53 protein-coding genes and 1 tRNA gene (2 of these 54 only partly in view) are annotated in these 55,767 nt (G+C 64.9%); 34 read left to right on the top strand and 20 right to left on the bottom strand.

Annotation, left to right across the window (positions count from 1 at the left end; translation table 11 throughout):
* The 4 genes from NRS07_RS09975 to NRS07_RS09990 all read right to left on the bottom strand — a co-directional run.
* On the bottom strand, nt 1-1,096 hold the 5' portion of the coding sequence (locus NRS07_RS09975) for a hypothetical protein (protein WP_259205912.1). Its footprint begins 479 nt before the window's first position; only the first 1,096 of its 1,575 coding nucleotides appear in the window; the start codon lies at nt 1,094-1,096; the stop codon falls past the left edge of the window.
* Nucleotides 1,066-3,453, bottom strand: a complete 2,388-nt coding sequence (locus NRS07_RS09980) for an FtsW/RodA/SpoVE family cell cycle protein (protein WP_259205913.1) — start codon at nt 3,451-3,453, stop codon at nt 1,066-1,068. Before NRS07_RS09980 ends, NRS07_RS09975 begins: the two co-directional genes overlap by 31 nt.
* A complete protein-coding gene (locus NRS07_RS09985; protein ID WP_259205914.1) occupies nt 3,450-4,439 on the bottom strand; it encodes a serine/threonine protein kinase in 990 nt (329 codons plus the stop codon). Before NRS07_RS09985 ends, NRS07_RS09980 begins: the two co-directional genes overlap by 4 nt.
* Before the next feature lie 116 nt (nt 4,440-4,555).
* A complete protein-coding gene (locus tag NRS07_RS09990) occupies nt 4,556-5,167 on the bottom strand; it encodes a hypothetical protein (RefSeq protein WP_259205918.1) in 612 nt (203 codons plus the stop codon).
* Between the two features lie 309 nt (nt 5,168-5,476).
* Between NRS07_RS09990 and NRS07_RS09995 the strand changes: the two genes are divergently transcribed.
* Nucleotides 5,477-6,568 carry a metallophosphoesterase gene (locus NRS07_RS09995; protein WP_259213127.1) on the top strand — a complete coding sequence of 364 codons (1,092 nt, stop codon included), beginning with the start codon at nt 5,477-5,479 and terminating at the stop codon, nt 6,566-6,568.
* Between the two features lie 90 nt (nt 6,569-6,658).
* Complete coding sequence (locus NRS07_RS10000) at nt 6,659-8,116, top strand: M20/M25/M40 family metallo-hydrolase (RefSeq protein ID WP_259205920.1); 1,458 nt, start codon at nt 6,659-6,661, stop codon at nt 8,114-8,116.
* A gap of 51 nt (nt 8,117-8,167) precedes the next feature.
* Here NRS07_RS10000 and NRS07_RS10005 read toward each other — a convergent pair whose 3' ends face one another.
* On the bottom strand, nt 8,168-8,536 hold the full coding sequence (locus tag NRS07_RS10005; protein ID WP_259205921.1) for a DUF1566 domain-containing protein: 369 nt from the start codon (nt 8,534-8,536) through the stop codon (nt 8,168-8,170).
* Nucleotides 8,537-8,754: 218 nt separating this feature from the next.
* On the opposite strand from NRS07_RS10005, the gene NRS07_RS10010 reads away from it, so the two are divergent.
* Nucleotides 8,755-9,174, top strand: a complete 420-nt coding sequence (locus NRS07_RS10010; RefSeq protein ID WP_259205922.1) for a hypothetical protein — start codon at nt 8,755-8,757, stop codon at nt 9,172-9,174.
* A gap of 33 nt (nt 9,175-9,207) precedes the next feature.
* Here NRS07_RS10010 and NRS07_RS10015 read toward each other — a convergent pair whose 3' ends face one another.
* Nucleotides 9,208-9,879: an SOS response-associated peptidase gene (locus tag NRS07_RS10015; RefSeq protein WP_259205923.1), complete on the bottom strand. Its 672-nt coding sequence runs from the start codon at nt 9,877-9,879 to the stop codon at nt 9,208-9,210.
* Nucleotides 9,880-9,996: 117 nt separating this feature from the next.
* Between NRS07_RS10015 and NRS07_RS10020 the strand changes: the two genes are divergently transcribed.
* The 3 genes from NRS07_RS10020 to NRS07_RS10030 all read left to right on the top strand — a co-directional run bounded on the left by NRS07_RS10020 (nt 9,997) and on the right by NRS07_RS10030 (nt 11,611).
* A complete protein-coding gene (locus NRS07_RS10020) occupies nt 9,997-10,401 on the top strand; it encodes a hypothetical protein (protein ID WP_259205924.1) in 405 nt (134 codons plus the stop codon).
* A gap of 16 nt (nt 10,402-10,417) precedes the next feature.
* A complete protein-coding gene (locus NRS07_RS10025; protein ID WP_259205925.1) occupies nt 10,418-10,615 on the top strand; it encodes a hypothetical protein in 198 nt (65 codons plus the stop codon).
* 351 nt (nt 10,616-10,966) lie between these two features.
* Nucleotides 10,967-11,611: a PEP-CTERM sorting domain-containing protein gene (locus NRS07_RS10030; protein ID WP_259205926.1), complete on the top strand. Its 645-nt coding sequence runs from the start codon at nt 10,967-10,969 to the stop codon at nt 11,609-11,611.
* A 14-nt stretch (nt 11,612-11,625) separates the two neighbouring features.
* On the opposite strand, the gene NRS07_RS10035 is transcribed toward NRS07_RS10030, so the two are convergent.
* Nucleotides 11,626-11,712 (bottom strand) — tRNA-Leu (locus NRS07_RS10035).
* A gap of 176 nt (nt 11,713-11,888) precedes the next feature.
* Between NRS07_RS10035 and NRS07_RS10040 the strand changes: the two genes are divergently transcribed.
* The 9 genes from NRS07_RS10040 to NRS07_RS10080 all read left to right on the top strand — a co-directional run bounded on the left by NRS07_RS10040 (nt 11,889) and on the right by NRS07_RS10080 (nt 22,915).
* Nucleotides 11,889-12,680 (top strand): hypothetical protein, encoded by a 792-nt coding sequence (locus tag NRS07_RS10040; RefSeq protein WP_259205927.1) that lies wholly within the window; start codon nt 11,889-11,891, stop codon nt 12,678-12,680.
* Nucleotides 12,681-12,732: 52 nt separating this feature from the next.
* Entirely contained in the window at nt 12,733-14,988 is a 2,256-nt protein-coding gene (locus NRS07_RS10045) for a penicillin acylase family protein (RefSeq protein WP_259205928.1), read from the top strand.
* A gap of 161 nt (nt 14,989-15,149) precedes the next feature.
* A complete protein-coding gene (locus tag NRS07_RS10050) occupies nt 15,150-15,794 on the top strand; it encodes a PEP-CTERM sorting domain-containing protein (protein ID WP_259205929.1) in 645 nt (214 codons plus the stop codon).
* Nucleotides 15,795-15,894: 100 nt separating this feature from the next.
* Nucleotides 15,895-16,446 carry a thymidine kinase gene (locus NRS07_RS10055; protein WP_259205930.1) on the top strand — a complete coding sequence of 184 codons (552 nt, stop codon included), beginning with the start codon at nt 15,895-15,897 and terminating at the stop codon, nt 16,444-16,446.
* Nucleotides 16,447-16,469: 23 nt separating this feature from the next.
* Nucleotides 16,470-17,015: a hypothetical protein gene (locus tag NRS07_RS10060; RefSeq protein ID WP_259205931.1), complete on the top strand. Its 546-nt coding sequence runs from the start codon at nt 16,470-16,472 to the stop codon at nt 17,013-17,015.
* A 156-nt stretch (nt 17,016-17,171) separates the two neighbouring features.
* Nucleotides 17,172-19,442, top strand: a complete 2,271-nt coding sequence (locus tag NRS07_RS10065) for a carboxy terminal-processing peptidase (RefSeq protein ID WP_259205932.1) — start codon at nt 17,172-17,174, stop codon at nt 19,440-19,442.
* A gap of 295 nt (nt 19,443-19,737) precedes the next feature.
* Nucleotides 19,738-20,433, top strand: coding sequence for a PEP-CTERM sorting domain-containing protein (locus NRS07_RS10070; protein ID WP_259205933.1), 696 nt, complete (start codon nt 19,738-19,740; stop codon nt 20,431-20,433).
* A gap of 129 nt (nt 20,434-20,562) precedes the next feature.
* Nucleotides 20,563-21,765 carry an acyl-CoA dehydrogenase family protein gene (locus NRS07_RS10075; protein ID WP_259205934.1) on the top strand — a complete coding sequence of 401 codons (1,203 nt, stop codon included), beginning with the start codon at nt 20,563-20,565 and terminating at the stop codon, nt 21,763-21,765.
* Between the two features lie 10 nt (nt 21,766-21,775).
* Nucleotides 21,776-22,915 (top strand): acyl-CoA dehydrogenase family protein, encoded by a 1,140-nt coding sequence (locus tag NRS07_RS10080; protein ID WP_259205935.1) that lies wholly within the window; start codon nt 21,776-21,778, stop codon nt 22,913-22,915.
* Between the two features lie 59 nt (nt 22,916-22,974).
* Here NRS07_RS10080 and NRS07_RS10085 read toward each other — a convergent pair whose 3' ends face one another.
* From NRS07_RS10085 to NRS07_RS10095, 3 genes are all read right to left on the bottom strand, one after another.
* Complete coding sequence (locus tag NRS07_RS10085; RefSeq protein ID WP_259205936.1) at nt 22,975-24,210, bottom strand: acyl-CoA dehydrogenase family protein; 1,236 nt, start codon at nt 24,208-24,210, stop codon at nt 22,975-22,977.
* Nucleotides 24,211-24,270: 60 nt separating this feature from the next.
* Nucleotides 24,271-25,356, bottom strand: a complete 1,086-nt coding sequence (locus tag NRS07_RS10090; RefSeq protein ID WP_259205938.1) for a phosphotransferase — start codon at nt 25,354-25,356, stop codon at nt 24,271-24,273.
* A 94-nt stretch (nt 25,357-25,450) separates the two neighbouring features.
* Nucleotides 25,451-26,173, bottom strand: a complete 723-nt coding sequence (locus NRS07_RS10095) for a histidine phosphatase family protein (protein WP_259205939.1) — start codon at nt 26,171-26,173, stop codon at nt 25,451-25,453.
* A gap of 180 nt (nt 26,174-26,353) precedes the next feature.
* On the opposite strand from NRS07_RS10095, the gene NRS07_RS10100 reads away from it, so the two are divergent.
* The 11 genes from NRS07_RS10100 to NRS07_RS10150 all read left to right on the top strand — a co-directional run bounded on the left by NRS07_RS10100 (nt 26,354) and on the right by NRS07_RS10150 (nt 37,134).
* Complete coding sequence (locus NRS07_RS10100) at nt 26,354-28,057, top strand: GspE/PulE family protein (protein ID WP_259205940.1); 1,704 nt, start codon at nt 26,354-26,356, stop codon at nt 28,055-28,057.
* The gene (locus NRS07_RS10105) at nt 28,057-29,295 is read left to right on the top strand and encodes a type II secretion system F family protein (RefSeq protein ID WP_259205941.1); all 1,239 of its coding nucleotides are present in this window, start codon (nt 28,057-28,059) and stop codon (nt 29,293-29,295) included. The genes NRS07_RS10100 and NRS07_RS10105 overlap by 1 nt, the downstream gene beginning before the upstream one ends.
* A gap of 14 nt (nt 29,296-29,309) precedes the next feature.
* Nucleotides 29,310-29,834, top strand: a complete 525-nt coding sequence (locus tag NRS07_RS10110) for a hypothetical protein (protein WP_259205942.1) — start codon at nt 29,310-29,312, stop codon at nt 29,832-29,834.
* Between the two features lie 39 nt (nt 29,835-29,873).
* Nucleotides 29,874-30,362: a type II secretion system protein gene (locus NRS07_RS20290; RefSeq protein ID WP_307729882.1), complete on the top strand. Its 489-nt coding sequence runs from the start codon at nt 29,874-29,876 to the stop codon at nt 30,360-30,362.
* A 339-nt stretch (nt 30,363-30,701) separates the two neighbouring features.
* On the top strand, nt 30,702-31,598 hold the full coding sequence (locus NRS07_RS10120; RefSeq protein ID WP_307729883.1) for an agglutinin biogenesis protein MshI: 897 nt from the start codon (nt 30,702-30,704) through the stop codon (nt 31,596-31,598).
* Complete coding sequence (locus NRS07_RS10125) at nt 31,595-32,260, top strand: PilN domain-containing protein (RefSeq protein ID WP_259205944.1); 666 nt, start codon at nt 31,595-31,597, stop codon at nt 32,258-32,260. Before NRS07_RS10120 ends, NRS07_RS10125 begins: the two co-directional genes overlap by 4 nt.
* Nucleotides 32,257-32,958 (top strand): hypothetical protein, encoded by a 702-nt coding sequence (locus NRS07_RS10130; protein ID WP_259205945.1) that lies wholly within the window; start codon nt 32,257-32,259, stop codon nt 32,956-32,958. Before NRS07_RS10125 ends, NRS07_RS10130 begins: the two co-directional genes overlap by 4 nt.
* Before the next feature lie 8 nt (nt 32,959-32,966).
* Nucleotides 32,967-33,350: a hypothetical protein gene (locus NRS07_RS10135; protein ID WP_259205946.1), complete on the top strand. Its 384-nt coding sequence runs from the start codon at nt 32,967-32,969 to the stop codon at nt 33,348-33,350.
* A 10-nt stretch (nt 33,351-33,360) separates the two neighbouring features.
* A complete protein-coding gene (gene mshL, locus NRS07_RS10140; RefSeq protein WP_259205948.1) occupies nt 33,361-35,166 on the top strand; it encodes a pilus (MSHA type) biogenesis protein MshL in 1,806 nt (601 codons plus the stop codon).
* Nucleotides 35,166-36,056 (top strand): ExeA family protein, encoded by an 891-nt coding sequence (locus NRS07_RS10145; protein ID WP_259205949.1) that lies wholly within the window; start codon nt 35,166-35,168, stop codon nt 36,054-36,056. Before mshL ends, NRS07_RS10145 begins: the two co-directional genes overlap by 1 nt.
* Nucleotides 36,057-36,063: 7 nt before the next feature.
* Nucleotides 36,064-37,134, top strand: a complete 1,071-nt coding sequence (locus NRS07_RS10150) for a tetratricopeptide repeat protein (protein ID WP_259205950.1) — start codon at nt 36,064-36,066, stop codon at nt 37,132-37,134.
* A 13-nt stretch (nt 37,135-37,147) separates the two neighbouring features.
* Here the strand turns inward: NRS07_RS10150 and NRS07_RS10155 are convergent, their stop codons facing one another.
* Together NRS07_RS10155 and NRS07_RS10160 are read right to left on the bottom strand one after the other, a co-directional pair.
* Nucleotides 37,148-38,305 (bottom strand): methionine aminotransferase, encoded by a 1,158-nt coding sequence (locus NRS07_RS10155; RefSeq protein WP_259205952.1) that lies wholly within the window; start codon nt 38,303-38,305, stop codon nt 37,148-37,150.
* Between the two features lie 27 nt (nt 38,306-38,332).
* Nucleotides 38,333-38,785 (bottom strand): putative toxin-antitoxin system toxin component, PIN family, encoded by a 453-nt coding sequence (locus NRS07_RS10160; RefSeq protein WP_259205953.1) that lies wholly within the window; start codon nt 38,783-38,785, stop codon nt 38,333-38,335.
* Nucleotides 38,786-38,832: 47 nt separating this feature from the next.
* On the opposite strand from NRS07_RS10160, the gene yaaA reads away from it, so the two are divergent.
* Nucleotides 38,833-39,603, top strand: a complete 771-nt coding sequence (gene yaaA, locus NRS07_RS10165) for a peroxide stress protein YaaA (protein WP_259205954.1) — start codon at nt 38,833-38,835, stop codon at nt 39,601-39,603.
* Nucleotides 39,604-39,641: 38 nt separating this feature from the next.
* Here yaaA and NRS07_RS10170 read toward each other — a convergent pair whose 3' ends face one another.
* Nucleotides 39,642-40,478, bottom strand: a complete 837-nt coding sequence (locus NRS07_RS10170; RefSeq protein WP_259205955.1) for an outer membrane protein assembly factor BamD — start codon at nt 40,476-40,478, stop codon at nt 39,642-39,644.
* A 97-nt stretch (nt 40,479-40,575) separates the two neighbouring features.
* Between NRS07_RS10170 and NRS07_RS10175 the strand changes: the two genes are divergently transcribed.
* Together NRS07_RS10175 and pgeF are read left to right on the top strand one after the other, a co-directional pair.
* A complete protein-coding gene (locus NRS07_RS10175; protein ID WP_259205956.1) occupies nt 40,576-41,610 on the top strand; it encodes an RluA family pseudouridine synthase in 1,035 nt (344 codons plus the stop codon).
* Nucleotides 41,607-42,395: a peptidoglycan editing factor PgeF gene (gene pgeF, locus NRS07_RS10180; protein WP_373889820.1), complete on the top strand. Its 789-nt coding sequence runs from the start codon at nt 41,607-41,609 to the stop codon at nt 42,393-42,395. Before NRS07_RS10175 ends, pgeF begins: the two co-directional genes overlap by 4 nt.
* 35 nt (nt 42,396-42,430) lie before the next feature.
* On the opposite strand, the gene NRS07_RS10185 is transcribed toward pgeF, so the two are convergent.
* Nucleotides 42,431-42,643, bottom strand: a complete 213-nt coding sequence (locus NRS07_RS10185) for a hypothetical protein (RefSeq protein ID WP_307729884.1) — start codon at nt 42,641-42,643, stop codon at nt 42,431-42,433.
* A 64-nt stretch (nt 42,644-42,707) separates the two neighbouring features.
* Between NRS07_RS10185 and phaC the strand changes: the two genes are divergently transcribed.
* From phaC to NRS07_RS10205, 4 genes are all read left to right on the top strand, one after another.
* A complete protein-coding gene (gene phaC / locus NRS07_RS10190; protein WP_259205960.1) occupies nt 42,708-44,462 on the top strand; it encodes a class I poly(R)-hydroxyalkanoic acid synthase in 1,755 nt (584 codons plus the stop codon).
* A 217-nt stretch (nt 44,463-44,679) separates the two neighbouring features.
* On the top strand, nt 44,680-45,246 hold the full coding sequence (phaR, locus tag NRS07_RS10195; RefSeq protein WP_259205962.1) for a polyhydroxyalkanoate synthesis repressor PhaR: 567 nt from the start codon (nt 44,680-44,682) through the stop codon (nt 45,244-45,246).
* 120 nt (nt 45,247-45,366) lie between these two features.
* A complete protein-coding gene (rimO, locus tag NRS07_RS10200; protein ID WP_259205964.1) occupies nt 45,367-46,833 on the top strand; it encodes a 30S ribosomal protein S12 methylthiotransferase RimO in 1,467 nt (488 codons plus the stop codon).
* Nucleotides 46,834-46,869: 36 nt separating this feature from the next.
* Nucleotides 46,870-48,036: a cystathionine beta-lyase gene (locus NRS07_RS10205; protein ID WP_259205967.1), complete on the top strand. Its 1,167-nt coding sequence runs from the start codon at nt 46,870-46,872 to the stop codon at nt 48,034-48,036.
* A 45-nt stretch (nt 48,037-48,081) separates the two neighbouring features.
* Here NRS07_RS10205 and NRS07_RS10210 read toward each other — a convergent pair whose 3' ends face one another.
* Both NRS07_RS10210 and trxC read right to left on the bottom strand, forming a co-directional pair.
* Complete coding sequence (locus NRS07_RS10210; RefSeq protein ID WP_259205971.1) at nt 48,082-48,444, bottom strand: hypothetical protein; 363 nt, start codon at nt 48,442-48,444, stop codon at nt 48,082-48,084.
* A gap of 87 nt (nt 48,445-48,531) precedes the next feature.
* Nucleotides 48,532-48,975, bottom strand: a complete 444-nt coding sequence (gene trxC / locus NRS07_RS10215) for a thioredoxin TrxC (RefSeq protein WP_259205975.1) — start codon at nt 48,973-48,975, stop codon at nt 48,532-48,534.
* Nucleotides 48,976-49,150: 175 nt separating this feature from the next.
* Between trxC and NRS07_RS10220 the strand changes: the two genes are divergently transcribed.
* Nucleotides 49,151-49,570: a hypothetical protein gene (locus NRS07_RS10220; protein WP_259205977.1), complete on the top strand. Its 420-nt coding sequence runs from the start codon at nt 49,151-49,153 to the stop codon at nt 49,568-49,570.
* 40 nt (nt 49,571-49,610) lie between these two features.
* Here the strand turns inward: NRS07_RS10220 and NRS07_RS10225 are convergent, their stop codons facing one another.
* The 4 genes from NRS07_RS10225 to mfd all read right to left on the bottom strand — a co-directional run.
* Nucleotides 49,611-50,060 (bottom strand): hypothetical protein, encoded by a 450-nt coding sequence (locus NRS07_RS10225; RefSeq protein WP_259205981.1) that lies wholly within the window; start codon nt 50,058-50,060, stop codon nt 49,611-49,613.
* Between the two features lie 119 nt (nt 50,061-50,179).
* Nucleotides 50,180-51,496 carry an SGNH/GDSL hydrolase family protein gene (locus tag NRS07_RS10230; protein ID WP_259205983.1) on the bottom strand — a complete coding sequence of 439 codons (1,317 nt, stop codon included), beginning with the start codon at nt 51,494-51,496 and terminating at the stop codon, nt 50,180-50,182.
* Nucleotides 51,497-51,671: 175 nt separating this feature from the next.
* Nucleotides 51,672-52,514 (bottom strand): phosphoserine phosphatase SerB, encoded by an 843-nt coding sequence (gene serB, locus NRS07_RS10235; RefSeq protein ID WP_259213136.1) that lies wholly within the window; start codon nt 52,512-52,514, stop codon nt 51,672-51,674.
* A gap of 32 nt (nt 52,515-52,546) precedes the next feature.
* Nucleotides 52,547-55,767: the 3' portion of a transcription-repair coupling factor gene (gene mfd / locus NRS07_RS10240; protein WP_259205985.1), read on the bottom strand. It continues 226 nt past the right edge of the window; 3,221 of the gene's 3,447 nt are visible here — the last part of the coding sequence; its start codon lies beyond the right edge, outside the window; it ends in the stop codon at nt 52,547-52,549.

Genomic DNA, 55,767 nt, shown 5'->3' on the forward strand with positions numbered 1-55,767 from the left:
TGGCATGCAGCTGGTCGGCGGCGTCGACGGCAAAGCCGATCACGTCGTCCTTGCCGGGTGCTACCGGGTTCAAGGTCGAACCGTTTGCGGGTCCGAGGCCGATCTCCAGTGACTCGGCGCCGGTGTCGCGATAGCGGCTAAGGCGCGGTAGAGCCAGCGCGGCCAGCGTGATGCGGTGGCGCGCGACCGGTGCGTAGGTGGCATCGTTTTCCGAAGCACTGATTCGATCGGCTGGCGCTGCCGCCAGCGGCATGGCGGTCGCTTCGCCACCAGCGAGCTCGGCCACGGCAGCACGCGCCTTCCAGACCGAGGGGCCGCGCGCCGGGATGGCGCTGTCCGCCATGGCCGGCGCCGCCAGCGGCGCGCCGGCCGCACGGCTGATGCGCAGCAGCAGGCGCTGGCCGGTGTTGCTGGCAGTGCCGTGTTTGGCGCGCACCACGTAATAGCCATTGGCCTCGTCGAAGCGGCAGTCGAGTGCATCTTTCGGGCGTACCTGCACCTCGATCGGCGCGTCAAGGCCATCGTTGATCAGCAGGATGCCGCCATCGGGCCCGAATGGCCAGCCCGGCACGCAGAAGGTGGCGTTCGCACCGTCCTGGCCGACTACGGTCAGGCGCTGGTTCGGATACACCACGCACACCGGCTGCCAGATCGCACTGTCGCGCGAGGCGCTCACCGTGTACAGGATCTGTTCGCCCGGCGCCGGCAGGTAGACCGCGTGACCAAATTTCACCTTGACTTCGCCCTGCGCGACTTCGTCGGCGCCGACCACGTGGTAGCGCACTTCGTCGCCGCCGAGCAGGTCGCCGAAATCCTTCTGGTGCAGCGCGGCCAGCGACTGCGCCAGGTCGCGCACGCGCGCGCCGCGGGTCAGGTGGCGGTCGTCGTCGACCTGCTCTTGCGGCAGCATCAGGGTGACGTGCGAAAAGCAGCGGGTGGCGGCGCGTCCGCGCTGCTCGCGCGGCGAGCGCTCGAGCAGGTCGCGCAGCAGCGGACGGCGGGAGAACAGCGACAGGCCGGGCGCCTGCCACAGCGCTTCGGCATTGAACACATCGTCGACCCTGGCTAGCACTTCGTGTTGGACATAGACCGGCATAATGGATTCTCCTCGGATGATTGAACGCTCGCCATGCCGAACGCTAGCAGGGGGCAGATGAAAAACAGCAGGTGCGAGCCGCCGCTGGAAAGAAAACTCATCGGCTGCCCCATGATGGGAAACAGGGCCAGGTTGGTGCCCCACGACAGCAAGAAGTGCCCGGCCAGGAAGGCAGCGCCGCCGCACAGGGCAAAGCACTGGAAGCGCCCGAGCCAGGCGCGCCGGAAATCGCGGGCGCCGGCTGCCACTTGCCAGGCGCGGGCGGCCGCATGCAGCAGTGCCGCCAGCAGCCCGGCCTGCAGCAGCCATACCAGCAGGGCGCCGACCAGCCCGTGGCGATACAGCAGGAACGAGGGCGCGAAATCGTCCTGCACCGCCGGGATGCGCAGCGCCTCGCCGGCGGACTGGCCAAGCGTGGCGAGGCCGAGCAGGCCATCGGCCCCGACCCAGGCGCCTGCGGCGACGGCGCGCGCGCCCAGCAGCATCTGCTGGCCGGTATGGGGATGGGCAGTCGGGTCGGACCAGACCTGGAAACGCTCGGTATAGAAACCGGCCGCACCGAGACCGGGCGCGGCCTGCTGCAGTGCCGCCGCGCCCACCAGCGCGCCGAAGCACAGCGCGCCAACGATGGCCGCGCCACGCCGGCGGCCACTGGCCAGGCACCAGGCCACGAACGATACGGCGGCCCATACCAGCAGCAGGATCAGGGGCGAATAGTCGTCGACCTGGATCAGGGCCACCGCCAGCAGCAGTACGAATAGCAAGGCCGGCGCGATGATGCGCAGCCAGGCCTGCCAGTGGCGCGCCGCCGCCACGGCGGCCGGGGCCGCGCCGCCGGTAGCCAGCGCCAGGCAATGGGCGCTCAGGGCCGCCAGTGCGAGCTTGGCAAATTCCACCGGCTGGACATCGAATACCCCGGTTTCGTTGCCGAAAGCTACTTGCAGCACCAGCGCGCCCAGCGCGCACAGCGCCAGCGCCACCAGCAAGTACTCGGTGGCCGGGCGCGACACGCTGGCGCGGGCCACGCCCTGGAACAGCAGCAGCCCAAGGGGCAGGCCGATGGCCAGCAGCACGCAGCTGTTTTCGACATGGCGCAGCCAGGCCGTGTCGCGCGCGCCCAGCCCGAGTTCGAGCTGTACCAGCAAACCGGCGCCGAGCAGCAGCACGGCGAGCGCGCCCAGCACGGCAACCCGCGCCGCCCAGAGCAGGGCCAGCCACAGCGCGGCCCAGGCCAGCAACAAGGCCCAGCCGGCGCCCGGCGCGGCAGCGCTGCGCTGCATGACCAGCATCAGCACCGCCAGCGCGACAATGGCGACCGCCGCCGCGATCCGGATCGCTGGCGCCAGGCCGCGGGTAGGTTCGGCCAGGCGCCAGCCGGCCAGTGCGGCCAGCAAGGCGGCGGCCAGCGCCGCGCTCCAGGCGGCGGCCGGTGGCGCCTTGACTTGCCACAGCGAGCGCTCTTGCCAGTGCCAGCGCAGGCCCGGAGCGAACTGCGACTGCGCCTGCGCAAACAGTTCGACCTGTGCCGATGGCACCAGCGTAAGCCTGGCGGCCTGCGTGCTGACAGCGTCGAAGGACAGTGCAAACGCGGTGCGTCCCACGGCAAGGCCGGTGACGCCGTCGAGCGCATGTTCGCGCTGCGCCACGTCGCTCCAGCGACCGTCTTGCCGCACCAGCACCGGCTGCGACCCGCGCACGGTCAGGGCGACGTCCTGGCTGCCACGCTCGCCCCGGCTAGCGGCGCCGGCAGCGGCGCGCGCCAGGCTGACATTGCCGGCCTCGAGGCCCGCCACCGGCAACCGGTTGCCGCAATACAGGTGGCCACCGAAAGCCAGCGGACGGGCGAGGCTGAGAATGGCCGGTGCGATCCGGTTCCAGTAGGCGCCCAGGCGGGTGCCCGCGCCGGCGCCGGGGCAGGCAGGCTGCATCGCGCCGTCGCGCAGCAGCAGCGCGCCATCGTAGTGCCAGCGCTGTCCGGCGGCGCGCAGTTGGGCGGTGCCGTCGCCCGCCTGCGTGACGTCGAAGCGGGTGGCGCCCACCTGCAACTGCTGGCCGGCAGCCAGAACGATGCTGCCGGTGTGGCGCCGCGCGCTCCCATGGCGCAGCACGGCGCCTTGCGCCGGATTGGTGTTACGCAGCCACCAGCTGCCTTCGGCGTCGCGGCGCACACTGAACTGGTGTGCACCGGCGCGCGGCGCGGCCAGCTCTGCGCGTCCCAGCATGGCCGATTCGCCAGGCCGGAGATCGAGTGTGATCGCGGCCGGCAGCCAGCGCTGCGGTGCCAGCGTCAGCGCAGCCAGATGCAGTGCGCAGACCAGGCCAAGCGCCAAGCCTGCTGCCGCTAGCCGGGTATTCATGCGGCCCTGCGCAGCGCGAGCGCGCGCTGGGGCAGATCCTGGTTGCAGCGCGCCAGGCTGTCGCGCACCGCGCTGAGCATGCGGCTGATGTCGAGTGCATGGCGCGGACGTTGGTCGGGCGTGGACCCCAGCAAGCTGCGCAGCAGCGCCAGCGCCGGCGCCTGCGCGGCGCCAAAGACAGCGCCGAAACTCGCCGCTTCATCGTGCTGCAGTGATGGCGGCGGCCCGCCATGCCGTGCCCACAGGACGGCGGCGCCTTCGCGCCCGTGTGCGCGGTAGGCTTCGGCGCACGCCGCGCCGTAGCGCAGCACCTGGCCGCAGGCCAGGTAGTACAGCAAGCCGCCAAGGGCGAAGTAGTCGCTGCGCGCGTCGCCCCCGTACAGGCCGCCGGCCTGGGGGAAGAACTGTTCCGGTGCCTGCCAGCTGGCGGTGCCGGCATACACTGGTGTGGGTTGCTCGAGCAGTGCCCGGCTGGTGCCGAAGTCGGCAAGCTTGAGGGCGCCAGTGAGGCGGTCGAGCAGCAGGTTGCCGGGCTTTAGGTCGAGGTAGCGAAAGCCGGCGGCGTGGACCTTGCCCAGCGCCTGGTTGACCTGGGCCACCCACGCAAGTGCCTGGCCGGGAGTGGCGGTGCCCTTGGTGGCCCCGGCGGCCAGCAATCCGGCCAGGTCGCCATCGAGCAGTTCCAGCGCCATCGCCGGCAGGCCGTCGTGCTCGCCGCTGTCGAGCAAACGCACGATGTGGCGTCCGTCCCAGGGCGCGAGCCGGGCCAGAAAGGCGATTTCATTGCGGGCGCTGTCGCTCCAGTGGCTGCGCAGCGCGGCAGGCGCACGATACATTTGCCCGGTGTTGACCAACTTGAGGGCGACTTCGCCTGCGGCACCTGCGCGCTCGGCCCGCCATACCAGGCCGTAAGCCGATTTCCCGAGCAATTCCCGCAGCCGGTACTGGCCCTGTGCCAACGAAACAATACTGCCTTGCTCGACCATGCCAGTCTCCGCCACCGGCGCGCTGCGCCCTTGCACAAAACAAGCGGGGGGAAGGAGAAAAGCGGCGGGCGCCAGGCCCGGCGAAAAAAATGCCGCGCAGTGCGCGGCATTTAAAATCAGCGATCGTAACGGTCGTAGCGGTCGTAGCGGTCGTAACGGTCGTAGCGCTCCCAGTCACGGCGCTCATGGCGATCGCGGCCATGCTTGACCCAGCCATGATTTCCGACGTAGACAGCGCGCGGCTGCACATACACCGGGCGCGACTGGACGTAAACGGCACGCTGTTCGACGTACACCGGACGCGGCTCGACGTAGACCTGGCGCTGCTCGACATATACCGGGCGCGGCTGGTGATAGCCACCGGTGCCATAGGCTACCGCTACCTGGCCACGGTTGTCGTAGTAGCCGCGGTTGTCGTGGTTGCCGCGGTAGTTGCCACGGTAACTGTCGCGATAACTGTCGCGATAATTGTCGCCGTAATAGCCGCGGCTGTCGTGATAACTGCGGCTGCCGTGCCCGGAAGCCGAGTGACCCGATACCGAATTTCCCAGTGCCGCACCGATCGCGCCGCCTACCAGGGCGCCGCCCGAGCCGCCGGCACTATGGCCGATGGCGGCGCCGATCACGGCGCCAATTGCAGTGTTCACGCCACGGTCGCCAGCATTCGCTGCGGGCGAAACGGCAACCGCGGCCAGCACCACCGCACCAAAGCATTTAGATTTCAACATGGCATAGTCCTCGTGGCCTGGGCGGGGATCAGGATGATCGTATCGTCGCCAAGCATGGATGCACTATAGGGCCAGGTATCCGGCGCGCCACAGCTATATACAGATTATTACAAATGGACATGTTTCGGTAACAGGTAAGGCATGGCCCTTGCAGTGCGGGCAGGCTGCCCCATCTGATCAGTGCTGAACTTCAGCCGCGCGCCCGGTACCTTGTATCGTGCTAATACATGTGTTTCGACAGGGCCCTGTGTGAACCGTTCCTTTGCCGCCGTGCTGTCCCTGCTGGTCCTGTTGCAAATTTACGTAGGCATGCGCCTGTTGCCGGACCTGGCGCCGGGCGCTCTCGGCATGCTTTTGGCCGTGCTGGCTCTGGTTGTGCTGACCCTGCTGGTGCCGGTCGGGCTGATGTCGGCGTCGCTGCGCCGCCGCCGGTGGCCGCAGCCCCTTGCCTGGGCCGGGCTGCTGTCGATGGGGCTGTTCTCGTCGCTGCTGGTGGCGACGCTGGCACGCGACCTTGTATTGCTGGCACTGCATCTGGGGGAGCTGGCTGGCCTGCCCGGCATCACCTTCACGCCCACTGCCATGCAGGCCAGCGCGCTGGCGGTGCCGCTGGTGGCGCTGGGCGTGACCCTGCTCGGTTTTGTCAATGCGCGCCGCCTGGCGCGGGTGGTGACAGTGAACGTGCCGATCGCCGGCCTGCCGCCCGCGTTGCAGGGCTATGCGATCGCCCAGGTATCCGACATCCACGTCGGCCCCACGATCGGCCGCTCCTACCTCGAGGCCATCGTCGGGCGCGTCAACACGCTCGGTGCCGACGCGATTGCGATTACCGGCGACCTGGTGGACGGCAGCGTGCAGCGCCTGGCCGCGCAGGTTGCGCCTCTGGCGCACCTGGCGGCCCCGGACGGGGTGTTCTTCGTGACCGGAAACCACGAATATTACTCAGGGGTCGAGGAGTGGGTCGCGCAGCTGCGCCGGCTCGGGATCACCGTGCTGATGAACCAGCACGTGATCCGGCGCCGCGGCGCTGCCGCCCTGATGATTGCCGGCGTGGCCGACTATGGCGCCCACCATTTCCATCCGGCGCACAAGAGTGATGCGCGTGCTGCCGCGGCGAATGCCCCGGCGGACCTTGGCGTGCGCGTGCTGCTCGCGCACCAGCCGAGAAGCGCACCCGACGCCGCCGCCGCCGGCTTCGACCTGCAGTTGTCCGGCCACACCCATGGCGGCCAGTTCTTCCCATGGAATTTATTGGTGCCATTGCAGCAGCCTTTCGTTGCCGGCCTGCACCGCGTGCGTGGCATGTGGTTATACATCAGCCGCGGTACCGGATACTGGGGACCGCCGAAACGCTTCGGGGCACCGTCCGAGATTACGCTCGTACGGCTGGTCGCCGCCTAGCGTATTGTAAATACGACACTTTTTTGCGGCGGGCAGCGGCTGCATGCGCTAAGCTGCGTGTCCTGTTCTCATCGCCCAAGGATTCCACGCATGATCCGCAGTGTTCGCCATATTCACCATATTCGCCGGCTTCCCGTCCTGTCCATGCTTGCTGCCGTGCTGATCGCGGGTCCGGCCACCGCCGCCAGCCCTGGCAACGATCCAGCAGCGCTCGCCAAGATTCGCGATACGGCCATGAGCAGCGATTACGCCTGGGAGCGGCTGGCGGACATGACCGACCTGATCGGCCCTCGTTTGTCCGGCTCGGCCGGGGCGGCGGCGGCAGTGACTCAGGTGGCCGATGCGATGCGCAAGCTCGGCGCCCGGGTTACGCTGCAGCCGGTCAAGGTTCCGCACTGGGTACGTGGCCAGGAAACGGGCGAGCTGGTGGATTACCAGGGCCGTCCGGCCGGCCTGTCGCAGCGCGTGGTGGTGACCGCGCTCGGCGGCTCGGGCGCGACGCCGGCTGGCGGCTTGACCGCGCCGGTGCTCATCGTCGGGAGTTTCGATGAACTCAAGGCGCGCAGCGCTGAGGTAAAGGGCAAGATCGTGTTGTTCGATGTGGCTTTCGACCAGGCCATGGCCGACCGCGGCTTGGCGGGGCCGGCTTATGGCCAGGCCTCGGCCTACCGCCGCGACGGCCCACGCCTGGCGGCGGAGATGGGCGCGGCCGCGGCGCTGGTGCGCTCGGTGGGCGGCGCCAATTACCGCCTGCCGCACGCTGGCAGCACCGCCCTGGCGGACGGCGCACGGATCCCGGCCGCGGCCGTGACGGCCGAAGACGCCATGCTGATGGCGCGCCTGTCGCGGCGCGGTCCGGTGCGCATGCGCCTGCTGCTGACCCCGCAGACCCTGCCGGACGCCGACAGCTACAACGTCATCGCCGACCTGCCAGGCACCGACAAACCGGACGAAATCGTGATCGTGTCGGGTCACCTCGATTCGTGGGACCTGGCGACCGGCGCCCATGACGACGCCACCGGTGTCGCCAGTGCGATGGCGGTGCTGGCAACGCTGAAGCAACTCGACTACCGTCCGCGCCGCACCATCCGCATGATTGCCTGGATGAACGAAGAAAACGGCATGCGTGGTGCGCGCGGCTATCTGGCAGCCGAGCAGGCCAATGTCGACAAGCATATTGGCGCGATCGAAAGCGACAACGGCGCCGGCCGGCCGTTTGGCGTGCGCGCCAGCGTGCCGGCCGCGTCGAACAAACTGTTCGCGCCGCTGCAGGCGGCCTTGCTGCCGATAGGCGCCGGCGTGTTCCAGCGCCAGGATGCCTTGTCGACCGGGGATTTGTCGGGGCTGGAACGCGCTGGCGTGCCGAGTTTTGCGCCGCTGCTCGACACCTCGCGGTATTTCGATTACCACCACACAGCGGCCGATACCCTGGACAAGGTCGACCCTGACCTGCTGCGCCGGCATGTGGCATTGATGGCGGCGACCAGCTGGTTCCTGGCCAATATCGAACAGCCGATCGGGCGCGCGAACGTTCCTGGGGCCAACTGACCCGCGCCTGCGCGGCGCGTGGCCTCGGGCGGTAGCTAAGATGACGCCGGCTTACGGCACCATGATGCGCCTGACTGCGCGCGCGTGTCCCCGGTACGGTCGCCCGTAGATGGTCTGGATGCCGCTGGCGAAATTCTGGCCCCAGACCAGTTGCGAGCGGGTCTCGTGCGGCTCGCAGGACCAATACCAGTTGCGCTCGAAGCCTTCGCGCTGGTTGGCAAACAGCAACGCCAATTCGCGCCGCGTCGGCAAGGCGCCGCCGCGCGCGCCAGCCCATTCGGTGGCGCTGGGCCAGCTGACGTCGGCGGCTTCGCCAGGCAGCAGGATCAGGTGGTAGTCAGAGTCGTCCTTGCCCAGGATCAGACCCGCATAAGCCTCGCCTTCTTGCAGCATGGCCCGCACTTGCATGAACTCGCCCATATAAAATTTCCTCGTGGTTGGTAGCGTTCCATTAAGACCGTGCGGATTCGGCTTTGGTTGCGTCCACTGTTCGATTTGGCTCATACAAGTGTTTAATTTCACTCAGGAATCACACTTGGGGCTTTGTCACGTTGCGCAGGTATTTTTTCAAAAAGTTGAACTAAGGCAGTTTCCACGTCTCAAAGTTATTCATTCATTTGATGATGTAAGGAACTTGCATGAAACAATATGACAGGCTCGCGCGCTTAGGTTTGAATACGGCGTTCTGCTGCGCCGCTGCTGCTTTGCTGTCCGCCTGTGGCGGCGAGATGACCGAGGATGCGGGGCTCGGGCAAACGACCAGCATGGCGCACGTCAGCAGCGTACCCGGCTCCGCCGCCGCCGCGGTCGCCGAGGCTGAGACGCGCCTTGATCGCGCTGCAGAATCGGTGCCAGCGCAGACGCCAGTGCAGGCGCCAGTGCCGGAGCCTGCCGGCGCTACGGTCGATTCGCCGCTCGAGTACGATGTGGGCCAGCAAGACAATCAAGCCGGACCCGATGGCGAGGCCGGTGATGGCGGCGGCATGCCGGCGTCCACCAACGAGCCCGAAGTCGGCATGCCGACCGAGGGCATGGAAGCGCCGCTGCCCGCAAATTGAACGGGTCGGTAAATTTTTACAGTTGGCAAAAATTTAGTCGAGCAGTGGTACAGCCATCTGCGGGTCTTGATTTCCGGCGCGGTTAACCGCAGTACTGACCTTGTACCACTCGAAGGCTGCCGGGGGCAGGGCGGCGCGCCGGGCCAGGTCGAGCGCTTCTTCGGGCGAGCGCGCCGGGTCGAGCCACAGTTGCGCGTCGGCGGCCTCGAGTACTACCGGGCGTCGGTCGTGGATATCGAGCATGCCGTCCTGCGCATCGTCGGTCACCAGCACGAAACCGGCTTCGGCCCGGTTCTCGGTAAAGCCGCCGAAATTCGCCAGCGCCAGCAAGAACAGCGGTGCGCGATCCTTACGGTGGATATGCCACGGCTGCTTGGCGCCTTTCTCGCCGGTCCATTCGTACCAGCCCTCGGCCGGAACGATCGCCCTGCCCGACTTGAGCAGGGGCTTCCAGTAGCGGTTGGTCAGCTTGTCGATGCGCGCATTGACCACGATCGGCACCTTGCCTTCGGCCCAGCGCGCCCGATAGCTCCAGAACACGTCGTCGATACGGTGCTCGCCATCCTGGACGTGCATCAGCGGCCGGTAGCTGCCGGGAGCTACGTTCCACGCAGGTGAGGCCTCGCTGTCGAACACCGCGTCGGGCCAGCCAAACACGCTGGCGTAATAGCGAGCCGTCTGGCTCTGGTCAAATCGTCCGCACATGGGCGCATGGTAGCGCAGTCGCGGGCAGGGCGCGGTACGCCTGCGCTACTACGGTGCCCGCCCGTCACCGCGCGCGGTGGTATGCTCGTGGATGAATTGATAACAGGAGAAGACGGTATGGCAACTGGCTGGTGGAGTGTTTTAAGGACCGTGCCCTGGAGCGAAGTGATCAACGCCGCGCCGCAGGTTGCGACCGGCGCGCGCAGGCTGTGGGACACGGTGGCGCGCAAGTCCGGCACGGCGCCTGGCACGGCGCCCGGCGCCTACGTGGATGACGCGCCGCAGGACGATGTGTTTGGCACGCTGGTCAATCGCGTCGAAAGGACCGAATCGACCCTGGCCGACTTGCGCAACCAGATGCTGCAGGCATCCGAGATCATCGCCAACCTGGCCGACCAGAACGCCCAGCTGATCGCCAAGATGGAACTGGCGCGCACCCGGCTGCTGTGGCTGGGCGTAGCCACCGGCGTCTCGTCGGTGTTCGTGCTGGTGGCCCTGGCGCTGGTACTGGCCCGCACCTGACCACCCCGGGAACAACATGAAATTCGTGCTGATCGTGGCGACGCTGTTCGTGTTCGTCTGGATGCTGATGAACGCGGCGCGCCGCCGCGGCAAGCTCGACGCCAACGCCAATCGCGCGGTGGCGGGGCTGGCGTCGTCGATGCGGATCTTCGTCTACGGTCTGCTGGCCTTCGTCGGGGTGGTGTGCCTGGCGGTGGCGTACCAAAGCCTGTAAGCCGTGGGCATTACGGGCTGTACACGCGTGAGAGACATTGATTTGAGTTTGTGCGACCAGACTGACAGCGCGGCGAGCCGATTCGGCGCTTGAAGACCGGATTGGCGACCTTATCTGCAGAAGGTCCTTCGATGGATAGTCTTACCTCTCCGTGTGTCTCCAGCTCGGCTGCAACCGAGTGATTTGCCGCTGCCCTCAGGCAGCGGCTTTTTTACGTGCCTGACTGTGTCGACATTCTTTACATACGTATCGGCGCACACCTGCCTGCCGAGTAAATTTCGCAAGAATACAAGGTCTTACATTCAGGCATAAATCTTGCTCTCCCAAAGTGCACCATAACAAGGGATTGCCATGAAATCTATTCAAAGTCTGATCGCCTGCATGTTGCTCATGTTGTCGGGCTCGGCAAACGCTGGTGTCTGGTACCAGTGGCACGCAACCAACGATGTCACCCCGCTGGGTATCACGCTTTCACTCGAGTTCGACACGGCCGTGGTGCAATCTGGCGCATTCCAGATGAATATTGCGATACAAAATAATGGACCCTGGCTGGACACGATCTTTCCGCAATCCGGGCTATTAAATTTCAGTTACGGCACCGGCACTGGCGGGGGAATTCATTACGCGCCACGTCAAGGCATCAGCAGTCCAGGGCCGGTCATTCTCGACATGAGTGTCGCGTTCGGCCCTGGCAACCACCTGACCGGGCACATCCATGCCCACAATTTCGATAGTCAATTCCGTATGGCTACGAGCGGCGAAACCGGACCGAACTTTACCATCTACGAAGCCGAAAGCGATGCCGGTATGCGGGGCTGTGGATGGGCGGCACCAGGCAAGCTTCCATGCTTCGGCGCCAGCGGTCAAATTCGGCGAATTCCCGAGCCTGCCTCGATCGCCCTGCTCGGACTTGGCGCCCTTGGCATCATCACTGTCCGTCGCCGAACAGCGCAAAGAAAAGCCCGCGACCTTTCGGGGCGGGCTTCGGGCTTTTGACCCATCTTGAATGGTGGTGCCCCGAGCCGGAATCGAACCGGCACGCCCTTGCGAGCACGGGATTTTAAGTCCCGGGTGTCTACCAGTTTCACCATCGGGGCAGCGCCGGAATTCTAACATATGCTGCTATACAACACGGTTAAAATGCAACTTTCCTCCTGTTGCGCACTGCTTGTGGGCGCCAGTCTAGGGGCTCGGGCTTTGGTCCGGATGGCGCGATGGTGTAGCATGCCGGACGGCGTGCCGCACCGGGTGCGCCGCAGCAAGAGGACCTATTTTGAACATCATACTCAACGACGACTTGCGCGCCTTTGTCGACCCGCTCACTCCTGTTGAACATGCTGCGCTCGAGCGCAGCCTGCTTGCCGAGGGCTGCCGTGACGCGCTGGTTCTCTGGGGCGAGACCCTGATCGACGGCCACAATCGCTACGAAATTTGCCGCAAGCATGGCATCGAATTCCGCACGGTCCAGAACAACAGCTTTGCATCCATCGATGACGTGATGCTCTGGATGATCGACAACCACCTGGCGCGCCGCAGCGTGTCGGATTTCCAGCGTGGCGTGCTGGCGCTCAAGAAAAAAGACATCGTCAGCGCCCGGCTGGCCGAACAGCTGGCATCGAGCCCGCCGCAGCCGGAAGCCGACGACATGGACGCGCGTCCGCCACCACCCTGGAATACCCGCGAAGACGTGGCCAAGGCCGCGCGCGTGTCGAGCAATACCATCAGCCAGATCGAACGCATCCAGAAAGCGGCGACGCCGCAGCTGCGCGAAGCCGTACGCAGTGGCACCATTTCAATCAATGCCGCCGCCAACGTGGCCCAGCTGCCGGACGAATTGCAGATTGCCGCCGTGGCCGGCGGACGCAAGCAATTGCAGCAGGCCGCGCGCGAAGTGCGCGAGCAGAAGATGGCCAGCCGCCCCCGAAAAGAGGGCGCGGCGCTCGATCCGTCCGACCAGATGGCCGCCCTGAAGGCCGAGCTCGCGTCGCTCAAGGACCGCGTGGCGACCTTGCTGACCGAAAACGAAGTGCTCAAGCAGCGTCTGGTGCACGCCGGCGTGGCCTAGACGAAACCGATCGACAAGCACCGACCGCAGACCCTTCACCAGGAGACACCGCATGCCCGTATTTCGCCTGTTCGCCCCTGCCATCCTCGGCGCCGCCTTGTGTGGCGCCGTCCTGCCGGCAACCGCCGCGCCGCTTGCGGCGGCCGTGCCGGGACAGCCCGGGGCCAGGCCGGGCGCCACTGCCGCCGAGCTGGCGCGCTGGAAGAAAACGGCAGAGCAGGTAACGATCATGCGCGACAAGTGGGGCATTCCCCACGTCTTTGGCAAGACCGACGCCGACGCCGTCTTCGGCCTGCTGTACGCGCAGGCCGAGGACGACTTCAACCGCGTCGAGCTCAACTACATTAACGCGATGGGCCGCCTGGCCGAAGTCGAGGGCGAGCAGGCCATCTGGCGCGACCTGCGCATGAAGATGTACATCACCCCGGCCGACCTGCAGGCCAGGTATGCCGCCAGCCCGGCCTGGCTCAGGCAGCTGATGGACGGTTTTGCGGACGGCCTGAACTATTACCTGCATACCCACCCCGAGGTGAAGCCCAGGTTGATCTCGCGCTTCGAACCGTGGATGGCGCTGAGCTTCAGCGAAGGCAGCATCGGGGGCGACATCGAGTCGATCGACCTGAAGGAGCTGGAAGCTTTCTACAGTAAGCCGAGGACAGCGGCGACTTCGTCGGCCAGATCGGCGGCGCCCGTCAAGCAGCTCGATGCCGAACCGCGTGGCTCGAATGGCTTTGCGATCGCGCCCAAGCTGTCGGCCTCGGGCAATGCGCTGCTGCTGATCAATCCTCATACCTCGTTTTATTTTCGCCCGGAAGTACACATGGTCAGCGAGCAGGGCTTGAACGCCTATGGCGCCGTGACCTGGGGCCAGTTTTTCATTTACCAGGGTTTCAACGAAAAAACCGGCTGGATGCATACTTCGGGCGGCGGCGACGTCATCGACGAATATCTGGAAACGGTGCGCGAGCGCGGCGGCAAGCTGTATTACCGCTATGGCGAGCAAGAGCGCCTGATGAAATCCAGAACGGTGAGGCTGCCCTACAAGACGCCGTCCGGCGCCATGGCCAGCAAGACCGTCACCGCCTATTTCACCCACCACGGCCCGGTTGTCCGCGAGCAAGGCGGAAAATGGGTGTCCGTCAAGATGATGGACGAGCCGCTCAAGGCGCTGATCCAGTCGTACACCCGCACCAAGGCGCGCGACTACAGCGACTTCTACAAGACGATGGAGTTGCGCACGAATTCTTCGAACAACACCGTGTATGCCGATGCCAAGGGCAATATTGCCTATTTCCACGGAAATTTCATCCCGAAGCGCGATCCGCGTTTCAACTGGAGCCAGCCGGTGGACGGCAGCCTGCCTGCCACCGAGTGGCAGGGCCTGCACGCCATCAAGGACACCATTACCTTGCTTAATCCCGCCAGCGGCTATATCTCGAACACCAACAACTGGCCGTTCAGTGCCTCTGGACCCAGCAGCCCGCGGCGCCAGGACTATCCCGACTATATGTGGTCGTTGCCGGAGAACGCGCGAGGCCGCCATGCCGAGCGGGTGCTGGGCGATGCCGGAGGCTTCACGCTCGAAAGCCTGATCGCCGCCGCCTACGACAGCCACCTGACCGCCTTCGAGCCGCTGCTGCCACAACTGCTGCAAGACCATGACGCGCTGCCCGCGGCCGATCCGCGCAAGGCGGCGTTGGCGGCCCAGCTTGCCGCGTTGCGCGGATGGGACCTGCGCTCGGGCGTCGGCTCGGTGCCGACTTCGCTGGCCGTCTATTGGGGCCAAGAACTGTTGGCCCAACACGCGCCGCGTGCCCGCGCCGCGGGCGTGCCGACGGTCGACTTCATCACGGCCAGCCTGACTGCAAACGAGCGCCTCGATGCGCTGGCACGCGCCTCGGACAAGCTGGTGGCAGATTTTGGTTCCTGGCAGACCCCGTGGGGCGAGATCAACCGCTTCCAGCGCATCAGCGGCGAGATCGACCAGCAATACGACGACAGCAAGCCGAGCTGGCCGGTTGGCTTCGCCTCGGCCAACTGGGGTTCGCTGGCGTCGTTCGGCATGGTGGCCAAGCAAAAGACCAAGCGCATCTACGGCGACCGTGGCAACAGTTTTGTTGCGGTGGTGGAATTCGGACCGCGCCTGCGTGCCAAGAGCATCCTGGCCGGCGGCAATAGCAATAACCCGGCCTCGAAGCATTTTGCCGACCAGGCCGAAATGTACAGCCGCGGCGAGTTCAAGGATGTGCTCTTCTACAAGGAGGATATCGAGAAGCAGCTCGGCCGCAAATACCATCCGGGACAATGAGCCTGGCGGGGTAGGCAAATTCCGAAAACCGACGCACCTTATAGGCAGCTCAAGCTAACGAAAAAACAAGATTCATGACATGGTAGCGCGTGACAGACGCAGGTCTACTGGAGGCGGCAGTACCCACGTCCCGATCGACTTCCCTCTACCGGAGTGCAATCATGTCTACCCGCCTGAATACCTTGACGATGGCCGCAATGCTGTGCTGCGCGCTGTTCACCCATCAGCGGGCTCACGCCCAAATCACTGTCTTTACCGACCGCGCGGCCTTCCTGGGGGCGGTCGGCGCGGCCGGTGTCGACACCTATGACGACCTGTCCGTCGAGTTGTACGCGCCGACCCTGCAGCGGATGGCTGGCGCATTCGACTACACCGTATCCGCCGGGCAGGGCCTGTACGGCGCCGGCGCCGAGGGCGATGGCTGGTTGTCCAGCAATTCGCCTTTTGATAGGATTACCTTCAGTAACTTTTCATCTGGTGTGGTCGGGTTGGGCGGCGAGTTTTTCGGCAGTAACCTGCTTGGGCAGTTCACACCGGGTACCACCATCATCCTGACGGCGCTGGACGGCAGTTCGATCACCTGGGTATTGCCCGAAAGCGAGATCAGCAGCTTCGTCGGCTTCGTCTCGCCCTCGCCCCTGCAGTCGGTGGTGGTTGGAACCTTCGGCGAAGGCTATTGGCCTACCGCGAACAACCTGACCCTGGCCGCGGCCGTGCCCGAACCTGGCGCCTATGGCATGATGCTGGCCGGCCTGGGCGTGGTGGGGTGGTGCCGCCGCCAGCGCCGTGCCCGCGTCCAGGCATGACACCCTGCCGCCGGCGCCGCGCCTGGCGCCGGCGCCTGGGCCCTTGCTATAATCGCGCCATTTTCAGGCAGCGATTTTCACCAGCTTACGGGGCAGGGTAGTGGCAAAACTATATTTCAGGTATTCGGCAATGAACGCCGGCAAATCGACCGCCCTGCTGCAGGTCGCGCACAACTACGAAGAGCAGGGCCAGGCAGTCAAGCTCTACACGGCGGCGATCGACAACCGCTACGGAGTCGGGATGATCACCTCGCGCCTGGGCCCGCAGCGCGAGGTCGATACCTTCGAGCGCGATACCGATTTCCTGGCGGCGGCGCAACCGGTTGCGTGCATCCTGGTCGACGAAGCCCAGTTCTTGAGCACAGCCCAGGTGCAGCAACTGCACCAGGTTGCCCAGGTGCGCGGCATCCCCGTGATCTGCTACGGCCTGCGCAGCGATTTTCGGGGCGCCCCGTTTCCCGGCTCGGCCTACCTGCTGGCGCTGGCCGACGATATCGAAGAAATCAAGAACATCTGTAGCTGCGGCAAGAAGGCGACCATGAATATCCGCGTCGATGCCAACGGGCGGCGCATCCGCGAAGGCGAGCAGGTCAGCATTGGGGGTAACGAAAGCTACCGCCAGGCCTGCGGGCGCTGCTTTTACGCGGCTTGAGCCTGGCGCCGGCAGCCGGCGGTATGCTCGACATGCTGCTCTACCTGGCGCCGTCCGCCGCGCTGGCGCTGCTGCTGTGGATCGCCTCGGGTGCCCATCCTTTCTTTTTCGTGTTCACCGCAGCCGGCACACTGTGCCATGAACTGGCCCACTTCTCGGTCGGCCTGCTCACGAATGCCGAGCCGGTCGCGCTGAGCGTCTGGCCGCGCCGCATCAAGCGTTCTAGCAGGGGAAGCAGGCGCGGCGAGCGCGGGGGGCATAACTGGGAACTCGGCTCGGTCAGCTTCGCCAACTTGCGCTGGTACAACGCTGCCCCCAGCGCGCTGGCGCCCTTGACCATCCTTGCACTGCCGTTTGCCGTAGCCTGGTGGCGCACCCGGCACGGCTGGGTATTCGAACCGTTCGACCTGTTGCTAGCGGTTTTGCTGGCGCCGCAATTCCTGTCGTTCTGGCCGTCGCCGGTCGATTGGCGCCTGGCGGCGCGCTCCTGGCCGTGGATTCCGATTCTGCTTGTTGCCTGGCTGGCCATGGGATACGGCATGCAACTGCTCCAGCTTGTCAAAGGGTGAACACCAGGCTTATGGCAGCCTTAAAACGGCGCGGGAAATGCATGCAAGCTGGCTGTGACTGCTTGCGCCTTACTGTAGAATGGACTGCATAGGGCGTACTGACCGGCATGCCTCGCCGGTCTCGCCGAAGCAACACACGTTTCGGAGAAACGACGAATGAAAAAGCACCATCTGATCATGGCCGCCATGGCCTTTGCCATGTCGGCCCATGTGGTTACCGCCCAGCCCGAAAAGGCTGCCTCCGTCCAGCCGGCCAAGGTCGCCGGCTCAATGCAGATGAAGCCGCTTGCGGAGCAGACCCAGGCTGCGCTGTGGGCATCGCGCGTGCTCGGTCGCTATCACTACAAGGCGACGCCGCTCGATGATGCGATGTCGCAAAAAATCTTCGACAACTACTTCGATACGCTCGATGGCGAGAAGCTGTATTTCAGCCAGTCCGATGTCGACCAGTTCGCATCGATGCGCACCAAGATGGACGACGCCATCAACAACGAGAACCTGACGGTGCCGTTCGCGATCTACAATCTCTACCAGCAGCGCTTTGGCGAGCGCATGGCCTATGCGCGCCAGTTGCTCAAGACCACGCCTGATTTTTCGCTCAACGAAACGCTCCAGCTCGACCGTGAGAAGGCGCCATATGCCAAGTCCGAAGAAGAAATCCGCGAGCTGTGGCGCAAGCGCGTCAAGAACGACTGGTTGCGCCTGAAACTGGCGGGCAAGGACGACAAGGGCATCCGCGAGACGCTCGACAAGCGCTACGATAATTACGTCGGCCGCATTCGAAAGCTCAACAACGAAGACGTGTTCCAGATGTTCATGAACGCGTATGCCACCGCGATCGAGCCGCATACCAATTACCTTGGTCCGCGTTCGGCCGACAATTTCGACATCGCCATGCGCCTGTCGCTCGAAGGCATCGGTGCCGTGTTGCAAACGCGCGACGAATACACCATCATCCGCGAGATCGTGCCGGGCAGCCCGGCCGCCATGTCGGGCAAGCTGAAGGTGGGCGACCGCATCGTCGGGGTGGCGCAGGGCGGCGGTGTATTCACCGACGTGCTCGGCTGGCGTCTCGACGACGTGGTCCAGCTGGTGCGGGGCCAGAAGGGTACTACCGTGCGCCTGGACGTGCTGCCGGGCGACGCCGGCCCCGATGCCAAGCCGGTGGCCGTGTCGATGGTACGCAAGAAAATCAGCATGGAAGAACAGGCCGCGAAGAAGTCGATCATCGAAGTCAAGGATGGCGGCGTCAAGCGCCGGGTCGGCGTGATTTCGCTGCCGACCTTCTATCTCGACTTCGAGGCGCGCCGCCGCGGCGACAAGGACTTCCGCAGCGCGACCCGCGACGTGGCCCGCATCCTTGCCGAGCTCAAGAAAGATAAGGTCGACAACGTCCTGATCGACCTGCGCAACAACGGCGGCGGTTCGCTCACCGAGGCAATCGAGCTGACCGGCCTGTTCATCGACAAGGGCCCGGTAGTGCAGCAGCGCGACGCACAAGGCCGTATCGAGGTCGAATCCGACATGCAGGCCGGCCTGTCCTGGGATGGCCCGATGGGCGTGCTGATCAACCGTGGCTCGGCATCGGCATCCGAAATCTTTGCTGCGGCGATCCAGGATTACGGCCGCGGCCTGGTCATCGGCGAACCGAGCTTCGGCAAGGGCACGGTCCAGACCCTGATCGACCTCGATCGCTTCGCGCCGGGTGAAAAGGTGCGTTACGGCGAACTCAAAATGACGATTGCACAGTTCTTTCGCATTAACGGCGGCACCACCCAGCTGCGCGGCGTAACGCCGGACATCAAGCTGCCAGTGCTGTCCGATGCCGACAGCTTTGGCGAATCGTCCTTCGATAATGCCTTGCCCTGGGTGGCAATCAAGCCAGCGACGTATGCCGCGGCGGGCGACCTGAAAGAGCTGATCGCGCCGCTGCAAAAACGCCACGAGGCGCGCATTGCCAAGGATAAGGAGTTTCAGTTCTTGCAAGAAGACATCGCGGAAGTCATGAAGCTGCGTAAGGAAAACGCGATCTCGCTTAACGAAACCGTGCGCCGCAAGGAGCGCGATGCCCAGGATGCACGCTCCAAACTGCGCGAGGCACGTCTGGCTGCGGCAGGCGGCATTACCAGCGACGAGCCGGCGAGTGGCCCGGCCGCCAAGGAAGCGCGCGGCAAGGTGCCGGCCTCGACTAAACCGCAAAAACCGGCGGTGGCAGTACGTGGCACGCCACGCCAGGACGACGGCCTGCAGTTCGACGAGCGCGACTTGAAGGCAGAACTGGCGGCGGAGAAAGCAGCCAAGGACGCAAAGGACATCATGCTGCAAGAAGCGGCCAATATCCTGGCCGACGAGGTTGGAATGCTGCGCACGGATACCCGCATGGCTTCGCGCACAATGCCTTACATGGTGGCGCCGCGCAGTAATTGAGTTGTCACGGCAACGCGTTGTCATCTGACGATGGCCGGACCTGCATGAGCAGGCCGGCCATTTTTTTTACTGATGCTCGATACGAATAATTGCGTACCGATAAGTAAAACAGCGTAGTTATGTTAGTTAGCGAACAAACGGAGTAAGATTAATCCTACTCCAAGACGGCCATTTATCTGAAATTCATACCCCGCGCACGCTTGAGTTACACAATTGCTTATCTTTTTTTTATTTATGTTAGGATATCTCTACGTTGCAAGAACAACAATTGAAACTCAACCTAGGAGTATATTCCATGACAATTCGTCACCTCGTCGTTGCTGCACTGCTGGTCGGTGCAGGTGCCGCCCAAGCTGATACGATCCCGTCGAGCACTGCGCCGACCTTCCTGTCCGGCTGGTCTGCCGGCAACGGGGTCGATGTACTCGGTTCCGGCGTTCTGCAGGGTAACTATAAATTGATGGGCGGCGTGGCCCACTCGTCCGGCGCATCGTCGGAAGCTACCCTGGCCGACATTGTCGGCGGTAAGGCGGCCGCAACTATCTCCCAAGACAACGGCCAAACCACGATGCTGTTCAAGCGTGGCATCGCCGGCGACTACCTGCTGAGCTCTAACATGGCGATCATGGCGGTGTCGATGGGCACCACCGTGTCGTTGGTCAACTCGGCTGACGGCGCCAAGGTTCAGGCAGGCAGCGCCGGTGCAGCGCCAGCAGTGCGCTCGACTTCGGGCGGCGGCGCGGCTAGCGGTCCGATCGGTTCGGGTAGCAGTTCGGGCAGTGGCTCGGCTGGCACGTCAAACGGTAGCGGCGCCAGCGCATTCATTCCTGGCGCGGGCAATAGCGCGGTCCAGCCGAATGCCGGCGTCGGTGCTGGCGTAGGCGGTGGCAGCGCCAGGCTTGCCGCGGTCGACGTGCCAGAGCCAGCCAGCCTGGCGCTGATGTTGGCCGGTATGCTGGGTGTTGGCGCACTGCGCCGCCGCTCACGCTAATCCGGAGTACGCGGGGCGGCACTGTCCGTCCCGCAAGACCGCAAGTGTTCCACTTGGCGGTCAGTCCAGTTGCGGTACAATCTTGTGAACGGTCGTGCTTTTTCAAGCGACCCCTAACAAGGAGACCACATGGACCTGCACTACTCGGATGAAGACCTGGCGTTTCGCGACCAGGTCCGCGCCTTTCTCGATTCCCACCTCCCCAAAGATCTGCAAGCCAAGGTACTCCAGCACCTGCGCCTGGATAAGGACGACTTCGTGCGCTGGCACCGGATACTTGCCCGGCAGGGGTGGGTAGCACCGGCCTGGCCGCGCGAATTCGGCGGCCCGGGCTGGACGGCGCTCCAGCGCCACATCTTCGAAGAAGAATGCGCGCGTGCCGGCACCCCGCGCATCATGCCGTTCGGCATCGACATGGTGGCACCGGTGATCATGGCATTCGGTAGTCAAGAGCAGAAGGCACGTTTGCTGCCGCGTATCTTGTCCTGCGAGGATTGGTGGTGCCAGGGGTATTCCGAACCGGGCGCCGGTTCCGATCTTGCCTCGGTCAAGACCACGGCAGTGCGCCATCTCGACGCCGATGGCGAACACTATATCGTCAACGGCCAGAAGACCTGGACCACCCTGGCCCAGCATGCCGACATGATCTTCTGCCTGGTGCGCACCGACGCGTCGGTGCGCAAGCAAGAGGGCATTTCATTCTTGCTGATCGACATGCACGCGCCGGGAGTGACCGTGCGCCCGATCATCATGCTCGATGAAGACCATGAAGTGAACGAAGTGTTCTTTGATAACGTGCGGGTGCCGGCCGCCAACCTGGTGGGCGAGGAAAACCGTGGCTGGACCTATGCCAAATATTTGCTCGGACATGAACGCACCGGCATCGCCGCCGTTGGCCGCAGCAAGCGCGAACTGGGCTTGCTCAAGCGCCTGGCGCGCCGCGAACACAAGAACGGCCGTCCGCTGCTGGAAGACCCGCTGTTCGCGGCCAAGGTGGCCGCGCTCGAAATCGAGCTGATGGCGCTCGACATGACGGTGCTGCGAGTACTGGCGCAAGCTGGCAAGGCTCCCGGCCCGGAAGCGTCGGTGCTCAAGGTGCGCGGCACCGACATCCAGCAGATGCTCACCGAACTCATGCTCGAGGCCGCGGGGCCGATGGCGCTGCCCTTCGACGCGGCCTATCTCGAGGGTGAACAGGAGCACAGCGTGGCCGGCGACGACGCGGCCGCGCCGCTGGCTTCGTACTATTTTAACTATCGCAAGACCTCCATCTACGGGGGCTCGAACGAAATCCAGCGCGGAATCATCAGCCAGATGATCCTGGGCCTGTAAGGAGAACCAGATGCACTTCAATCTCAACGAAGAACAGGTCCAGTTCGCCGATGCACTGAAACGCTGGATTGGCCGTGACTACAGTTTCGAGCAGCGCCGCGCCATTATTGCCAGCCCCGAGGGAACGTCAAGCCAGGCCTGGGCCAGGCTGGTGGAGCTGGGCATGACGGCCTTGCCGGTGCCGCAAGAGCAGGGTGGCTTTAGTGGCGGCGCAACCGACATGTTCGTGGTGATGCGCGAACTCGGACGCGCGCTGGTAGTGGAGCCCTACCTTGCGACCGTGCTCGGCGCGCAATTTCTCAAGCTCGGCGGCGGGCATGGCGCCCTGCTCGAAGCGGTGGCCACGGGCGAGCTGAAAATGGCTTGCGCGCTGGGCGAGCGCCAGTCCCGTCACGATCTGCGCGACATTCTCACCCGTGCCGAGCGGGACGGTGCTGGCTGGCGCCTGGACGGTGAAAAAAACGTGGTGATCCATGGCGCCGAAGCCGGTGTGCTGGTGGTGTCGGCGCGAACCGGCGGCGCGCAACGCGATGAAGACGGCATTACCCTGTTCGCGGTGCCGGCCGACGCACCCGGGCTGAGGCAGACCGCCTACCGCGGCCTCGACGGGCTGCGCGCGGCCGACCTGCGCTTCGATGGCGTGGTTCTACCCCCGGATGCTGTCATCGGCCAGGCCGGCAATGGCTGGGAGTTGCTCGAACACGGCGCCGATTACGGCGCTGGCCTGCTGTGCTTCGAGGCGCTCGGCGCGATGGAAGCCCTGTTTGACGCTACGCTCGAGTACCTGAAGACGCGCCAGCAGTTCGGCGTCCCGATCGGCAAGTTCCAGGCGCTGCAGCACCGCATGGCCGACATGTACATCCACCTGGAACAGGCGCGCTCGATGGCCTTGCTGGTCGCCGTCAAGCTCGACGGCGCGGATGCGGCCGAGCGGCGCCAGGTCGCGGCCGCAGCCAAGTACCGGGTTGGCGAAGCGGCGCGTTTCATTGGCCAGCAGGCGGTGCAGCTGCACGGTGGCATGGGCGTGACCGACGAACTGGCGGCTTCGCACTACTTCAAGCGCTTGACTACCATCGACCTGACGCTGGGCGACCGCGACCACCACCTGGCGCGCTTCATGGCGCAGCCGGGCTTCCAAAGGGCGCCGTAACGGCGGCGCCTTGCTACTGGTGAGCCTGGCCAGGCTGGCGGGCCGCGTGGCCGGCAGGCTCAGTGCCCGTGCGCCTTGGCGTACTTTGCCAGCTCCAGCTTGGCCACGGCATTGCGGTGCACTTCGTCGGGCCCGTCGGCCAGGCGCAGTGCGCGGTTGCCGGCCCACTGCCAGGCCAGCGGAAAGTCTTCCGAGACGCCGGCCGCGCCGTGGGCCTGGATCGCCCAGTCCAGCACGTCCTGGGCCACGGCCGGCGCCAGCACCTTGATCATCGCGATCTCGGCTGCCGCCTGCTTGTTTCCGACCGTGTCCATCATGTAGGCGGCCTTGAGCGTGAGCAGACGCGCGGTATCGATGCGGATGCGCGCTTCGGCGATCCGTTCGCGCCATACGCCTTGCTCTGAAATCTTGCGCCCGAATGCCACCCGCGAATCCAGCCGTTTGCACATCAGTTCGAGTGCCCGCTCGGCCACGCCGATGGCGCGCATGCAATGGTGAATGCGGCCTGGCCCCAGGCGGCCCTGGGCGATCTCGAAGCCGCGTCCTTCACCGAGCAGCATGTTGGCAGCCGGCACGCGCACATTCTCGAAGCGGATCTCGCAATGACCGTGGGGCGCGTCGTCGTAGCCAAATACCGGCAACGGGCGCACGATCGTGATGCCGGGGGTATCGGCCGCGACCACGATCATCGACTGCTGCTGGTGGCGCGCCGCATCCGGATCGGTCTTGCCCATCACGATGAAGACCTTGCAGCGCGGATCGCCCGCACCCGAGATCCACCATTTATGCCCGTTGATGAGGTAGTCGTCGCCGTCGCGTGCGATGCGGGTGGCAATATTGGTCGCGTCCGACGAGGCGACGTCGGGCTCGGTCATGGCGAAAGCCGAGCGCAGCTCGCCGCGCAGGAGCGGCGCCAGCCATGCTTGCTTGAGCGCTTCGGACGCGTAGCGCTCGAGGGTCTCCATGTTGCCGGTATCGGGCGCCGAGCAATTGAAGACCTCGGGCGCCCAGGGCACCCGGCCCATGATCTCGCACAACGGGGCATAGTCGAGGTTCGACAGGCCTTCCGGTGCGTGCGCCGACCTGGGCAGGAACAGATTCCATAGCCCGGCTTCGCGCGCGAGTGGTTTGAGGCGTTCGATCAGGTCGAGCGGCAGCCAGCGGCTGCCCTTGTCGCGCTCATTGGCGGCGATTTCATCGTGATAGGCGCGTTCGTTCGGATAGATGTGCGCGTCCATGAAGTCGAGCAGGCGGGCCTGCAACTGCTGGCAGCGCGCGGAATAAGCGAAATCCATGTGGGGTCCTTGTCTGTGTTCGGGTGCGGTGGCGGCGGTGCATTGCAGCTCATGCGCGGCTCAGGCGCGACTACGCGAGGCGAACTGCCATGCCATCTCGGCCATTGGCCGCGCCGCCTTGCCGTTTTCCAGGGCCTGGGCGCTGGCGGCGGTACCGTCCACGTAGCGCTTCATGATGCCTTGCATGATGCCGGCCAGGCGGAACATGTTGTAGGCGAGGTAGAAGTCGAAGTCCTGGGTGCGGATAAGCTTGCCGGTGCGCTCGCAATAGCGCGCTATATAGTCCTGCAGCGACGGAATACCCAGTTGCGCCAGGTCCAGTCCCGCGATGCCGCGCAATTTTCCGGGGGGGATATGCCAGCTCATACAGTGGTAAGAGAAATCCGCGAGCGGATGGCCGAGCGTCGACAACTCCCAGTCGAGCACGCCGATGATGCGCGGCTGCGTCGGGTGGAAGATCAGGTTGTCGAGCCGGTAGTCGCCGTGCACGATGGCCGTGTCTTCGCCGGGCGGAATGTTCTGCGGCAGCCAGTCGATCAGGCGGTCCATCGCCTCGATCGATTCAGTGCAAGAGGCCTGGTACTGCCTCGTCCAGCGCTCGATCTGGCGCGCAAAGTAATTACCAGGCTTGCCGTAGTCGCCCAGGCCGATGGTGGTGTAGTCGGTCGTATGCAGCAGGGCGATCACGCGGTTCTGCTCGTCGTAAATGGCGGCGCGCTCGCCCGGGCTCATGCCCGGTAGCGACTGGTCCCACAGTACCCGGCCCGCGACGAATTCCATCACGAAGAAAGCGCGCCCGATGATGGATTCGTCGGTACACAGGGCCAACTGGCGCGGCACCGGGAAGCCGGCGCCATGCAAGGCTTGCATCACGCGGAACTCGCGCTCGATTGCATGCGCGGAGGGCAGCAGCTTGGCCGCGGGGCCGGGCTTGGTACGCAGTACGTAATGGCGCTGGCCGGCGCCGCTGCCGGCGGTGAGCTTGAATGTGGGATTCGACTGGCCGCCCTTGAATTGCTCGGCCGTGAGCGTGCCCGGGCCGCCGGCATAGCCGTCGACGTGGCCGCTGAGCCAGGCGTCGAGCACGTCGACATCGAACTTCTGGCGTTCGGACACCGGCTTGGTGCCCATCATTTCCTCGAACATCGCGTCTCCATCGGTATGGTTGTTCAGGTGAAGCCGCAGCCATTCTAGCGCGCCCGAGCAGAAAATTGTACGTGCGTGCTATTTTTCTGGGGCTTCAGCGGCCTTTGCGGTATTGCTCGAATAATTGTTCCATCGTGGTGGTGCGGGCGCCCGGCTGCAGTGGCCCGGGCGGCACGTAGTTGACGAAGCGGACCACCCAGTCGCGCGGCTCGTCGCCGACGTCGAGCGCGTTGATGCACCCGGGCGCCTGTGCCAGTCCGCCCAGGAACAGGCGCTGTCCGGTCAGTGCCAGCGACAGGATCGCGCAGTTGACGCCGCCGTGCAGTACCAGCAGGACCGTGTCCCAGTCGGGCTGGGCGCGCAGGCGTCCGATCGCCGGATGCACCCGGTCCATCAATTCGCCGACCGACTCGCCGCCAAGGAAGCGCTGGTCGTGCTCGACCAGGCCTTCGAACGCACCGGTGAAGGCGCGCCGCAGCGCATCTGGCGGGATCGCCGACAGGCGCCCGCCGCGGATCTCTTGCAGCTCCGGCCACGGTTCGGGTTCCGGCACGGCTTGGGCGTCCTGGGCATACGCGGCCAGCACCTGCTGCGCCGTTTCGATGGTGCGCGGCAGGCCCGAGGTGATCACGCGGTCAAAGCGCACGCCGGCGTCGAACAAGGCGCGGCCGGCGGCCTCGGCCTGGGCCAGGCCGGTGTCATTGAGCGACACGCTCTCGGGCAGATGTGGTTTTCCGCTGTCGTCGAAATAGGTCACGCTGCCATGTCGCATCAGGTAGATGCGGCGGCGCTGCGGACGGGCTCCGGGCTCGGTCATGCTCGCTCCTTGTTGTTTTGGTGCATTACTGTGCATTGCCTTGCTGGCCGGCCGATCTTACACGCGATGCTATTGTGGCGAGGCCAAACAGCGACACTCGCAGCGTCAAAACAATTCCAGCAGTCAATTCTTGCGCGTTCTGGCATAAAATGTTCGTTGCAATAGTTAAAGAGGAAATTCATGGCAAGGCCGGAGAAAATTCGACTGGGAGAAGTGCTGATCCAGCAAAAGCTGCTGTCCGAAGAGCAGCTGATGCAGGCCTTGGCGGACCAGAAGCGCACCGGACGCAAGCTCGGGCGTGTATTTGTCGAGAGCGGCTTCGTCACTGAAGAGCAGATTTCCGGCGCCCTCGCACGCCAGCTCAATATCCCCTATATCCACCTCAAGTTCTACAACATCAATGCCGAGCTGGTGCGCCTGCTGCCAGAAACCGCGGCGCGGCGCTTTCGCGCGCTGGTGCTGGAAGACCGGCGCGAAACCATGCTGGTGGGCGTGTCCGACCCGACCGACCTGTTTGCCTACGACGAGATTGCGCGCCTGCTGAAAAAAGGCATCGAGCTGGCGGTGGTCAACGAGACCGAAGTGCTGGCAGCGATCGACCGCATCTACCGCCGCACCGGCGATATCACCGATTTCGCGCGCGAGGTCGAGGCCGACCTGGGCGATACCTCGATCGACTTCGGCGCGCTCGCTGCCAATCCGGGCCTGGAAGAAGCGCCGATCGTCAAGCTGCTGCAATCGGTGTTCGACGACGCGGCCCAGGTGCGCGCATCCGACATCCACATCGAACCGCAGGACGGCCGCCTGCAGATCCGCTTCCGCATCGACGGGGTGCTGCACCTGCAGACCGAAGCCGACATCAAGGTCGCCACGCCGCTGGCGCTGCGCCTGAAGCTGATGGCCGACCTCGACATTTCGGAAAAGCGCCTGCCGCAGGACGGCCGCTTTGCGGTCAAGGTGCGCAACCAGCGCATCGACGTGCGTATTTCGACCATGCCCACCCAGTACGGCGAATCGGTGGTCATGCGCCTGCTGAACCAGGGCGGCACCCGGCTGGGCCTGGACGCGATCGGAATGCCACCGCGGATCGTCGAGCGCTTCCGGATGCTGGTACAGCGTCCCAACGGCCTGGTGCTGGTTACCGGCCCTACCGGCAGTGGCAAGACCACGACCTTGTACAGCGCGCTGTCCGAACTGAACTCGGTCGAGAAAAAACTCATCACGGTCGAAGATCCGGTCGAATACCGGCTGCCCGGCATCAACCAGGTGCAGGTCAACGAGAAAATCGAGCTGTCGTTCGCCCGCGTGCTGCGCTCGGCGCTGCGCCAGGATCCGGATATCGTGCTGGTGGGCGAGATGCGCGACCAGGAAACCGCCCAGATCGGCCTGCGCGCCGCCATGACCGGCCACCTGGTGCTGTCGACGCTGCACACGAACGACGCCGCCAGCACGCCGCTGCGCCTGATGGACATGGGGGTGCCGCGCTACATGGTGGGCGGCTCGCTGCAAGCGGTGCTGGCCCAGCGCCTGGTGCGCGTGATCTGCGAGAGCTGCGCCGAACCGCATCCGGCCACGCCGGCCGAAGTGACCTGGCTGCAGGCCGAGCTCGGTGAGCTCGCCGCCAGCACCAGTTTCTTCCACGGCAAGGGCTGTTCGCACTGCAACGGCACCGGTTTTCGCGGCCGTACCGGGGTCTACGAGCTGCTCGAGATGACGCGCGCCGTCACCGACGCCGCGAATCACCCGGACCCGGCGCATTTCCTGAAAGTGGCGCAGGCCCAGATGGAAGGCGAGACCCTGCGCCGCCACGGCGTGAGCCTGGCGGTGCAGGGGCGCACCACCATCGCAGAAGCGATGCGCATCAGTAATCAGCTCGACGACTGATGCCCTTCTTTGCCTACAAGGCGCGCGACGCGCGCGGCGAACTCCTGCAGGGCATCCTCGAAGGCGCCGACAGCGCCGCCGTGGCCGACCAGTTGTTCGGCAGCGGCGCCACGCCGATCGACATCCATCCCAGCCGCAAGGGGCCGGCCGCGAAGGACGGGAGCGCAGGCCTGTGGGCACGCCTGACCGACAAGCGCGTCACCTCGATGGACGTGCAGCTGTTCAGCCGCCAGATCTACACCCTGCTCAAGTCCGGCGTGCCGATCATGCGCGGCCTGGCGGGTCTGCAGGAATCGGCCATCAACAAGACCTTTGGCCGGGTCATCAAGGACTTGCGCGAATCGCTCGATGCCGGGCGCGAACTGTCGGCTTCGATGGCGCGCCATCCGACAGTGTTCAATACCTTCTACCTGTCGATGGTGCGGGTAGGCGAGATGACCGGCCGCCTGGAAGAAGTCTTCCTGCGCCTGTTCGACCACCTGGAATTCGACCGCGACATGCGCGAGCGGGTCAAGACGGCGCTGCGCTACCCGAGCTTCGTGATTGCCGCCATGGTCATTGCGATGGTCATCGTCAACATTTTCGTCATCCCGAGCTTTACCTCGGTGTTCAAGCAGTTCGGCTCCGAACTGCCCTTGATGACCCGCATACTGATCGGCACCTCGAAGTTCACCGTCGATTACTGGCCCTTGATCGCGGGGCTGGCTGCCGGCGCCGTGCTGGGATTCCGCAAATGGACCGCGACCGCCCGGGGCCTGCTGGCCTGGGACCGCTACAAGCTGCGCTTGCCGATCGCCGGGAAGATCATCCACAAGGGAACCATGGCCCGCTTCGCCCGCAGTTTCGCGCTCGCGATGCGTAGCGGCGTGCCGATCGTCCAGGCACTGACGGTGGTATCGCAGACGTCCGATAATGCCTACCTGAGTTCGCGCATCGAGCAGATGCGCGACGGCGTCGAGCGCGGCGAGAGCATCACGCGCACGGCCACTGCCGCCAATGTATTCACGCCGATCGTGCTGCAGATGATCGCCGTCGGCGAAGAATCCGGTTCGCTCGACGACCTGATGGACGAAATCGCGCAGATGTACGAACGCGAAGTCGACTACGAGCTCAAGACCTTGTCGAGCCAGATCGAACCGATCCTGATCACCTTCCTGGGGGCGATGGTGCTCGTGCTTGCGCTGGGCATTTTCCTGCCGATCTGGGATTTGGGCGAAGCGGCCCTTGGTCCGAAATGACGCCCGAGGCACGCATGAGGGCAAGGGCAGGGCGCGGGAACGGCTATAGCTTGATGGCCCTTGCCGCGTGCGCCTTGGTGGCGGCGCTGCTGGCGGGATTGCTGCTGGCCAGGATGCTGGAATACCGCGCCTTGCTCGAGCGCGCAGCCGCCATGCAAGTGGTGTCGGCAGCGCGCACCGCCATGGCCGTGCGGGTGGCGCGCCTTGCCGGCCACGGCGGGCAAGAAGCCCTGGAGGCGTTGGCACAAGAAAATCCGGTCACCTGGCTGGCGTCTTCGCCAAAAAATTACCAGGGCGAGTTTTACCGCCCGGATGCTGGCGCGATCAAGCCTGGACACTGGTATTTCGACCGGGCCGACAAAACCATCAATTTTTTGCAAAGTAGCGACACTTTTTCTCCTGAGACATCAAAATTGCTCAAGTTCAAGGTAGAATTGTTGCGTGAGCTCGAGCCGGCCGACAACCAGGGACGGAACGAAGCAATTCTCGGGTTGGTGCTTGGTCAGGTGGTCGACCGGGTAGCCTCCAATCACCACTGAAAACGCGGGTCGTCCGCACCTTATTTAACGGAGAGCTTCATGAACAAGAATTTCAAGGCTGGCAAGCAAGGCGGTTTTACCCTGATCGAACTGATCGTCGTGATTGTGATCCTGGGCATTCTGGCGGCGACCGCGCTGCCGCGCTTCGCCAACCTGGGCGGTGATGCCCGCGAGGCAAGCCTGCGCGCGGCGCGCGGCGCGCTCGCTTCGACCTCGGCCATGGTGCACTCGGAAGCCCTGGTCAACGGCATCGTCACCGGCAACGTGGTGCTCGAAGGTGCAACCGTGGCCCTGTTCAACGGCTATCCCGCAGCAGCGAGCCTGGCTCAGGCACGTCAGTTCGCCACTGCCGCCGGCCTGGGTGCAAACGACTACACCATCACGCAAGCCAACGGTGGCCTGACGGTCTCCCCGGTAGGCACGGCCACCCCGCTTACCTGCGCGGTGATCTACCGTCCGGCAACCGCAGTGAACACGGCGCCAGTGTTTGCGACCCTGCCAGCCAACGGCAATTTCGTCTGCGACTAAACCGATGTGCCAGGCCCGGCGTTGCCGGGCCATCGACGCAACGCCCTGCCTGCCAGGCCGACTTCCTCCGGGTGGATCGGGTCTTGCAGGCAGGTTTTTTTTCGGGCTGATCAAGACCTCATGTGCTGCGCTGAGCAGGCCCCTGCATGCATCAGCCACGAAAGACGGTCCCCGGCATGTCCAGCGCGGATCTTTTCATTGGTGAGCGTTTTTTTTATACGCTGATACGACGAGTCTTGAATATAATCAAGCGTTTGCAGCATAAAGCTTTTTCTTCTCCGACAGGACATTCGCCGCTTGATGCGCTTTTTTAGAAGAACTAAAAAGAAAGACGGGTGGTTGACACTTGCCATTCAGCGCGATGGCATCGTTGCGTGCAGCGTCGAGCGCGCCGGCGACGGCAAGCCCTCGGTGCGCTTTGCGCATTTTCTGCCTGGACAGCCCGAAGACGTTCTGGAAAAAGCGGGCCGCGATGGACAGGCTGGGGCAATGCATTGCGTGACCCTGCTGGCCGGCGGCGAATACCAGGTCATCAGCGTGGAGTCGCCCAATGTGCCGAAAGAAGAAATGCGCACGGCGATCAAGTGGCGCCTCAAGGACATGCTGGACTTTCCGGTAACCGAGGCGACCGTCGACGTGCTCGATATTCCGCTCGACCAGGCTTCCGGCGCACGCTCCCAGCAATCGCTGTTCGCCATCGCCGCTCGCAACAGCGTGATTGCGCCGCGCCAGAAACTGTTTCTCGACGCCAAGATCGACCTGTCCGTGATTGACATCCCCGAGATGGCCCAGCGTAATATGTCGGCAATGCTCGAACCCGAAGGCCGGGGCGTGGCAATGCTTTCGTTCGAGGCTGAAGGCGGCTTGCTGACCGTATCCTTCCGTGGCGAACTCTACCTGTCGCGCCGTTTCGATGTCAGCTTCGAGCAATTGCTCGAAGTTGAACACGAACGCAAGCACGCGGCCTTCGACCGCATCACGCTCGAACTGCAACGTTCGCTCGACAACTTCGAGCGGCAGTTTTCCTTCATCAGCGTCTCGAAACTGCTGCTCGCGCCTTCGCGGGCGACCGGTCTGGACGACTACCTGTCGAGCAACATGTACATGCCGGTCGAGACGCTCGATCTGGCCAGTGTATTCGACTTCACGCGCACTCCTGAACTTGCCGACATGGCACAGCAGGCAAGGTTCTTCCTGCCGCTGGGCGCGGCCCTGCGCACCGAGGCGCTGACATGAGCAAGCTGTCGCGCCAGCAGGTCAACCTGTTCAATCCGGCTTTCCAGCCGCAGAAGAAACGCCTGAGCGCGCCGATGATGGGGATCGCGCTGCTGGTGCTGGCGTGCGGAATCGCAGGCTTGAGCGTCTTGCTGCGCGCGCAGACCGCGCGCATGCAGGCAGAGGCCGATGCGGGCGCCGCCGAACTGGCGCGCAAGCAGGCGCGCCTGACATCGGTGAACGCCCAGTTTTCTCCGCGCAGCAAGTCTGCCGAGATCGACATGCAGATACGCGAGGCCGAGACCGCGCTTGCGGCCATGCGCCGCATCTCGGATGTGCTTGAACGGGGCGAACTGGGCGACACGGGCGGCTACTCCCGCTATTTCCAGGCCTTTGCACGCCAGAGCGTAGCTGGCCTATGGCTCACCGGTGTGAGCATCGCCGGCAGGGACATCGGCCTCGAAGGCCGCACGACCGACCCGGCATTGGTGCCCGGCTATATCAACCGCCTGACGCGCGAACCGCTGTTGCAGGGCAAGTCCTTCACCAGCCTGCAGATCGGCCAGGCCGAAGCCTTGAGCCGCCTCGATGCCGACGGAAAACCGGTGAAGACGCCCGCACCGTACGTGGCTTTTAGCCTGCAGGCAGTTCCTGTGGCAACCCCGGTTACGGTGAGCCCATGAAACAGCGCCTGATCGAGCTTGGCGGCCGCATCGACGCACTGACCCTGCGCGAGCGGGCTCTCATGTTCGCCGCCGCCGTGGCGGTGTTCACCTTTGTGGGATTCCAGCTGGTGCTGTCGCCGATCTATCGCCAGCAAGATGCCTTGCTCGAGCAGATTCTCCAGCAGCGTAACAACATGATGGGCATCGATGGCGAGATCATTGCCAGGCTCGAGGCCTATCAGGTGGATCCGGATGCGCCGGCGCGCACCCGTCTCGATTCCTTGAGGCAAGACAACGCCCGGCTGGGTGAATCGCTGCTGGCGATGCAGCATGGCCTGGTCCCGCCCGAGCGCATGGCGCCGCTGGTCGAGGCGATCTTGCGTGCCAATGGCCGCCTGCAGCTGGTGAGCCTGCGCACGCTCCCGGTCGAGACGATCGGGGCAGACGCGCAGGCAGTTGGCACGGCGCCGCCCGCGGCGGCTGCTCCCGCAACGATTGATTCAGACAAGCCTGCCGGCTTGCTGTACCGCCACGGCGTCGAAGTGACTGTCCGCGGCAATTACCTTGACATGGTCAACTACATGAGCGCTCTCGAAGCGATGCCCACCCAGCTGTTCTGGGGCAGGGCGCAGCTCGACGTGGAGGAGTACCCGGCCTCCCGCCTGACGCTGACACTCTATACCCTGAGTCTCGACCGGAAATGGATGAAGCTGTGAATACCTTGATGACACTGACCGTGGCCGCCGCGGTGCTGGCCTGCCCCTTGATGGTCGCCAGCGCGCACGCGCAGGCACTACCCGACCCGACCCGGCCATCGGGAACACTCTCCGCCCACGCGAACCCGGGGGCCGCCGAAGGCGAGCTGCCGCGGCTGCAATCGGTGCTGATCGCACCGCGCCCGGGTGGGCGCCAGGTAGCCGTGATCGACGGCGAGACCGTGCTTCTTGGCGGCAGTTTCAAGGGTGCGCGCGTGGCCCGCATCACCCAGGCCGAGGTAGAACTGGTGCGCGGGCGCGAGCGCCAGGTGCTGCGCCTGTATCCAGCAACAACGCCGGCAACATCGCCTGCAACATCGCCTGCCGATGCCGGCGCCGCGCTGGCCAACTGACGGGAACACGATGCGCACTTTCCTGTTCATTCCCGGGGCCCTTGCCGGCGCCTTGCTGCTCACCGGCTGCCAGAGCGCGCCGAAGCACGATACCTATGCTGCGATCGGCCGCGAAATGGCGCGCGCCAATACCCAGCCGGCCAGCGCGCTTCCCGTGAACGATGCCGTGGCCAACGCCCTGTTGCCGCCTGCGGCTGCCCTGGCCAGCACGCTGCCCAAGGCCCGTCCGGCACTGGAAGAGCGTTTCAACGTCGCCTTCAACAACGTCCCTGCGCAGCAGTTCTTCCGCTCGATCGTCGCGGGCACCCGCTACAACATGCTGGTGCACCCTGAGGTGGGCGGCAACATCAGCGCCCACCTGAAAGACGTCACGCTGACCGAGACGCTCGAAGCAGTGAAGGAGATGTACGGCTACGATTACCGTATCGACGGCACCCGCATCACGATCCGGCCGCTGACCATGCAGACCCGCATGTTCCAGGTGAACTACCTGACCGCCCAGCGCCGCGGCAGTTCGAACCTGCGCGTGACTTCCACGTCGGTCCAGAACGCCGGTAACAGCGGCAGCGGCGGTGGCCAGAACGGCGACCAGCCCAATAACGGCAATACCGGGAATAACAGCGGCCAGAACGGGGGCAATGCCCAGGTCGAGAGTACCGACGTCAACACCACCTCGGTCAATGATTTCTGGGGCGACCTGCGGGCCGCCGTGGAAGCCATCGTTGGCTCCAAGGAGGGCGGGCGCAGTGTGGTCATGAGCCCGCAATCGGGCGTGCTGGTGATCCGCGCCATGCCGGACGAACTGCGCAACGTCGACATGTATCTGAAAGCCACCCAGTTGTCGGTCGACCGCCAGGTGATCCTGGAAGCCAAGATCCTCGAGGTGGAACTGAACGACAGTTTCCAGAGCGGCATCAACTGGGCCTCGTTCGCCTCGTTCCGCGGTGGGCATGCCAACCGGGTGTCGGCCGGCATCATCTCGCCGGGGGCCAACCTGGCGCCGCTGCCCTTTAACGGCGGCCAGCCAGCGCCGATCAATAACGGCGACGGCTTGAGTGCCAGCACCGGTTTCTCGCTGTCGCAGGCGGCCAATGCCGCCGGTTCGCTGTTCGGTTTTGCCTTCCAGACGAATAATTTCGCGGCCTTGATTAGTTTCCTCGAGTCGCAGGGAACCGTGCACGTGCTGTCGAGCCCACGGGTGGCGGCAATGAACAACCAGAAGGCTGTGCTCAAGATCGGCACCGACGAATTCTTTGTCACCGGCATTACCACGACCACCGACACCACCGCCGCCGGCAGCAGTACCACTCCGAGCGTCACGCTGCAGCCCTTCTTCTCGGGCGTGGTGCTCGACGTGACGCCGCAGATCGACGACAAGGGCAACATCTTGCTGCATGTGCACCCATCGGTGAGCCAGGTCACGACCGTCAACAAGGGGGTCAACCTGGGCAGCGCCGGCACGCTCAACCTGCCGCTGGCCTCGTCGTCCACCAGTGAACTGGACAGCATCGTGCGCGGCCAGAACGGGCGCGTAGTCGCCATCGGCGGCCTGATGCGCCAGGCTTCCAGTGGCGACACCGACCAGTTGCCGGGCGCCGACCGGGTGCCGTTGCTGGGCGCGCTGCTGAGCAACAAGAAGCGCGTCAACCAGAAGCGCGAGCTGGTGGTGCTGATCAAGCCGACCATCGTCGAAGGCGCCAGCGACTGGAGCCAGGACCTGCTCGACACCAGCCGCCGCATCGATAGCCTGAACCCGACCCAGGGCGCGCTGGCGCCTGTCGAGCCGCCGCGCCCAGCGCAGCCGGGCCGCCGGTAATGTACGCGGCACATTTCGGCCTGCGCGAGCTGCCGTTCGGGATCACGCCCGACACCAGTTTCTTCTTCGGCAGCCCGCGCTCGCAGGAAGCGCTCAACACGCTACTGATCGCCGCCCGCAGCGGCGAAGGCTTCATCAAGATCACCGGCGAAGTCGGCACCGGCAAGACGCTCCTGTGCCGCAAGTTCATGGCCACGCTGGGCGATGGTTTCGTGACCGCCTATATCCCGAATCCCTACCTGGAACCGCGCACGCTGATGCTGGCGCTGGCGGACGAACTCGAGATCGGGCTGGCGCGTGATGTCGATCAGCACCAGCTGCTCAAGGCGATCAATGGCCGCCTGCTGGAGCTGGCCGGGTACGGCTTGCAGGTGGTGCTCTGCCTCGACGAGGCGCAGGCGATCCCGGTCGAGAGCCTGGAAGCGCTGCGCCTGCTGACCAACCTCGAGACCGAAAAACGCAAGCTGCTGCAGATCGTGCTGTTCGGCCAGCCGGAACTGAACCGCAAGCTGGCACTGGACCAGATCCGCCAGCTGGCCCAGCGCATCACCTTTCATTACCATCTCGGCCCGCTCTCGCGTGACGACCTGGACTATTATGTGGCGCACCGCCTGCGCGTGGCCGGCTACGGCGGTGCGCGGCTGTTTTCGCGCGCCGCGATCCGGCGCCTGTTCAAGAGCAGCGGCGGGGTGCCGCGCCTGGTGAACATCCTGGCGCACAAGTCGCTGATGCTGGCCTATGGCCAGGGCAAGCAGCAGGTCGGCGGCGGGCATGTCTTGACGGCCGCGATCGATACTGTCGGCGCGCGCCGCCGCTACTGGCCATGGCTGGCCGTCGCTGGCGTCCTGGCCGGCGCCGCGGGCGGCGTTGCCTGGACCTTCGTTCGATGAGTTTGCGATGAGCTTAATTAACAAGATGCTGCAAGACCTGGACGCGCGCGGCAGCCAGCCAGGCGCGGGCGCGGTCTCGCCCGAGATCCGCACCGTGCTGGCGCCGGAGCGCGCTTTTCCGCGCGGGCGCACGGCGCTGCTCGGCGCTGTCGTGGTGTTGCTGGGCGCGGGTGCCTACCTCGCCTGGAACGTGCAGCAGTCGGCCGCGATCGTGGCCTTGCCGGTCGAACCGCAGCCTGCGGTAGCGGTTGCCGAGCCACTGGTTCCTGCTGCTGCTGCTGCCGCTGCTGCTTCTTCTGTTACTGCTGCCGCTGTTACTGCTGCTGTTACTGCTGCGCCAGCAGCGCCGCCGCCAGCGCCGCAAGCGCTGCCGGAAGCAGTCGCGCCGGCACCCGAGGCAGCGCCGCCCGAGCCGGTCAAGCCGGCACCCGCCCGCCAGCGCGCGCCGGTGCAGCCCGTGTCCGCGCGCGCCGAGGTCCCCGCCAGGGTGGCTGGGGCACGCGTGGAAACCACCTCGCAAAGCGCGGAGAACAGCTACCGCCGCGCGCTCGCCAGCCTGGAGCAGGGCCGCGTCACCGAAGCCATCTCACAGTTGCAAAACGCGCTGCGCGCCGACCCGCGCCACGACGCTGCGCGCCAGACCCTGGTGAGCCTGCTGATCGAGGCCAGGCGTCCGGACGAAGCAGCGCAGCAGTTGCAGGCGGCCTTGGCGCTCGATCCGCGCCAGCCGGCGCTGGCGATGCTGCTGGCGCGGCTGCAGATCGAGAAGGGTGGCCCCGGCATCGAGACCTTGCAGCGCAGCTTGCCGTACGCCGCCGGCAATGGCGACTACCATGCCTTGCTGGCTGGCGCGCTGCAGCGCGAACAGCGCCACCGCGAGGCGGCCGAGCATTACCAGGCGGCGCTGCGCAGCGCGCCGCACAACGGCGTGTGGTGGATGGGGTTGGGAATGTCGCTGCAGGCGCAGGATCGGCCGGCCGAGGCGGCGGTGGCATATGCCAAGGCCCGTGCCAGCGGAACCTTGTCTGCGCAATTGCAGGCGTTCGTCGATGACAGGCTCAAGGGGCTGGCCTGGTAGTGCGGCGCCGCCGTTACAGCCGCGCCAGGCGCTCGAGCGCGCTGGCCAGCGTAGCGTCCTGCTTCGCAAAGCAAAATCGCACCACCCCCGATTCGGTCGGCTGGCTGTAAAAGGCCGACACCGGGATCGCGGCCACCTTGGCCTCGGCAGTCAGCCACGCCGCGAATTGCGCGTCGGGCAGATTCGAGATGGCGCCATAGCGCACGCACTGGAAATAGGTTCCGTCGCAGGGTAGCAGTTCGAAGCGCGAGTTGGCCAGGCCAGTGCGGAACAGGTCGCGCTTGCGCTGGTAAAAGGCGGGCAACCCAAGGTAGGGGCGGGGGTCGGCCATGTAGGCGGCGATCCCATGCTGCATCGGCGTGTTCACCGTGAATACGTTGTACTGGTGAACCTTGCGAAACTCGTCCATCAGGGCGGCGGGCGCGGCGACATAGCCGACTTTCCAGCCGGTGACGTGATAGGTCTTGCCGAAGCTCGAAATCACAAACGCGCGTTCGGCCAGTCTCGGCTCGCTCGCCACCGACGCATGCTGCTCGCCGTCGAACACCATGTGCTCGTACACTTCGTCGGACAAAATCAATATGCCGGTGCCGTCGACGATGCGCGCCAGCGCTTCCAGGTCGGCGCTGCGCAAGATAGCGCCAGTCGGGTTGTGCGGCGAGTTGATCACCACCATGCGCGTGCGCGGGCCGACCGCGGCGGCCACCGCCGCCCACGGCACGCTGTAGCCGGCGGCGCCGATCTGCATCGCCACCGGCACCGCCACGCCGCCCGCCAGGGCGATCGCCGGCAGATAACAGTCGTAGGCCGGTTCGATGACGATGACTTCGTCGCCCGGATGCACGCTGGCCAGAATCGCGCTCTGGATCGCCTGCGAGGCACCGGTGGTGACCGTGATCTCGCTCGCCACGTCATAGCGGCGGCCGTACAGGGCCGCGATCTTGGCGGCGATGGCGGCGCGCAGCGCCGGCACGCCGGCCATCATCGGATACTGGTTATGCCCCGCGCGCATCGCCTCGCTGACCAGCCCGACCAGCGCCGGGTCGCAGTCAAAGTCGGGGAAGCCCTGGCCCAGGTTGACGGCCTGGTGCTCGGCGGCGAGCTGGGACATGCGGGTAAATACCGTGGTGCCGACCGCGGGCAGGCGTGATTGGAGTACCGGTGTGGTCATGGGCGAAGTGGCAGGTGAACGATGCCGCTATTCTAGCGCGGCGGCCCGGGCCTTGAGCCAGGCTTCGGGCAGCAGGATCGTGAACATGCCATCACGCACCGTGCGCCGGTTCAGCTTGAGCAAGGCCCTGTCCTTGGTGATCAAGGCAGCGGCGCCGGCGTCGCGCGCCAGTTCCAAAAATTTCTGGTCGTCGCGATCGGTGCATACCGGCAGCCGCACTTGCCTGGCGTCGGGCGCGACCACTTTGAGCAGGGCATCGAAGCGGGCCGCGGCTTGGGCGCGCGTGGTCTCGTCCAGCGGCAAGTGAGGATAGCGCAGCACCGCCAGGTATTCGTCGCGGCAGTCGGCGCGCGTGACGGCTACCACTTCGCCGGCTTCCAGCGCCAGCAGGAGTGCGTGCCAGCGCGGGTCGCGAAACACGAACAGGTCGAGCAGCACATTGGTGTCGATGACGATGGGTTTGCTGGGAACGGGTATCATGGCGGAAATATTTTCTCTGAATTCACTGCGTAAAGCTGTTTGAAACAATGCTGATAGTCCTGTCGCCCGCCAAATCCCTCGATCTCGATACGCCACCCACCACCCGCAAGCATTCGCTGCCTGAGTTCATCGGGCAGGCCAGCGAACTGGTCGACGTGCTGCGGGCCTGTTCGCCCGCCGCGATCGCCGAACTGATGGACCTGTCCGACAATCTATCCATGCTCAACGTCGCGCGCTATGCGCACTGGAGCGAAGACCACGCCAAGGCGCGCCAGGCCATCATGTCGTTTGATGGCGACGTGTATGGCGGCCTCGACGCGCGCAGTCTCGCCGCACGAGAAATCGACTATGTCCAGCGCCACCTGCGCATCCTGTCGGGCCTGTATGGTGTATTGCGCCCACTCGACCGCATGCATCCCTACCGGCTGGAGATGGGCACGCGCCTGGCGAATCTGCGCGGCGCCAACCTGTATGCCTTCTGGGGCGACACTGTAAGCGATGCACTGAACCGGCAGATCGTGGAGACGAAGGCGAAAGTGCTGCTCAACCTGGCCTCGGAAGAATACTTCAAGTCGGTCAAGCCCAAGCTGTTGAAGGCGCCAGTCATCACGCCGGTGTTCGAGGACTGGAAGAACGGCCGGTACAAGATCATCTCGTTCTTCGCCAAGCGCGCGCGCGGACTGATGGCGCGCTATGCGGCGCAGCACGCGATCAAGGACCCGGAGCGGCTCAAGGGTTTCGACCTGGATGGCTATGCCTTCGATGCCGCGGCATCAGGCGAGCGCAACTGGGTATTCCGGCGCAGGCAGGTCGAATAGGACGGTGCAGCGCGGCAGAGGCTTGCCGCGCCGCGCCATTACAGCGCGTCTTTCGGGGAAGGCTTGGGGCCGGACTTGGACCAGAATCTCCACCATGGCGCGTCGCCGGTTGCATTCGGGTTGAGGAAGCGGCTGTTGGGATAGTTCGCCACAAACACGCGCTGGGCGTCGTCGCGCAACACCGGCATGCCGAGCTTGTCGTAGGCGCGGATCATGAGAAACAGTGCTTCCTCGCGCGCCGGCGCGTCGCTGTAGTCCTTCACCGCAGCCTGGGCCCGGTTGAGCGAGGCGAGGAAGGCGCCGCGGCGGTAGTAATAATTCGCCACGTGCACTTCGTACTGCGCCATCGCATTGACCAGGTAGCTCATGCGCGCAACGGCATCCGGCGTATACTGGCTGTTCGGGAACTTGTCGACCAGGGCCTTGAAGGCGGCAAAGGCTTCACGCGTAGCGCGCGGGTCGCGCTCGGTCGGGTCTTGAGAATAAATAAAGCTCAGGAAACCCAGCTGGTCATTGAAGTTGATCAGGCCACGCAGGTAATACATGTAGTCGACCTGCGGATGGTTCGGATGCAGCTTGATGAAGCGCTCGACCGCGGCCAGGGCCTCGGCCTGGTCCTGGGCCTTGAAATGGGCGTAGGCGATTTCCATCTGCGCCTGCGCGGCATAGGTGCCGAACGGATAGTTAGATTCCAGGCGCTCGAACAGCTTGATTGCCGATTCATAGTGGCCGCCATTCATTTCATCGCGCGCCTCAGCGTATAATTTCTCCGCTGACCATTTTTTGGTTTCATCGGACCGTTCGGGCAACATACTGCACGCGGACAGGCCGACCAGGGCGCAAGCGGCGACCAACACAGACAATTTTTTTTGCATAGCTCTTTGCAAGAAAGTTTTACCTAGATTCAACGAACGGCTGATTATAGCCGATGGGACTCACGTGATATTAACTCCTGCGCCGAATTCGGCGGAAATGCCTTTTGACCCTGACCTGGAGACGCTCCTCGACGATGACCTCGAGGGCGGGCTCGAGCTCGCCCCGCAAGGCATCGACGCCTCGCCGATCACCCTGCACCTGACGCCGGAGGTGTGTGGCCAGCGGCTCGACAAGGTGATCGCCGGCCTGGTGCCGCAATTCTCGCGCGCCAGGCTGCAGCTGTGGTTCGAGGCTGGCTTCGTCAAGGTCGACGGCAAGCCGGCGCGCGGCAAGGACACTGCCTATGGCGACGAACTGGTCGTGATCGAGCCGCAAGCCGCGCCCGAAGACACCGCCTTTACGCCAGAAGCGATGACGCTCGACATCGTCTACGAAGATCACGATATCCTGGTGGTCAACAAGCCGGCCGGGCTGGTCGTGCACCCGGGCGCGGGCAACTGGTCGGGCACATTGCTCAACGGCCTGTTGCACCATGCGCCGCAACTGGTGGGTGTGCCACGCGCAGGCATCGTGCACCGCCTGGACAAGGACACCAGCGGCCTGATGGTGGTCGGCAAGACCCTGGCCGCGCAGACCGACCTGGTGCGCCAGCTGCAGGCACGCACGGTCAAGCGCGAATACTTTGCGCTGGTCTGGGGCACGCCGAAACTGCGCGGCACCATCGACGCCGGCATGGGGCGCCATCCGAAAGACCGGATCAAGATGGCGGTGTCGTCGAGCCCGTTCTCCAAGCCGGCGATCACGCACTACAAGCTGGTATCGACCGGCAACCTGGACCGCCGTCCGGTGTCGCTGGTGCGCTGCAACCTGGAAACCGGCCGCACGCACCAGATCCGGGTGCACATGCAGCACCTCGGCTTTGCACTGGTGGGCGACTCGACCTACGGCAAGCAGCACCTGGTGCCGGTCTTCCATCGCCAGGCGCTGCAGGCGCGCCGCCTCGGCCTGGTACACCCGGCTACCGGCGAGCCTTGCGAATGGACGGTGCCGCTGGCGCCCGACTTCGCCGAGCTGATCGCCACGGCCGGGATTCCGGAGCCGGGCGACCTCAACGCCGACGACCAACAATGATGGTGGACCTGGCGCGCGCGGACCTGGTCTGGCCGGATTGGCCCGACCTGCCGGCGTCGGTGGGCGCGCTGGCCACCGGTCGCAGCGGTGGCGTCAGCGTCGGCCCCTATGGCGATGGCCAGGGCGGGGGCGGCCTGAACTTGGGCTTGCACTGCGGCGACGACCCGCAAGCGGTGCGCGTCAACCGCGAGCGGCTGCAGGCGTGGCTGCCGGGCAGGCCGGCCTGGATCGCGCAGGTGCATGGCGCCGACGTGGTCGATGCCGCCACGGTAGGCCCGGACCAGCCGGTGCGTAGCGGCGACGCCAGCATCGCGGCGCAGCCCGGCCTGGTGTGCACGGTGATGACGGCCGATTGCCTGCCGGTGCTGTTCGCCGACCTGGAAGGCAAGGTGGTGGGCGCAGCGCACGCCGGCTGGCGCGGGCTGGCCGCCGGCGTGCTGGGCGCGACCGTGCGCGCGATGCGACTGGCCGGCGCCGGCGAGATCACAGCCTGGCTGGGTCCGGCGATCGGGCCCACGGCTTTCGAGGTGGGCGAGGATGTGCGCGCCGCCTTCGCCGCGGCGCTGCCCGGCGCGGCAACCTTGGCCGCGTTCGCTCCAAAATCTGACCAACCGGCAAAATTTTTGGCGGACATGGGCGCCCTGGCGCGTCTGATGCTCGCGCAAGATGGCATTACCCGCATCCACGGCGGCGGCCTGTGCACGGCCACCGCGCCGGAGCGCTTTTATTCCTACCGCCGCGACGGCGTCACCGGACGCCAGGCCAGTTTGATCTGGATTAAATAACTTGGATCGGGCTGGGCGATAATCTTGAGCCGCGTTCAGCCGCCGTCCGGAGCGGACGCCGAAGCCTCAGCCTTGGCGCGCGCTTCGGCTGCGGCCTGGGCTGCACGCCGCGCACGCCGCCGTTTTGACCCCGTGAGATAAAAAACAAGGGATAATGGCAGCGCGCAATAGAACAGGAAAGTCATCAACGCATGGACGATGCTCGGTTCGGTCGCTGCCATCAGCACGACGACATAGATCCAGGCCACGGCGACTATCCACATATTGCTTCCTCATTGACGTATTACGCTGATTCTACCAACGGACGCTCACATGAACATGCCTGACCCCCAAGCTTTTGCCGCAACCTGGATGTCGCAGTTCGCCGACCCGACGCTCTGGCAGGGCTGGATGACGGCGCCACAGGCCATGGCGCCCATGGCGCCGGCGCTGGGCGGCGCCAATCCGCTGGCCGCCATCCTGAAGGACGCCGGGGCCGGTATTCCGGCCGACAAGCTCGAAGCGATTCGCCTGGATTACCTCAAGCAAGCCGGCCAATTGTGGCAAGATTTTGTCGTTGGCAAACGGCCTGCGCTGCAGGACAAGCGCTTCTCGGCCCCCGAATGGCAGGATAATCCGCTGTCGGCATTCTCGGCTGCTTCCTACCTGCTGAACTCGCAGTTCATGCTGGCCCTGGCCGACGCAGTCGATGCCGCCCCGCGTGAGCGCCAGAAGATCCGCTTCGCGGCGCAGCAGCTGGTCGATGCCATGTCGCCTGCCAACTTCTTTGCCACGAATCCAGAAGCCCAAAAGAAATTGATCGAGACCAAGGGCGAAAGCCTGGCCAAGGGCTTGAGCAATATGCTGGCCGACATGCAGAAGGGCCGCATTTCGCAGACCGACGAATCGGCCTTCGAGGTCGGCCGCAATGTCGGCAACTCGGCCGGCCAGGTGGTGTTCGAGAACGAATTGTTCCAGCTGATCCAGTACACCCCGACGACCCCCACCGTGAAAGCGGTGCCGCTGTTGATGATTCCGCCGTGCATCAACAAGTTCTACATCCTCGACCTGCAGCCGGAAAATTCGCTGGTGCGCTACGTGGTGGAGCAGGGCAATACCGTGTTCATGGTGTCGTGGCGCAATCCCGACAGCTCGATGGGCAATACGACCTGGGACGACTTCGTCGAGACTGGCGCAATCAAGGCGATCGAGGTGGTGCGCGAGATCACCGGCCAGGAAAAGACCCATGTGTTCGGCTTTTGCGTCGGCGGCACCATCGCCGCCACCGCGCTGGCGGTGCTGGCGGCGCGCGGCCAGCAGCCCGCGGCCAGCGTCTCGCTGCTGACCACGCTGCTCGACTTCAGCGATACCGGCGTGCTCGAGGTGTTTGTCGACGAAACCCAGGTGGCGCAGCGCGAGCAGAAACTGGCCAAGGGCGGCCTGATGCCGGGCCGTGACCTGGCTACCACCTTCTCGGCCCTGCGCCCGAACGACCTGGTGTGGAACTACGTGCAGCAGAACTACCTGAAAGGCAAGGAGCCGCCGGCCTTCGATTTGCTGTACTGGAATGCCGACAGCACCAATCTGCCGGGTCCGATGTTCTGCTGGTACCTGCGCAACACCTATCTCGAGAACAAGCTGCGGGTGCCGGGCGCGCTTACGGTCTGCGGCGTGCCGGTCGACCTGGGCGCGATCGAGGCGCCCGTGTTCCTGTACGGTTCGAAAGAAGATCACATCGTGCCATGGGAGGCAGCATTTGCCTCGATGGAACTGCTCAATCCGAAGAACCCCAAGGCCAACCGCTACGTGCTGGGCGCCTCGGGTCATATCGCCGGTGTGATCAATCCGGCCTCGAAGGGCAAGCGCAGCTATTGGGTGAACGAGAAGGGCGGCAAGGGCCGGCCCAAGACGGCGGCGGCCTGGATGGCTGGTGCGACCGAGCACAAAGGGAGCTGGTGGCCGGAGTGGGCCAAGTTCCTGGCGCAGCATGGCGGAGCCGAGGTGGCGCCACCTGAGGTGGCAGGCAACGAGCGCTACCAGCCGACCGAGCCGGCGCCGGGGCGCTATGTCAAGGCGCGCGCGGACTGATCGCGCACAAGACAGCTGCCCCGTTGGCAAAACATCCACGACCGTGAGCAGTCTAATAATTGCTGCACCTGCGCGCGGGCCGTGGTATCGTTAGGTTCTACTCGTCCCGCAGGGCAACATCTTGCCCTGCGGCTGACACCAATCCAGTTTTTTGGGCACCAGTCAAAAAAAATAGCGCGCGGTATTGCTACTGCAGCGCACAACGAAGAGACATGAGATGAGCAGTACGAAAAAGAGTGCAGAACGCCTGATCAAGAAGTATCCGAATCGCCGGCTCTACGATACCCAGACCAGTTCCTACATCACCCTGACGGACGTAAAGCAGCTGGTACTTGATGCCGATGAGTTCACCGTGGTCGATGCCAAGAGCAATGAAGACCTGACCCGCGCGATCTTGCTCCAGATTATCCTGGAAGAAGAAGCCAACGGCGCGCCGATGTTTTCGAGCGTCGTGCTGTCGCAAATCATCCGCTACTACGGCCATGCCATGCAGGGCATGATGGGTTCTTACCTCGAGAAGAACGTACAGGCTTTCACCGACATCCAGAACAAGTTCACCAGCAGCGCCGCCGGCGCCGTCGAGGGCAAGCCCTTCAGCCCGGAAATGTGGACCCAGTTCATGAACGTCCAGGGCCCGATGATGCAGGGCATGATGAACAGCTATATCGACCAGTCGAAGAACCTGTTCATCCAGATGCAGGAACAGATGCAAAACCAGAGCAAGGCCATGTTCGGCGCCTTCCCGTTCCCCGGCATCGTGCCGCCGCCGACCGACAAGACCTGATTCTGTGAAACTGGCCGGGCCGCGCTGTGTTGCGCAGGCCCGCGAAACCTCCCGGCCCGTTCCCTTCGGTTACCTGCTTCGGGTACAATCGCGGATTGCCCAGAATGTTTGCAACCGCCCATGACTGAACTCCGCCGTAATCCGATCCTCGATTCCGCCAGCGCCAATGCGGCTGCCGTATTCGCTCCCGCCACCGATGCGACGCTCGTGATCCCGAGTCCGGCCGCCGGCGTTGTGGCGCCGAAGGTCGGCTTCGTCTCGCTTGGCTGCCCGAAGGCGCTGGTCGATTCCGAGCAGATTCTGACCCAGCTGCGCGCCGAAGGTTACCAGACCGCCAATTCCTATGACGGCGCCGACCTGGTGATCGTCAATACCTGCGGCTTCATCGACGCCGCGGTGCAGGAGTCGCTCGATGCGATCGGCGAAGCGCTGGCCGAAAACGGCCGGGTCATCGTCACTGGCTGCCTGGGCGCAAAGAAGGATGCGGCGGGCGACGACATCATCACCAAGGTGCACCCCAAGGTGCTGGCCGTGACCGGCCCGCATGCCATGGCCGAGGTGATGGAATCGGTCCATCTGCACCTGCCCAAGCCCCAACACAACCCCTTCCTCGACCTGGTGCCCGATCACGGCGTCAAGCTGACCCCGAAGCACTACGCCTACCTGAAGATTTCCGAAGGCTGCAACCACCGCTGCAGCTTCTGCATCATCCCGTCGATGCGCGGCGACCTGGTCTCGCGCCCGATCCACGAGGTGCTGCAGGAAGCCGAAAACCTGTTCAAGGCGGGCGTCAAGGAACTGCTGGTGATCTCGCAAGACACCAGCGCCTACGGCGTGGACGTCAAGTTCCGCCTGGGATTCTGGAAAGGCCGCCCGATCAAGACCCACATGACCCAGTTGGCGGAAGCGCTGGGCCAGATGGCGCGCGAGCATGGCGCCTGGGTGCGCATGCACTATGTGTATCCCTACCCGCACGTGGACCAGGTGATTCCGCTGATGGCCGACGGTCACCTGCTGCCTTATCTCGACATTCCGATGCAGCATGCGCACCCGGATGTCCTCAAGCGCATGAAGCGCCCGGCCAGCGGCGAGAAAAACCTCGACCGCATCCTTGCCTGGCGCAAGATGAATCCGGACCTGACCATCCGTTCGACCTTCATTGCCGGCTTCCCGGGCGAGACCGAAGAAGAATTCGAATACCTGCTGGCCTTCCTGCGCGAAGCGCAGATCGATCGCCTTGGCTGCTTCGCCTATTCGCCGGTCGAGGGCGCAACCGCCAACGCACTGGACAACCCGGTGCCGGAAGCGGTACGCGAAGAGCGCCGCGCCCGTGTAATGCTGCTGCAGGAAGAAATCTCGCTGGCGCGCATGCAGGCCAAGGTCGGCCGTACCATGCGCGTGCTGGTGGACGAAGTCGGTGCGCGCGAGGCGATCGCCCGTTCCGCCGCGGATGCCCCGGAAATCGACGGCGTGGTCCACATCAAGCGCTCGCTCACTCCGGGCAAGGCCAAGCCGACGGTGGGGCAGTTCATCGACGTCGTGATCACCAGGGCCGATGCCCACGACCTGTGGGCCAGCGTCGCCTGAACCATCCTTGACACCCAGCCGCGGGGGCGCAGTCACATGAAGAAAAAGTCGGTCCAGACCTGCCTGATCCATAGCGACTACACCCCGCCCGGCGGATTTGGCGCATTCTCGCCGGGCATCCATCACGCCTCGACCGTGCTGTTCGAGAACGTGGCTGCGATGAGGTCGAGCCAGTGGAAAGACAAGAGCGGCTATACGTACGGCCTGCATGGCACCCCGACCACGTTCACGCTCGAAGCGCGGCTGGCCGCGATCGAGGGCGGTAGCCACTGCCTGCTGGCGCCGTCGGGACTGGCGGCGATCGCGATGATCGACTTCGCGCTGCTCAAGAGCGGCGACGATGTGCTGTTGCCGGATAACGTCTATAACCCGAACCGCGAACTCGGACGCTGGCTGTCGCAAGACTTCGGCGTCACGGCGCGTTTCTACGACCCGATGATCGGGGACGGCATCGCGCAGTTGTTCCAGCCGAACACGAAACTGGTCTGGGCCGAGGCGCCCGGTTCGGTGTCGATGGAAGTGGCAGACCTGCCCGCAATCTGCCGCGCCGCCAAAGCGCACGGCGTGCTGGTCGCGCTGGACAATACCTGGGCCGCCGGCCTTGCCCTGCGTGGCTTCGACGTCGGCGCCGATATCGTCATGCACGCACTGACCAAGTACCAGTCGGGCGGGGCCGACCTCTTGATGGGCGCGGTGATCACGCGCGAGCGCGCGCTCAATGACCGGCTGGCGCAGGCGCACATGCGCCTTGGCTACGGCGTCGGCGCCGACGATGCCTGGCTGGTCATGCGCGGGCTGCCGACCATGAAGCTGCGGTTCGAGGCGCATGACGCCTCCGCGCGCCGCGTCGCGGCCTGGCTCAAGGCGCGTCCGGAAATTGCCAAGGTGCTGCATCCGGCGTTCGAAGACTGCCCGGGACACGCCACCTGGAAGCGCGACTTCAGCGGCGCCGGCGGGCTGTTCTCGGTGGTGTTCGACGCGCGCTACACGCAAGCGCAGATCGACGCCTTCGTGGACGCACTGGCGCTGTTCGGCATCGGCTATAGCTGGGGCGGGCCGAATAGCCTGGTGATGCCCTACAGCATGAAAGCCATGCGCAGCCGCTGGGACGATGCCGGGCTGCTGGTACGACTGAACATCGGGCTCGAAGACAGCGGCGAGCTCATCGCCGACCTGGAGCAGGCGCTCGCCAGGCTCGCCTGAGCGCTTGCCCCTGCCAGCCTAGGGTCAAGGCCGGCCCTGATTGAATCAGCCCGGCATCGGCTTGTTGTTGTTCAGGTCCAGGAAGCCGCGGATGATGCGATAGGCCATCCACAGCCAGGCCAGACCCCAGATCAGCATGGCCACCGGGATCCCGATCAGGGTGACCCAGACAATACCGCCGGCAACCATCCAGACCAGATACCACCAGAACGACCTGATCATCCAGCTATGGTGCGAATAGACGATGGTTCCCTGCGTATCCGGGCGCTTGATGTAATTGACGATCAGGACCAGGATCGACAGCGTTCCGACCGAGAAGAAGAAGGTCAGTGCATGCACGATGTACAGGATGCGCGCAAACTGCTTGGCATCCTCGGCGTTGCGATCTAGTACAAGCTGTTGAGACATGGCGTTCTCCAATGAGGTAAGGGGGGTGAGACGACGAACCCGCCAACGGGCAGGCTGCCCTGTTGCTTTAATGATAACCTATCCGCGCTAAACGTGGGATAGATGCGTGCCGACCCAGGCGACGATGGCGCGGGCATCCATGGCGCCGGGCTGGCGCGCGATCTCGCTGCCGCCACGAAACAGCGCGATGGTCGGAAGACTGCGGATCGCAAAGCGCGCCGCCAGCTCCTGGTTCTGTTCAGTGTCCACTTTCAGCAGCCGCACCGAGGGCTCGAGCTGGGCGGCCGCGCTGGCAAAGTGTGGCGCCATCATCTTGCATGGCCCGCACCAGGCGGCCCAGAAGTCGACCAGTACCGGCAGGTCGTTGCGCGCGATATGTTTGGCAAAGCGGGTGCCGTCGACCTCGAACGGCTTGCCCGAGAACAGCGCCGTGCCGCACTTGCCGCACACCGGCGCGTCGCGCAGCCTGGCCTGCGCCAGGCGGTTGACGGCATCGCAATGCGGGCAGACGACATGGATCGGGTCGGTCATCGGAAACTCCTTTTGTGGTGATGGCACAATTGTAAGCCGATCGTGACCGGCGCGCCGGCCGCTACGCCCAGGGGGCCAGAACCTGGCACCTGAGTCCAGCGCTGGGCGTGCATGCCACTGATGTAAAATTGGGAATGGTTCCCAGACCCGAGCTCAACTTTCGACCCGTGACAGCATGAGCAATTCCCTGACTCCAGCGCCGTTCCCGATTCGCACCGAGTGCCCACCTGGCGCCTGTGTCTGCGACCGCGGCCGTGTGCTGGCCGACCCCGAGGCCGACCAGCGTCCGCTGGCCCTGACCCGTTTGCAGGAGCAAAAACTGGTCGAGCGCATCGAGCGCATCGACAGCTACGCAGACCTGCGCCATGTGCAGGCCCTGATCCTGAAGAACCTGGGCGCCGAACTGCGCATCGAGCCGGGCCCGAATGAGGTACGCACGGTGCGCGGCATCATTGTCGTGCTCGAGGACCGTCCGGGGCTGTGCAAGAAGACGCGCCAGAATGTCCCGGCGGCGGTGCGGCGCTGCCTGAACGCGCGGCCCGAAATCGCGTATGCAGTACTCGACGCGCACGACCTGTTCGGCGCGCGCGGTTGAGCGCATCGTAGTCCGGCCGGAGCAGCGCGTTTCGTCGCGCTCAGCGGCGGTAATGGAAAGGGTAGCGCGTCCCGATGTGGCCGCCCCAGCCGCGGTGGTGTCTCCAGCCGTGGTGGTGTCCCCATCCACGGCCAAAATTGAAGCCAAGGCCGATCGACACCGGCGGATAAACATAGCGCGGCCGGTACACGGGCTCCGGCACCACCGTCCACGGCGAGCCATAGATGGGCGCGGCGCCATACACGGGCTGCTGGACGTAGACCGGCTGCTGGACGTAGACCGGGGCGTTGCGATAGGTGACAGTATTGGTGGCACCCGACTGGGCGGCACGGGCGCCGGTGCCAAGTGGCACTGGTGTAACCGACACAACGCGCCATCCGTTCGGATCGGCAGGCTGTTGATAGGCACGGCTGCCGTAGGGCCCGGCTCCCGGCGCGGCGCATCCGGCCAGCACGGCCAGCGATGCGCTAAGAATGACGAGTTGTCTCATGGCGGCTCTCCTGGTGCCTCCATCATAGAAAACATCCCGCTTGGGCGGCGCCCGGTATTACAGCTTGTTACATTGGGCGCGGTAATGGCTGCCCCGCGCCAATGCCATGCGCAGCGGCATCAGCGCAGCAGGGCCGCCAGTTGCTCGAGTGGCACGGCGTTGGCCATCGTCTGATAGCCCAGGTCGTTCGGATGGAGCCAGTCGCGGCTGTTGAAAATGGTGTTCAAGCGTGCGGGGGAGGCCGGATCGCGCAGGATCAGGTCCCAGTCGAGTACCAGGTCGAAATCGTCCGATGAGCGCAGCCAGCTGTTCACGCCCAGGCGCACCGCTTCGCGCGCCGGGGTGTAGTAGACGAAGCCCTCCATCGGCGGCATGGTCGCTACGACCACGGCAATGCCGCGCGCATGGGCGCGGGCAATCAGCTGGCGCAGGCCGGCGACCAGGTCGTCGACCCGTACCAGGCTGGCGCCAGAACTGTAGACGATATCGTTAATTCCAATGAGCACGATCATCGCCCGCACCCCGGCGGTGGCGAGCACGTCGCGGTCGAAGCGTTCCAGTACTTCGCGCCCGGGCAGCAGGACGTTCGGGTCGTCCGCCAGCAGGCGGTTGCCGGCAATGCCGCGATTGACCATGCCGATCCGTCCCGACATGCCCAGCTCTGCCTGAAGGCGGCGCGCCAGGTAGTCCGGCCAGCGCCGGTTCAGGTTAATGGAGCTGCCCTGGCCGTCGGTGATGGAATCGCCGATCGCGACAATGGTTGGCGCGCCCCCATCGACATCGACTTCGGTAAGGAAAGGCCAGGAGGCGATGGTGCGCGCCACGGTAAACGTGCTGCTGGCGGCGAAGTTGCCGGGATGGGACACATAATTGGCTTGCCAGGCGTCGCGGTGGATCGTGGTGCCGCTAGCAGTGCCCGGAAAATACAGGCTGACCGCCAGGTCGGCAAAGGGCGCAATCTGGAACGACACCGGGTCGGACAGCACCGGCGCACCGGCCGTGATGGTGACGGTGCTGCGCCCGCCAAAGCTCAGCGGGTGGTTCGACCCGGCTACCACGGCCGCGCCGCTGCTACGCAGGCCGACCTGGGCAGCGCCGATGGTCAGCGGGGCGCTGCCCATCTCGTTCGACAGCCGGATCCGCACCCTGTTGCCGCCCACGCTGGCGCGCACGATCAGGCGCAGGGTTTGCCCGCTGAAGCTCATGGTGCTCGACGATGGCGGCGGCCCGGCCGGCGCGCAGCCCCAGGTTGCGCACCAGCCGTCCGAGCGCCACGCTTGCGCCGATGCGAGCGAGGGGTGCAGTGCCAGCGCACCGGCCAACGCAGGCAAGCCGAGCAGCACGCGGCGTCGCTGGGGATCGGGCGCGGCCGCGCCGTGGCAGCCCAGCTGGCTGGCCTCGGCAGTGGGCGAGACGTGGACGGCCGTAATGGTCATGGCTGGCTCCTGTCGATGGGGCGCGCCCATGGCGCGGTGGCCAACCAGCTTAGCCTAGCCGCGCGCGCCATCCAATCGTGCGTGGCACATGGTTTGCGCTGCGTCTGAATGCTTGCTGGGCGAACACCGACATGTCCGTTTCGTGTTGCCTGCGCCAGGGTGCGCAGGCGAGCCGTCAGGCAAGCACGGTCAGCAGGCCATCAAGGCCGGAGAAATTTAGCGCCACGCCGGCCTGCGCGCGCACCACTGGCTTGGCGCGGAAGGCTACCGACAAGCCGGCGATGCCCATCATCCTGAGGTCGTTCGCGCCATCGCCCATGACGATCGCCTGGCGCGCGTCGATGCCCAGCTCGGCGCAGATTTTTTGCACGGTACGCATTTTTTCTTCCGCATCGACGATGCCCCCGATCACGCGGCCAGTCAGCCTGCCGTTGGCGATCTCGAGCACGTTGGCGTGGGCCGCATCGAGCGAGAGCCGCTGCTTCAGGCGGTCGGTAAAGAAAGTGAAGCCGCCCGAGACCAGCAGGGTCTTGAGGCCGGCCGCCCGCACCGCGTCGAGCATAGCCTCGCCGCCCGGCGAGATGCGCAGGCGCTCGTCATACACGCGCTGCAGAGCCGCGGCGTCGAGCCCTGCCAGCAGCGCCACGCGGCGCTCCAGGCTCTCCGAAAAATCGAGTTCGCCGCGCATCGCCGCTTCGGTGATTTCGGACACCTGCGGCTTGAGCCCCTGCATGTCGGCGATCTCGTCGATGCATTCGATGGTGATCAGGGTCGAGTCCATGTCCATCGCCACCAGGCGAAAATCGGCCAGCGAGCGGCCCGCCTCGATGAAACAGGCATCCACCCCGGCCTCGAAGGCGGCGGCGTCGATGCGCGCCTTCAGGTCCGCGCTAAACGACAGGTCCTCGCAGCGCAGGGCGTGCGCGTGCAGCGGCACGACGCGCGCGGCCCCCGCTAGCGTAGCGAGACGTTCGAGTGTATCGGGCGCGGCCTGCGGTCCCTGCAGCACCAGGTTCATGGTCATGGAAAACTCGCGAATGAAGCCGGCGATCAAGCCAGCAGTTGTTTAATGGTCAGTTTCAGCTGCGTCACGCGCGCGGCCAGGTCGGGCATGCTGGCGGTGATGCGCAGCTTGTCCTGGCCGGCCAGCTTGATGTGGCGGTTCTTCTGGATCAGGGTAATGATGCGGACCGGATCGATCGGCGGCTTCTGCATGAACTGCAGGCTGGCCGCTTCGCCATGCGCGTCGATCTTGATGATGCCGACCGTTTTGGCCGCGATGCGCAGGCGGTGGGTTTCGATCAGGGCTTTTACCGGCTCCGGCAGCTTGCCGAAGCGGTCGATCAGCTCTTCTTGCATGCCGTCGACCTGGTCCTGGGTCGCGCAGTTCGCAAGGCGCTTGTAGATCGACAGGCGTTCGTGCACGTCGCCGCAGTAGCTCGCTGGCAGCAGGGCCGGCACGTGCAGGTTGATCTCGGTCGTACTCGACAGCGGCGCGGCCAGGTCGGGCTCCTTGCCGGCCTTGAGCGAGCGCACCGCTTCGCTGAGCATGTCCGAGTACAGCTGGAAGCCGATCTCGAGCATCTCGCCGGACTGGTTATCGCCAAGCACCTCGCCGGCGCCGCGGATCTCGAGGTCGTGCATGGCCAGGTAGAACCCGCTGCCCAGTTCTTCCATTGCCTGGATCGCGTCCAGGCGGCGCTGCGCCTGTTTGGTCAGGGTCATGACGTCGCTCACCAGCAGGTAGGCATAGGCCTGGTGGTGCGAGCGCCCGACGCGCCCGCGCAGCTGGTGCAGCTGGGCCAGGCCGAAGCGGTCGGCGCGGTGCATGATGATGGTGTTCGCGGTCGGCACGTCGATGCCGGTCTCGATGATGGTCGTGCACAGCAAAATGTTATAACGCTGCGCCACGAAGTCGCGCATCACCTTTTCCAGGTCGCGTTCGTGCATCTGGCCGTGGGCCAGGCCGATGCGCGCCTCTGGCAAGAGCTCTTGCAGCGACGCGCGCCGGTTCTCGATGGTCTCGACTTCGTTGTGCAGGAAATAGATCTGGCCGCCGCGCTTGAGTTCTCGCAGGCAGGCTTCGCGGATCACCGAGCCGTCTTCGCTGCGCACGAAGGTCTTGATCGCGAGCCGCTTTTGCGGCGCGGTGGCGATGATCGAGAAATCGCGCAAGCCCTCCAGCGCCATGCCGAGCGTGCGCGGGATCGGGGTGGCGGTCAGGGTCAGCACGTCGACTTCGGCGCGCAGCGCCTTGAGCGCTTCTTTCTGGCGCACGCCGAAGCGGTGTTCCTCGTCGATGATGACCAGGCCCAGGCGCGTGAACTTTACGTCTGGCGAGAGCAGCTTGTGGGTGCCGATCACGATGTCGAGCGTGCCGTCGGCCATGCCCTTGATCGCATTCGTGATCTCCTTGCCGGTGCGAAAGCGCGACAGTTCGGCGATGCGTACCGGCCAGTCGGCGAAGCGGTCGGCGAAGGTCTGCGCATGCTGCTCGGCCAGCAGCGTGGTCGGCGCCAGGATCGCAACCTGCTTGCCGCCCATGACGGCAATGAAGGCCGCGCGCAGCGCCACTTCGGTCTTGCCGAAGCCGACGTCGCCGCAGACCAGCCGGTCCATCGGGCGGCCCGAGGTCATGTCCTTGATCACGTTGTGGATCGCTTCGAGCTGGTCCGGGGTCTCGTCGAAACCGAAGCTGGCGGCGAAGTTCTCGTAATCGAGATTGGAATATTCAAAGGCATGGCCCTGGCGCGCGGCGCGCCGGGCGTACAGGTTGAGCAGTTCGGCCGCGGTGTCGCGCACCTGCTCGGCGGCCTTGCGCTTGGCCTTGTCCCACCTGTCGGAGCCGAGCGCATGCAGTGGCGCGTCTTCGGGCGTCGTACCCGAGTAGCGCGAAATGACGTGCAGTTGCGACACCGGCACGTACAGCTTGGTGTCCTTGGCGTATTCAAGGTGCAGGAATTCGGTCTCGCCTTCGCCCAGGTCCATGCTGGCCAGGCCCATGTAGCGTCCGATGCCGTGGTTGATGTGCACCACCGGATCGCCGATCTTCAGTTCCGACAGGTCGCGCACCATCGAGGCGACCTCGCTGGTTGCTTCCTGCTTTTTCTTGCCGGCGCGCCGGCCCGATCCCGCATACAGCTCGGTTTCGGTAACGAAGACCAGGCGCCCGGCGCTTTCCTCGTCGAGCTCGAACCCGGCCTGCAGCGGCGCCACCCCCAGCGTTAATTTGGCGCTTGATGCGCGCAAGCCCTCGAAGCCTTCGACCGGCGCCAGTTCCAGTCCGTATTCATGGAAATACTGCTGCAGGGTCTCGCGCCGCCCGGCGGAATCGGCGCAGATCATCACGCGCCCCTCGTTGCGCAGCAGGTAGGCGCGCAGGTTGGCCAAGGGGTCGTCGAGGCGGCGGTTGATCGAAATGTCGGGTACCGGCGCCGACAGTTCCGATGCCGCCGCGGCAGAATCCTTGCCGATGCTCCAGCGGCCATGCGGCTTGGCGCAGGTAAAGAACTGCTCGGCGCTCAGGAACAGTTCGCGCGGCTCCAGGATCGGCCGTTCGCGGTCGCTCTTGAGGAATTTGTAGCGCGATTCGGTATCGACCCAGAAGCGCCCGATGGCGGCGTCGATGTCGCCCACCAGCGCCAGCGACGCATCTTGCGGCAGGTAGTCGAACAGGCTGGCGGTCTGTTCGAAGAACAGCGGCAGGTAGTATTCGATGCCGGCAGAAGCGATGCCGCTACCGATGTCCTTGTAGATCGGCGAGCGCGACGGGTCGCCCTCGAAGCGCTCGCGCCAGCGGCCGCGAAAGCTCGCGCGCGCCGCTTCGTCCATCGGGAATTCGCGGCCCGGCAGCAACCGGACCTCTTTGACCGGGTAGAGCGAACGCTGGGTATCGGCGTCGAAGGTACGGATGGTCTCGATCTCGTCGCCGAACAGGTCGAGCCGGTAAGGCAGCACGGAACCCATCGGGAACAGGTCGATCAGGCCACCGCGCACCGAGTATTCGCCGGGGGACATCACCTGAGATACGTGCGAATAGCCGGCCAGCGTCAGCTGGGCCTTGAGGCGGACCTCGTCGAGCCGCTCGCCCTGGCGGAAAAAGAAGGTGTAGGCCGCCAGGAAGGAGGGTGGCGCCAGCCGCAGCAGGGCGGTGGTGGCCGGCACCAGCAGCACGTCGCACTGGCCGTTGCGGATTTCGTGCAGCGTCGCGAGGCGCTCCGAGACCAGGTCCTGGTGCGGCGAGAACGCATCGTAGGGCAGGGTTTCCCAAT

This window comes from Massilia sp. H6, from assembly GCF_024802625.1.
Lineage (GTDB): Bacteria > Pseudomonadota > Gammaproteobacteria > Burkholderiales > Burkholderiaceae_D > Telluria.

Excerpts from the sequence above, each read along its gene's own strand:
- NRS07_RS10085 (WP_259205936.1), bottom strand. The coding sequence starts at position 24,210 with ATGGATTTCGCTTATTCCGCGCGCTGCCAGCAGTTGCAGGCCCGCCTG.
- NRS07_RS10135 (WP_259205946.1), top strand. The coding sequence starts at position 32,967 with ATGACACTGACCGTGGCCGCCGCGGTGCTGGCCTGCCCCTTGATGGTC.
- NRS07_RS10030 (WP_259205926.1), top strand. The coding sequence starts at position 10,967 with ATGAAATCTATTCAAAGTCTGATCGCCTGCATGTTGCTCATGTTGTCG.
- NRS07_RS10080 (WP_259205935.1), top strand. The coding sequence starts at position 21,776 with ATGCACTTCAATCTCAACGAAGAACAGGTCCAGTTCGCCGATGCACTG.
- NRS07_RS10020 (WP_259205924.1), top strand. The coding sequence starts at position 9,997 with ATGGCAACTGGCTGGTGGAGTGTTTTAAGGACCGTGCCCTGGAGCGAA.
- NRS07_RS09990 (WP_259205918.1), bottom strand. The coding sequence starts at position 5,167 with ATGTTGAAATCTAAATGCTTTGGTGCGGTGGTGCTGGCCGCGGTTGCC.
- NRS07_RS10090 (WP_259205938.1), bottom strand. The coding sequence starts at position 25,356 with ATGTTCGAGGAAATGATGGGCACCAAGCCGGTGTCCGAACGCCAGAAG.
- phaC (WP_259205960.1), top strand. The coding sequence starts at position 42,708 with ATGAACATGCCTGACCCCCAAGCTTTTGCCGCAACCTGGATGTCGCAG.
- NRS07_RS10155 (WP_259205952.1), bottom strand. The coding sequence starts at position 38,305 with ATGACCACACCGGTACTCCAATCACGCCTGCCCGCGGTCGGCACCACG.
- NRS07_RS10015 (WP_259205923.1), bottom strand. The coding sequence starts at position 9,879 with ATGTGCGGACGATTTGACCAGAGCCAGACGGCTCGCTATTACGCCAGC.
- NRS07_RS10050 (WP_259205929.1), top strand. The coding sequence starts at position 15,150 with ATGTCTACCCGCCTGAATACCTTGACGATGGCCGCAATGCTGTGCTGC.
- NRS07_RS10130 (WP_259205945.1), top strand. The coding sequence starts at position 32,257 with ATGAAACAGCGCCTGATCGAGCTTGGCGGCCGCATCGACGCACTGACC.
- serB (WP_259213136.1), bottom strand. The coding sequence starts at position 52,514 with ATGAACCTGGTGCTGCAGGGACCGCAGGCCGCGCCCGATACACTCGAA.
- mshL (WP_259205948.1), top strand. The coding sequence starts at position 33,361 with ATGCGCACTTTCCTGTTCATTCCCGGGGCCCTTGCCGGCGCCTTGCTG.
- yaaA (WP_259205954.1), top strand. The coding sequence starts at position 38,833 with ATGCTGATAGTCCTGTCGCCCGCCAAATCCCTCGATCTCGATACGCCA.
- NRS07_RS10210 (WP_259205971.1), bottom strand. The coding sequence starts at position 48,444 with ATGTCTCAACAGCTTGTACTAGATCGCAACGCCGAGGATGCCAAGCAG.
- NRS07_RS10220 (WP_259205977.1), top strand. The coding sequence starts at position 49,151 with ATGAGCAATTCCCTGACTCCAGCGCCGTTCCCGATTCGCACCGAGTGC.
- NRS07_RS10070 (WP_259205933.1), top strand. The coding sequence starts at position 19,738 with ATGACAATTCGTCACCTCGTCGTTGCTGCACTGCTGGTCGGTGCAGGT.
- NRS07_RS10150 (WP_259205950.1), top strand. The coding sequence starts at position 36,064 with ATGAGCTTAATTAACAAGATGCTGCAAGACCTGGACGCGCGCGGCAGC.
- NRS07_RS10005 (WP_259205921.1), bottom strand. The coding sequence starts at position 8,536 with ATGGGCGAGTTCATGCAAGTGCGGGCCATGCTGCAAGAAGGCGAGGCT.
- NRS07_RS10125 (WP_259205944.1), top strand. The coding sequence starts at position 31,595 with ATGAGCAAGCTGTCGCGCCAGCAGGTCAACCTGTTCAATCCGGCTTTC.
- NRS07_RS10065 (WP_259205932.1), top strand. The coding sequence starts at position 17,172 with ATGAAAAAGCACCATCTGATCATGGCCGCCATGGCCTTTGCCATGTCG.
- trxC (WP_259205975.1), bottom strand. The coding sequence starts at position 48,975 with ATGACCGACCCGATCCATGTCGTCTGCCCGCATTGCGATGCCGTCAAC.
- NRS07_RS10205 (WP_259205967.1), top strand. The coding sequence starts at position 46,870 with ATGAAGAAAAAGTCGGTCCAGACCTGCCTGATCCATAGCGACTACACC.
- pgeF (WP_373889820.1), top strand. The coding sequence starts at position 41,607 with ATGATGGTGGACCTGGCGCGCGCGGACCTGGTCTGGCCGGATTGGCCC.
- NRS07_RS09980 (WP_259205913.1), bottom strand. The coding sequence starts at position 3,453 with ATGAATACCCGGCTAGCGGCAGCAGGCTTGGCGCTTGGCCTGGTCTGC.
- NRS07_RS10105 (WP_259205941.1), top strand. The coding sequence starts at position 28,057 with ATGCCCTTCTTTGCCTACAAGGCGCGCGACGCGCGCGGCGAACTCCTG.
- NRS07_RS10000 (WP_259205920.1), top strand. The coding sequence starts at position 6,659 with ATGATCCGCAGTGTTCGCCATATTCACCATATTCGCCGGCTTCCCGTC.
- NRS07_RS10160 (WP_259205953.1), bottom strand. The coding sequence starts at position 38,785 with ATGATACCCGTTCCCAGCAAACCCATCGTCATCGACACCAATGTGCTG.
- NRS07_RS10175 (WP_259205956.1), top strand. The coding sequence starts at position 40,576 with ATGCCTTTTGACCCTGACCTGGAGACGCTCCTCGACGATGACCTCGAG.
- NRS07_RS10045 (WP_259205928.1), top strand. The coding sequence starts at position 12,733 with ATGCCCGTATTTCGCCTGTTCGCCCCTGCCATCCTCGGCGCCGCCTTG.
- NRS07_RS10225 (WP_259205981.1), bottom strand. The coding sequence starts at position 50,060 with ATGAGACAACTCGTCATTCTTAGCGCATCGCTGGCCGTGCTGGCCGGA.
- rimO (WP_259205964.1), top strand. The coding sequence starts at position 45,367 with ATGACTGAACTCCGCCGTAATCCGATCCTCGATTCCGCCAGCGCCAAT.
- NRS07_RS09985 (WP_259205914.1), bottom strand. The coding sequence starts at position 4,439 with ATGGTCGAGCAAGGCAGTATTGTTTCGTTGGCACAGGGCCAGTACCGG.
- NRS07_RS09995 (WP_259213127.1), top strand. The coding sequence starts at position 5,477 with ATGCGCCTGTTGCCGGACCTGGCGCCGGGCGCTCTCGGCATGCTTTTG.
- NRS07_RS10060 (WP_259205931.1), top strand. The coding sequence starts at position 16,470 with ATGCTCGACATGCTGCTCTACCTGGCGCCGTCCGCCGCGCTGGCGCTG.
- NRS07_RS10230 (WP_259205983.1), bottom strand. The coding sequence starts at position 51,496 with ATGACCATTACGGCCGTCCACGTCTCGCCCACTGCCGAGGCCAGCCAG.
- NRS07_RS10170 (WP_259205955.1), bottom strand. The coding sequence starts at position 40,478 with ATGCAAAAAAAATTGTCTGTGTTGGTCGCCGCTTGCGCCCTGGTCGGC.
- NRS07_RS10025 (WP_259205925.1), top strand. The coding sequence starts at position 10,418 with ATGAAATTCGTGCTGATCGTGGCGACGCTGTTCGTGTTCGTCTGGATG.
- NRS07_RS10145 (WP_259205949.1), top strand. The coding sequence starts at position 35,166 with ATGTACGCGGCACATTTCGGCCTGCGCGAGCTGCCGTTCGGGATCACG.
- phaR (WP_259205962.1), top strand. The coding sequence starts at position 44,680 with ATGAGCAGTACGAAAAAGAGTGCAGAACGCCTGATCAAGAAGTATCCG.
- NRS07_RS10095 (WP_259205939.1), bottom strand. The coding sequence starts at position 26,173 with ATGACCGAGCCCGGAGCCCGTCCGCAGCGCCGCCGCATCTACCTGATG.
- NRS07_RS10100 (WP_259205940.1), top strand. The coding sequence starts at position 26,354 with ATGGCAAGGCCGGAGAAAATTCGACTGGGAGAAGTGCTGATCCAGCAA.
- NRS07_RS10110 (WP_259205942.1), top strand. The coding sequence starts at position 29,310 with ATGAGGGCAAGGGCAGGGCGCGGGAACGGCTATAGCTTGATGGCCCTT.
- NRS07_RS20290 (WP_307729882.1), top strand. The coding sequence starts at position 29,874 with ATGAACAAGAATTTCAAGGCTGGCAAGCAAGGCGGTTTTACCCTGATC.
- NRS07_RS10010 (WP_259205922.1), top strand. The coding sequence starts at position 8,755 with ATGAAACAATATGACAGGCTCGCGCGCTTAGGTTTGAATACGGCGTTC.
- NRS07_RS10075 (WP_259205934.1), top strand. The coding sequence starts at position 20,563 with ATGGACCTGCACTACTCGGATGAAGACCTGGCGTTTCGCGACCAGGTC.